Origin of the sequence: Rhodococcus sp. C3V (assembly GCF_029269915.1) — a bacterium.
In the GTDB taxonomy this organism is placed as follows: Bacteria; Actinomycetota; Actinomycetes; order Mycobacteriales; family Mycobacteriaceae; genus Rhodococcus_F; species Rhodococcus_F qingshengii.
Genome location: NZ_JARJBE010000004.1, coordinates 1 through 56,891, shown reverse-complemented (window position 1 = coordinate 56,891; position 56,891 = coordinate 1). Strand labels below are relative to the sequence as shown.

At 59.2% G+C, this 56,891-nt stretch carries 60 protein-coding genes and 1 tRNA gene (1 of these 61 running past the window's edge); 31 read left to right on the top strand and 30 right to left on the bottom strand.

Features of this window, described 5'->3' with window-relative positions; translation table 11 throughout:
• The 7 genes from P3G66_RS12550 to P3G66_RS12520 form a co-directional block, all read right to left on the bottom strand.
• A protein-coding gene (locus P3G66_RS12550) for an acyl-CoA dehydrogenase family protein (protein ID WP_276116647.1) crosses the window boundary here: on the bottom strand, positions 1–1,036 show its 5' portion. Its footprint begins 143 nt before the window's first position; 1,036 of the gene's 1,179 nt are visible here — the first part of the coding sequence; it begins with the start codon at positions 1,034–1,036; the stop codon falls past the left edge of the window.
• 127 nt (positions 1,037–1,163) lie between these two features.
• Positions 1,164–1,403: a hypothetical protein gene (locus tag P3G66_RS12545; protein WP_276116646.1), complete on the bottom strand. Its 240-nt coding sequence runs from the start codon at positions 1,401–1,403 to the stop codon at positions 1,164–1,166.
• Positions 1,400–1,603, bottom strand: coding sequence for a hypothetical protein (locus P3G66_RS12540; protein ID WP_228401114.1), 204 nt, complete (start codon positions 1,601–1,603; stop codon positions 1,400–1,402). The genes P3G66_RS12545 and P3G66_RS12540 overlap by 4 nt, the downstream gene beginning before the upstream one ends.
• On the bottom strand, positions 1,600–1,857 hold the full coding sequence (locus P3G66_RS12535; RefSeq protein WP_228402290.1) for a TetR family transcriptional regulator: 258 nt from the start codon (positions 1,855–1,857) through the stop codon (positions 1,600–1,602). Before P3G66_RS12535 ends, P3G66_RS12540 begins: the two co-directional genes overlap by 4 nt.
• A gap of 153 nt (positions 1,858–2,010) precedes the next feature.
• Positions 2,011–2,805: an IclR family transcriptional regulator gene (locus P3G66_RS12530; protein WP_007733367.1), complete on the bottom strand. Its 795-nt coding sequence runs from the start codon at positions 2,803–2,805 to the stop codon at positions 2,011–2,013.
• A gap of 317 nt (positions 2,806–3,122) precedes the next feature.
• Positions 3,123–4,169: a phosphotransferase family protein gene (locus P3G66_RS12525; protein WP_042446088.1), complete on the bottom strand. Its 1,047-nt coding sequence runs from the start codon at positions 4,167–4,169 to the stop codon at positions 3,123–3,125.
• Positions 4,166–4,798 carry a TetR/AcrR family transcriptional regulator gene (locus tag P3G66_RS12520; protein ID WP_007733365.1) on the bottom strand — a complete coding sequence of 211 codons (633 nt, stop codon included), beginning with the start codon at positions 4,796–4,798 and terminating at the stop codon, positions 4,166–4,168. Before P3G66_RS12520 ends, P3G66_RS12525 begins: the two co-directional genes overlap by 4 nt.
• A gap of 175 nt (positions 4,799–4,973) precedes the next feature.
• On the opposite strand from P3G66_RS12520, the gene P3G66_RS12515 reads away from it, so the two are divergent.
• From P3G66_RS12515 to P3G66_RS12470, 10 genes are all read left to right on the top strand, one after another.
• Positions 4,974–5,822, top strand: a complete 849-nt coding sequence (locus tag P3G66_RS12515) for a CoA-transferase (protein ID WP_276116768.1) — start codon at positions 4,974–4,976, stop codon at positions 5,820–5,822.
• Complete coding sequence (locus P3G66_RS12510) at positions 5,819–6,577, top strand: CoA-transferase (protein ID WP_030537574.1); 759 nt, start codon at positions 5,819–5,821, stop codon at positions 6,575–6,577. The genes P3G66_RS12515 and P3G66_RS12510 overlap by 4 nt, the downstream gene beginning before the upstream one ends.
• Positions 6,574–7,704 (top strand): nitronate monooxygenase, encoded by a 1,131-nt coding sequence (locus tag P3G66_RS12505; RefSeq protein WP_276116645.1) that lies wholly within the window; start codon positions 6,574–6,576, stop codon positions 7,702–7,704. Before P3G66_RS12510 ends, P3G66_RS12505 begins: the two co-directional genes overlap by 4 nt.
• A 1-nt stretch (position 7,705) precedes the next feature.
• The gene (locus P3G66_RS12500; protein ID WP_030537576.1) at positions 7,706–8,581 is read left to right on the top strand and encodes an SDR family NAD(P)-dependent oxidoreductase; all 876 of its coding nucleotides are present in this window, start codon (positions 7,706–7,708) and stop codon (positions 8,579–8,581) included.
• Entirely contained in the window at positions 8,568–9,359 is a 792-nt protein-coding gene (locus P3G66_RS12495) for an SDR family oxidoreductase (protein WP_042446100.1), read from the top strand. Before P3G66_RS12500 ends, P3G66_RS12495 begins: the two co-directional genes overlap by 14 nt.
• A gap of 27 nt (positions 9,360–9,386) precedes the next feature.
• Positions 9,387–9,836 carry a MaoC family dehydratase N-terminal domain-containing protein gene (locus P3G66_RS12490; RefSeq protein WP_003945322.1) on the top strand — a complete coding sequence of 150 codons (450 nt, stop codon included), beginning with the start codon at positions 9,387–9,389 and terminating at the stop codon, positions 9,834–9,836.
• Positions 9,833–10,255, top strand: coding sequence for a MaoC/PaaZ C-terminal domain-containing protein (locus P3G66_RS12485; RefSeq protein ID WP_030537578.1), 423 nt, complete (start codon positions 9,833–9,835; stop codon positions 10,253–10,255). Before P3G66_RS12490 ends, P3G66_RS12485 begins: the two co-directional genes overlap by 4 nt.
• Positions 10,252–11,232, top strand: coding sequence for an NADPH:quinone oxidoreductase family protein (locus P3G66_RS12480; protein ID WP_065352975.1), 981 nt, complete (start codon positions 10,252–10,254; stop codon positions 11,230–11,232). Before P3G66_RS12485 ends, P3G66_RS12480 begins: the two co-directional genes overlap by 4 nt.
• A gap of 25 nt (positions 11,233–11,257) precedes the next feature.
• Entirely contained in the window at positions 11,258–12,457 is a 1,200-nt protein-coding gene (locus P3G66_RS12475) for an acyl-CoA dehydrogenase family protein (RefSeq protein WP_276116644.1), read from the top strand.
• Between the two features lie 147 nt (positions 12,458–12,604).
• On the top strand, positions 12,605–14,293 hold the full coding sequence (locus P3G66_RS12470) for an FAD-dependent oxidoreductase (RefSeq protein WP_050656178.1): 1,689 nt from the start codon (positions 12,605–12,607) through the stop codon (positions 14,291–14,293).
• A 119-nt stretch (positions 14,294–14,412) separates the two neighbouring features.
• On the opposite strand, the gene P3G66_RS12465 is transcribed toward P3G66_RS12470, so the two are convergent.
• Positions 14,413–16,245, bottom strand: a complete 1,833-nt coding sequence (locus P3G66_RS12465; protein WP_039973329.1) for an ABC transporter ATP-binding protein — start codon at positions 16,243–16,245, stop codon at positions 14,413–14,415.
• Positions 16,246–16,336: 91 nt separating this feature from the next.
• On the opposite strand from P3G66_RS12465, the gene P3G66_RS12460 reads away from it, so the two are divergent.
• Positions 16,337–16,795 carry a MarR family transcriptional regulator gene (locus P3G66_RS12460; RefSeq protein WP_003945320.1) on the top strand — a complete coding sequence of 153 codons (459 nt, stop codon included), beginning with the start codon at positions 16,337–16,339 and terminating at the stop codon, positions 16,793–16,795.
• 4 nt (positions 16,796–16,799) lie between these two features.
• Here P3G66_RS12460 and ssb read toward each other — a convergent pair whose 3' ends face one another.
• Complete coding sequence (ssb, locus tag P3G66_RS12455) at positions 16,800–17,213, bottom strand: single-stranded DNA-binding protein (protein WP_007733347.1); 414 nt, start codon at positions 17,211–17,213, stop codon at positions 16,800–16,802.
• A gap of 181 nt (positions 17,214–17,394) precedes the next feature.
• On the bottom strand, positions 17,395–19,530 hold the full coding sequence (locus tag P3G66_RS12450) for a cytochrome c oxidase assembly protein (protein WP_125051474.1): 2,136 nt from the start codon (positions 19,528–19,530) through the stop codon (positions 17,395–17,397).
• A gap of 97 nt (positions 19,531–19,627) precedes the next feature.
• Here P3G66_RS12450 and P3G66_RS12445 point away from each other — a divergent pair.
• A tRNA-Arg gene (locus P3G66_RS12445) sits at positions 19,628–19,703 on the top strand.
• Positions 19,704–20,085: 382 nt separating this feature from the next.
• Positions 20,086–20,472, top strand: a complete 387-nt coding sequence (locus P3G66_RS12440) for a hypothetical protein (protein WP_276116643.1) — start codon at positions 20,086–20,088, stop codon at positions 20,470–20,472.
• Positions 20,473–21,416: 944 nt separating this feature from the next.
• Here the strand turns inward: P3G66_RS12440 and P3G66_RS12435 are convergent.
• The 10 genes from P3G66_RS12435 to P3G66_RS12390 all read right to left on the bottom strand — a co-directional run bounded on the left by P3G66_RS12435 (position 21,417) and on the right by P3G66_RS12390 (position 28,476).
• Positions 21,417–22,067, bottom strand: coding sequence for an ImmA/IrrE family metallo-endopeptidase (locus tag P3G66_RS12435; protein ID WP_276116642.1), 651 nt, complete (start codon positions 22,065–22,067; stop codon positions 21,417–21,419).
• Positions 22,068–22,121: 54 nt separating this feature from the next.
• Complete coding sequence (locus tag P3G66_RS12430) at positions 22,122–22,508, bottom strand: helix-turn-helix transcriptional regulator (RefSeq protein ID WP_276116641.1); 387 nt, start codon at positions 22,506–22,508, stop codon at positions 22,122–22,124.
• Positions 22,509–22,753: 245 nt separating this feature from the next.
• Entirely contained in the window at positions 22,754–23,098 is a 345-nt protein-coding gene (locus P3G66_RS12425) for a hypothetical protein (protein WP_276116640.1), read from the bottom strand.
• 83 nt (positions 23,099–23,181) lie between these two features.
• Positions 23,182–23,814, bottom strand: coding sequence for an MT-A70 family methyltransferase (locus P3G66_RS12420; RefSeq protein ID WP_276116639.1), 633 nt, complete (start codon positions 23,812–23,814; stop codon positions 23,182–23,184).
• A complete protein-coding gene (locus tag P3G66_RS12415) occupies positions 23,811–24,806 on the bottom strand; it encodes a replication-relaxation family protein (RefSeq protein WP_276116638.1) in 996 nt (331 codons plus the stop codon). Before P3G66_RS12415 ends, P3G66_RS12420 begins: the two co-directional genes overlap by 4 nt.
• Positions 24,803–27,016, bottom strand: a complete 2,214-nt coding sequence (locus tag P3G66_RS12410; RefSeq protein ID WP_346349157.1) for a type IV secretory system conjugative DNA transfer family protein — start codon at positions 27,014–27,016, stop codon at positions 24,803–24,805. The genes P3G66_RS12415 and P3G66_RS12410 overlap by 4 nt, the downstream gene beginning before the upstream one ends.
• The gene (locus P3G66_RS12405; protein WP_276116637.1) at positions 27,013–27,246 is read right to left on the bottom strand and encodes a hypothetical protein; all 234 of its coding nucleotides are present in this window, start codon (positions 27,244–27,246) and stop codon (positions 27,013–27,015) included. The genes P3G66_RS12410 and P3G66_RS12405 overlap by 4 nt, the downstream gene beginning before the upstream one ends.
• 183 nt (positions 27,247–27,429) lie before the next feature.
• Positions 27,430–27,627: a hypothetical protein gene (locus tag P3G66_RS12400; RefSeq protein WP_276116636.1), complete on the bottom strand. Its 198-nt coding sequence runs from the start codon at positions 27,625–27,627 to the stop codon at positions 27,430–27,432.
• Positions 27,624–27,935 carry a hypothetical protein gene (locus P3G66_RS12395; protein WP_276116635.1) on the bottom strand — a complete coding sequence of 104 codons (312 nt, stop codon included), beginning with the start codon at positions 27,933–27,935 and terminating at the stop codon, positions 27,624–27,626. The genes P3G66_RS12400 and P3G66_RS12395 overlap by 4 nt, the downstream gene beginning before the upstream one ends.
• Before the next feature lie 232 nt (positions 27,936–28,167).
• Positions 28,168–28,476, bottom strand: coding sequence for a hypothetical protein (locus tag P3G66_RS12390; RefSeq protein WP_276116634.1), 309 nt, complete (start codon positions 28,474–28,476; stop codon positions 28,168–28,170).
• A 154-nt stretch (positions 28,477–28,630) separates the two neighbouring features.
• Here P3G66_RS12390 and P3G66_RS12385 point away from each other — a divergent pair, with 154 nt between their 5' ends.
• From P3G66_RS12385 to P3G66_RS12365, 5 genes are all read left to right on the top strand, one after another.
• Positions 28,631–29,482, top strand: coding sequence for a hypothetical protein (locus tag P3G66_RS12385; RefSeq protein ID WP_276116633.1), 852 nt, complete (start codon positions 28,631–28,633; stop codon positions 29,480–29,482).
• A 423-nt stretch (positions 29,483–29,905) separates the two neighbouring features.
• Positions 29,906–31,537 (top strand): hypothetical protein, encoded by a 1,632-nt coding sequence (locus tag P3G66_RS12380; protein WP_276116632.1) that lies wholly within the window; start codon positions 29,906–29,908, stop codon positions 31,535–31,537.
• Positions 31,538–31,592: 55 nt separating this feature from the next.
• Positions 31,593–31,829: a hypothetical protein gene (locus P3G66_RS12375; RefSeq protein WP_276116630.1), complete on the top strand. Its 237-nt coding sequence runs from the start codon at positions 31,593–31,595 to the stop codon at positions 31,827–31,829.
• 234 nt (positions 31,830–32,063) lie between these two features.
• The gene (locus tag P3G66_RS12370) at positions 32,064–33,209 is read left to right on the top strand and encodes a hypothetical protein (protein ID WP_276116629.1); all 1,146 of its coding nucleotides are present in this window, start codon (positions 32,064–32,066) and stop codon (positions 33,207–33,209) included.
• A gap of 145 nt (positions 33,210–33,354) precedes the next feature.
• Entirely contained in the window at positions 33,355–33,570 is a 216-nt protein-coding gene (locus P3G66_RS12365) for a helix-turn-helix transcriptional regulator (protein ID WP_276116628.1), read from the top strand.
• A gap of 76 nt (positions 33,571–33,646) precedes the next feature.
• On the opposite strand, the gene P3G66_RS12360 is transcribed toward P3G66_RS12365, so the two are convergent.
• Entirely contained in the window at positions 33,647–34,573 is a 927-nt protein-coding gene (locus tag P3G66_RS12360; protein WP_276116627.1) for a restriction endonuclease, read from the bottom strand.
• Positions 34,574–34,971: 398 nt separating this feature from the next.
• On the opposite strand from P3G66_RS12360, the gene P3G66_RS12355 reads away from it, so the two are divergent.
• Together P3G66_RS12355 and P3G66_RS12350 are read left to right on the top strand one after the other, a co-directional pair.
• Positions 34,972–36,267 carry an SIR2 family protein gene (locus P3G66_RS12355; protein WP_276116626.1) on the top strand — a complete coding sequence of 432 codons (1,296 nt, stop codon included), beginning with the start codon at positions 34,972–34,974 and terminating at the stop codon, positions 36,265–36,267.
• Positions 36,260–38,416: a DUF87 domain-containing protein gene (locus P3G66_RS12350; protein ID WP_276116625.1), complete on the top strand. Its 2,157-nt coding sequence runs from the start codon at positions 36,260–36,262 to the stop codon at positions 38,414–38,416. The genes P3G66_RS12355 and P3G66_RS12350 overlap by 8 nt, the downstream gene beginning before the upstream one ends.
• A 442-nt stretch (positions 38,417–38,858) precedes the next feature.
• Here P3G66_RS12350 and P3G66_RS12345 read toward each other — a convergent pair whose 3' ends face one another.
• From P3G66_RS12345 to P3G66_RS12335, 3 genes are all read right to left on the bottom strand, one after another.
• Positions 38,859–39,023, bottom strand: a complete 165-nt coding sequence (locus P3G66_RS12345) for a histone-like nucleoid-structuring protein Lsr2 (RefSeq protein ID WP_276116766.1) — start codon at positions 39,021–39,023, stop codon at positions 38,859–38,861.
• A gap of 172 nt (positions 39,024–39,195) precedes the next feature.
• Positions 39,196–39,516, bottom strand: coding sequence for an XRE family transcriptional regulator (locus P3G66_RS12340; protein WP_276116624.1), 321 nt, complete (start codon positions 39,514–39,516; stop codon positions 39,196–39,198).
• Between the two features lie 747 nt (positions 39,517–40,263).
• Positions 40,264–40,479 (bottom strand): hypothetical protein, encoded by a 216-nt coding sequence (locus tag P3G66_RS12335; RefSeq protein ID WP_276116623.1) that lies wholly within the window; start codon positions 40,477–40,479, stop codon positions 40,264–40,266.
• A 355-nt stretch (positions 40,480–40,834) separates the two neighbouring features.
• On the opposite strand from P3G66_RS12335, the gene P3G66_RS12330 reads away from it, so the two are divergent.
• From P3G66_RS12330 to P3G66_RS12320, 3 genes are all read left to right on the top strand, one after another.
• On the top strand, positions 40,835–41,029 hold the full coding sequence (locus P3G66_RS12330; protein ID WP_151097845.1) for a hypothetical protein: 195 nt from the start codon (positions 40,835–40,837) through the stop codon (positions 41,027–41,029).
• 152 nt (positions 41,030–41,181) lie between these two features.
• Entirely contained in the window at positions 41,182–41,310 is a 129-nt protein-coding gene (locus P3G66_RS12325) for a hypothetical protein (protein WP_276116622.1), read from the top strand.
• A gap of 329 nt (positions 41,311–41,639) precedes the next feature.
• Entirely contained in the window at positions 41,640–42,278 is a 639-nt protein-coding gene (locus tag P3G66_RS12320) for a hypothetical protein (RefSeq protein WP_276116621.1), read from the top strand.
• Between the two features lie 629 nt (positions 42,279–42,907).
• On the opposite strand, the gene P3G66_RS12315 is transcribed toward P3G66_RS12320, so the two are convergent.
• The 4 genes from P3G66_RS12315 to P3G66_RS12300 all read right to left on the bottom strand — a co-directional run bounded on the left by P3G66_RS12315 (position 42,908) and on the right by P3G66_RS12300 (position 44,806).
• Positions 42,908–43,252, bottom strand: a complete 345-nt coding sequence (locus P3G66_RS12315) for a hypothetical protein (protein ID WP_276116620.1) — start codon at positions 43,250–43,252, stop codon at positions 42,908–42,910.
• 168 nt (positions 43,253–43,420) lie between these two features.
• The gene (locus tag P3G66_RS12310; RefSeq protein ID WP_276116619.1) at positions 43,421–43,771 is read right to left on the bottom strand and encodes an Lsr2 family protein; all 351 of its coding nucleotides are present in this window, start codon (positions 43,769–43,771) and stop codon (positions 43,421–43,423) included.
• A 118-nt stretch (positions 43,772–43,889) separates the two neighbouring features.
• Positions 43,890–44,264: a hypothetical protein gene (locus P3G66_RS12305; protein ID WP_276116618.1), complete on the bottom strand. Its 375-nt coding sequence runs from the start codon at positions 44,262–44,264 to the stop codon at positions 43,890–43,892.
• Between the two features lie 185 nt (positions 44,265–44,449).
• Positions 44,450–44,806 carry a PLD nuclease N-terminal domain-containing protein gene (locus P3G66_RS12300; protein WP_276116617.1) on the bottom strand — a complete coding sequence of 119 codons (357 nt, stop codon included), beginning with the start codon at positions 44,804–44,806 and terminating at the stop codon, positions 44,450–44,452.
• A 2,060-nt stretch (positions 44,807–46,866) separates the two neighbouring features.
• Between P3G66_RS12300 and P3G66_RS12295 the strand changes: the two genes are divergently transcribed.
• From P3G66_RS12295 to P3G66_RS12275, 5 genes are all read left to right on the top strand, one after another.
• On the top strand, positions 46,867–47,094 hold the full coding sequence (locus tag P3G66_RS12295) for a hypothetical protein (RefSeq protein ID WP_276116616.1): 228 nt from the start codon (positions 46,867–46,869) through the stop codon (positions 47,092–47,094).
• Between the two features lie 860 nt (positions 47,095–47,954).
• On the top strand, positions 47,955–48,638 hold the full coding sequence (locus P3G66_RS12290; protein WP_276116615.1) for an MspA family porin: 684 nt from the start codon (positions 47,955–47,957) through the stop codon (positions 48,636–48,638).
• A 127-nt stretch (positions 48,639–48,765) separates the two neighbouring features.
• The gene (locus tag P3G66_RS12285) at positions 48,766–49,161 is read left to right on the top strand and encodes a hypothetical protein (protein ID WP_276116614.1); all 396 of its coding nucleotides are present in this window, start codon (positions 48,766–48,768) and stop codon (positions 49,159–49,161) included.
• Positions 49,162–49,245: 84 nt separating this feature from the next.
• Positions 49,246–49,587: a hypothetical protein gene (locus P3G66_RS12280; protein ID WP_276116613.1), complete on the top strand. Its 342-nt coding sequence runs from the start codon at positions 49,246–49,248 to the stop codon at positions 49,585–49,587.
• Positions 49,584–51,884 carry a DUF4258 domain-containing protein gene (locus P3G66_RS12275; protein WP_276116612.1) on the top strand — a complete coding sequence of 767 codons (2,301 nt, stop codon included), beginning with the start codon at positions 49,584–49,586 and terminating at the stop codon, positions 51,882–51,884. The genes P3G66_RS12280 and P3G66_RS12275 overlap by 4 nt, the downstream gene beginning before the upstream one ends.
• An 868-nt stretch (positions 51,885–52,752) precedes the next feature.
• On the opposite strand, the gene P3G66_RS12270 is transcribed toward P3G66_RS12275, so the two are convergent.
• Complete coding sequence (locus tag P3G66_RS12270) at positions 52,753–54,000, bottom strand: hypothetical protein (RefSeq protein ID WP_276116611.1); 1,248 nt, start codon at positions 53,998–54,000, stop codon at positions 52,753–52,755.
• 248 nt (positions 54,001–54,248) lie between these two features.
• Between P3G66_RS12270 and P3G66_RS12265 the strand changes: the two genes are divergently transcribed.
• On the top strand, positions 54,249–54,431 hold the full coding sequence (locus P3G66_RS12265) for a hypothetical protein (protein ID WP_276116610.1): 183 nt from the start codon (positions 54,249–54,251) through the stop codon (positions 54,429–54,431).
• A gap of 15 nt (positions 54,432–54,446) precedes the next feature.
• Here P3G66_RS12265 and P3G66_RS12260 read toward each other — a convergent pair whose 3' ends face one another.
• Entirely contained in the window at positions 54,447–54,821 is a 375-nt protein-coding gene (locus P3G66_RS12260; RefSeq protein ID WP_276116609.1) for a Hin recombinase, read from the bottom strand.
• Positions 54,822–55,028: 207 nt separating this feature from the next.
• Here P3G66_RS12260 and P3G66_RS12255 point away from each other — a divergent pair, with 207 nt between their 5' ends.
• Positions 55,029–55,187 carry a hypothetical protein gene (locus tag P3G66_RS12255; RefSeq protein WP_003945304.1) on the top strand — a complete coding sequence of 53 codons (159 nt, stop codon included), beginning with the start codon at positions 55,029–55,031 and terminating at the stop codon, positions 55,185–55,187.
• 458 nt (positions 55,188–55,645) lie between these two features.
• Positions 55,646–55,789 carry a hypothetical protein gene (locus P3G66_RS12250; protein ID WP_276116608.1) on the top strand — a complete coding sequence of 48 codons (144 nt, stop codon included), beginning with the start codon at positions 55,646–55,648 and terminating at the stop codon, positions 55,787–55,789.
• Positions 55,790–56,891 lie beyond the last annotated feature (1,102 nt).

Below are 56,891 nucleotides of genomic sequence, written 5' to 3'. Positions count from 1 at the left end.
ACTGCAAAGCCCCACCACCGGAACGAGCAAAGATCTCGTCCACCGCCCGCACCGCCCGCCACGCCGCAGCAGTCTGCGTACGCCGACCGATCGCACGAAGCTCGAACGAAACTTCCTGCCCCTTCTCCGTCATGTCCCAGAAACGATCCACCGTCTCCAAGATCGCAGCCCGAGAAGCAGCGATCTCGGCCGCCGCCTCACCGATCGCGAACAGCACGTACGGATCTTCCTTGATCGGAACACCACTGACCGTCACACGCTCACGCTGCGCAGCCATGTTGCACGCCAACGCACCTTCGGCGATACCGATCAACGACGAGGTGATCCCCAACGGGAAAATGCACGAGAACGGGAACTTGTACAACGTCTCCGTACGACCCGCTTCCTTCCACGCCGTCCCGTCGAAAACCTTTCCGGCGTCGATCGTGCGGTACGTCGGCAAGAACGCATCCTTGACGATCAGATCCTTCGACCCCGTACCGCGCAGACCCACGACATTCCAGCTGTCCTGGTCGATGTCGTAATCCGAACGCGGCAACAACACGTGCAGAATCTTCGGCGGCATCAACGGCTTACCGGACTCGTCACCGACCATCGCACCGATCATGATCCAGTCACAATGATCGGTACCGGACGAGAACGACCAGCGACCGTTGAGGATGTACCCACCCTCGTCCGGCCTCGCCACACCCATCGGCGCATACGGCGACGCCATCCACGTATCGGGATCGGTTCCCCACACCTCTTCCTGAGCCTTGCGGTCGAAGAACGCAAGCTCCCACGGATGAACACCGACGATGCCGCTGACCCAGCCCGTGGCACCGTCCATCGCGCCGATAGCCATTGCCGTCTCGGCGAATTCACGCGGATGCGCCTCGAGGCCTCCGAACTCCTTCGGCTGGAACATCCGGATGACGCCGGAGTCGCGCAAGCGCTTCGCGCTGCCGTCCGTCAAGCGCATCAGCTTGTCGCCCTCGACCCCGTCGGCGCGGATCTCGTCGGCGAACTGTGAGATGTTGTCCAGAACCTGACCCATGATCTTCCGCCTCCATTGATAGCCCGCCAACCTTCAATAAAGTAGAACACGTTCTAGAAAAATGCGGAAGTAGAACGGCCAGTTCGTTCAGCGCCGATCAATACGAATGCGACAAGGCCAGTGGCGTTCAGGTCGACACGTGCCCCAGTCCCGCGGTCAGAATGCGAATACACCTCATCGCAACTTCCGCAGGCGAGCCGTCGCCATACGCCGGGGAGTCCCCGTCAACCCACGCGACAACGGCCATCCGCTGGGCCGTGTTCGCTGCAATTGCAAGCAAACGCACTTCCAGTGGCTCTGCGCCGGGTCCCATCAAATCACGCAGTACGAGCACCAAAGCAGTCTCGGTGTCGTTGACCAAGCTCACCACGCGTTCCGAAGCGCCGGATCGCCAGAAACAATCCTTTGAAGTCGGCGAATCAACGCAATCGCATCGGGTGTTGCGGCAGGTGAATTCAGTGCGACGCGGGCGGCGGATGCCAGCACCTGAACAACAGGCGTACCCGGCGAACTGGACGCGATATACCCGAGCCATTCGTCGATCCCGTTGGCGAGTATCGGCCTCACCGCATCTTCCTTCGTCCGAAGTATCGATAGAACGTGCGAAGTCCGATTCCAGCTGCGCGTGCAATGCCCTCGGCGGTCACCGGATTCTCGCCGCGAAGGACAAAAAGCTCTGCAGCACAACGTGATATCTCCAACTTTGCCTGCTCCTTCCGCCGTTGGGTGAGCGACGGGGAGTTAGACACTGAACCATGCTCATGCCAGTATCGCACGGTGCGCCACCGTGCTTCGGAGTTGAACAGGAAGAACCCTGGCATCGGCTGCGGAAGCCATGAACCGTCCACTTCGCCTTCGATCAGTTCCGCCACCGACTGGACATCGAGACGCCAGGCCAGCCTCGTCTCACCCCCATCGCCATTTGACGCGATTCGAGGCGGCAGCGCAGGACCAAGTCTACGGATCATCGACGTTCACGAACGCATACGCCTGGGTCCCGCCGACGGCAACGCTCGCAGTTCACGCATGGTGCGTTGAACATCGAAATGTGTCGCAGTTTGGCCAACCGCCCCCCAAATCGATGACGCTACAAGGCGGACAGGTACCGCACTTCGGTAGTCGAGTTTGAGCATCGCGGACGGACCGGAAACAGCAACGGCAGCAATCGCGTTTCCTTGCGGCCCAACCGGTGCAGCAACGCAATTGAGGCCGGGACTCAACAGCCCCGCGCCGTACGCTACGCCGGTATCACGTATTCGACTGAGTTCCTGCCTTAGAGTCATCGGCGCTTCAGCGCCCACAGGGGAGCCTCCGAACGCAAGGAGCGCACGTCCAAGAGCCGACCTGTCGGCCGAAGAACGTTCGCCGACACGAGTAGGAACTACACCGGACAGCATTCCGCCGATCTTGTCGAGGTAAACGACATCCGGCGCGTCCAGCACTCCGAACTGCACTACCAGTCCGGTCACTCGATGCAACTCGCGGAGGAAGGGCAAAGCGACCGAATACAATCGATCCTGTTGTATTGCAAGGCTTCCCAGCTCCATCAATCTGATTCCAAGGCAGTAATCAGTGCCATCCCGCCGGAGCCACTTCTTGGCGACGAGCTGCTCGAGCATGCGATGCACCGACGAACGAGGCAAGCCGGTAATTCGCGAAACTTGACTGAGAGTGAGCTGTCCGGACACTTCGAAAGCATCCATGACCGACGCCAGTCGATCCAGGAACCCCGCCGGGGTCGTAGCGTCTGCACGAGCGGAAGCTTGCATGCGAATTCCTTGAAGTCATTCCCACAATTTATGGTGCATGTGGGGCACGTGGAGCCGAAAAGCGCTACCGGGCTTACTGGTTACGGCCCGCTGCAACAGCACCGCGACACCAGGCCGTCCGTCACCGTCGGATGTTCGAACGATCTCAGTGTGACAAATTGTGCCATGTTGACATCGGGTGTGAAGAGAAAAACCTCAGGAGCATTCACAGAAGGATCACGGTGGACGTTAACGCCGCAACATGAACAGAGAAGGGCGAAATACGTTACCCCGGAGGCATATTCCACTAGACCAGAAAGTCGCACGGAAGATTTCCGTCAAATCCGTTGGGCCATTCGCCACGCTTGTGCCGCAAGCCTGTCCGCCTGGGCGCCGAACGATTCCGCCGACCGCTCGATTTCGCCCATCGCGCCACGTAGCGTGCGGCTGTACACACCCTCGACAATGCATGCGATCTTCCACCAGTTGAACGCAATGTAGAAGTCGATATTGAAGTCCGCATCTTGTTGGGCCGCAGAGATATAGACGTCCAACAGCTCATCGCGCGACGGGAAACCTTCGATTCGAGTCGGAGCATTCTCCAATGCACAAACATCGTCATCGGGTTCGGCCCAATAGACCAACAGTTGGCCCAGGTCTGCCAAGGGGTCACCCACCGTGGCCAGTTCCCAATCCAGTATTCCGGCGATCACGCCGTCGGCGCCGACAATGCAGTTGTCAAGGCGAAAGTCACCGTGCACGACGCTGCTACTGCACTGAGGGGGAATATTTCGAGACAACTTGGCATGTGTGCGTTCGAGGTCGAGGCTATCTCGCACACGATCACCCTTCCAGTTCCGCAACCACCGATTCAACTGACGATCGATGTAGTCCGTCCGATCGGCCAGAGCATTCCATCCGATCTCACGAGGGTCGACCGAGTGCAGGGCGGCAAGATTGCGAACCAGTTCCGCGGCCAATCCGGCTCGCGTTTCGTACGGGATTTTCGCGCGTACTACCTCCGGATCACGCAGGACTGCGCCGTCGATGAAGTCCATGACAAAGAACGGAGCACCAGTCACAGATTCGTCAATGCACTTGCCTACAACGATCGGTGACGGAACCGGCACGTTCTGCAGTCGCTCGAGAATGTCAGCTTCGCGAATTACATCATGGGCGGATGCATGCCTGATTCCGAGCGGGGGTCGACGTAGCACCCATCGAGAACCTGCCTCGTCGCTCACCGAGTAAGTCAGGTTCGAGCGTCCACCGGCGATCCGTTCGAATTCGAGCAATCCTTGCGTGGCATCGGGCAGATACTCACGGAACCACGCCGCCACCAGGGGCTCACACAAACCGTTGTCGCCCTGCGGTGCCAGGTTCACGACCTCACACCCTCACGCGCGGGACCACTTCCGACAGATGCTGATTTCAGCGGCGCATCGATGCCGTCGAGAAACACCGAAACGACGGCATCGGCGAGCTCTGAAAGACCGAACTCCTCTGTGGGGCTGAACCATCGGAGCGACAACCACACAGCGTCGCGAATCAGTCCGTAGAGAATCTCCGCCGGCAGGTCCGATCGAAACTCGCCTGCGCTCATTCCGGATTCGATAACAGCGATCCAGGCGTCCTTGGTGCTACGGGCGGCCTCACGGATGTCGTGATAGGAGTCAAGTTTCCGGAGATAGGTGCTGTTGTTCTGATAGATCTCGGAGGCGTGTGGGTGCGCCTGACTGACCTGAAACGAAGCTCGAACCAGCGAACCGAGGCGAGTACGTGGGTCACCGGCAGATTCCAGGATCGACCCGTATGCGCTCGTGAGCGCCTGAAGATATTGTGTGACAATCGTATTCGCGATTGCATCCTTCGATGGGAAGTAGTGATAAAGGCTTCCGGACAGAATTCCCACCGCATCAGCGATATCGCGAACTTTGGTGCCCGCGATCCCCTTGGTGGCGAACAGTTCTGCAGCCTGTTCGAGTATCAAGTCGTGACGATCCGACCATTCCATTCAAGTCCTCCTGACGAGTCTTCACGTGTCACCTCTGACGAGGTTGCAATTTTGACTCTATACCGCGAATCAAACGTTTGCTACAGTCGCTCCGTACCGCGTAGCAAACGTTTGATACGAGACTTTGAGCGCTCGTGAAATACCAGGAGAGGACGGACGCGTGTCGGACAAGACAATGTCGGAAGCAGATGTCGTAAGTCGACTGAGATCGGGAATGACAATCGGAATCGGCGGGTGGGGTTCGCGCCGGAAGCCGATGTCACTCATCCGAGAGATCCTCAAGTCAGAACTGACCGATCTGACCGTTGTGTCGTACGGCGGAGCTGATGTGGGGTTGTTGTGCGCAGCCGAAAAGGTTCGAAAGGTTGTGTTCAGTTTCGTCTCGCTGGACTCGATCCCCCTGGACCCTCACTTCAGAGCAGCCCGACAGGCTGGTCGTATCGAGGTCAGCGAATACGACGAGGGCATGCTCCAATGGGGCCTGTACGCGGCCGGGATCCGTATGCCCTACCTGCCGACTCGCGCGGGACTCGGTTCCGACGTCCTCCGGGTGAATCCGGAACTGCAGACGATCGTCGATCCTTATGCGGGCGAATCATTGGTTGCGATGCCGGCGCTCCCCCTCGATGCCGCGCTGGTACATATGAACCGCGCGGACATGCATGGCAATGCCCAATACCTCGGGCCGGACCTGTACTTCGACGACCTGTTCTGCCTGGCTGCCGAATCGGTCTATGTCTCTTGCGAACAAGTGGTTCCCACTGCGGAGTTGACCGCGGATGCACATCCGTCGACGATTCGAATTCCCCGGTTGCTTGTATCGGGAGTCGTTCACGCTCCAGGTGGTGCGCATTTCACATCCTGCGTACCCGACTACGATCGTGACGAGGCTTTCCAACTCGAATATGCCACTGCAGCAAAAGATCCAGAAGCTTGGCAACGCTTCGTCGACCGATATCTGTCCGGCTCCGAGGCCGACTACCAGAGACTCGTCGCTGCGGAATTCGAAGGAGTGCCGGCATGAGTGACGCCACTCGGGCAGAGGTCTGCGCGATCGCGTGCGCCGAGGCGTACCGAGGCAACGGTGAAGTGATCGCGAGCGCATTCGGCGTGATACCTGCAATCGGTGTGCGATTGGCGCGTCACACTTTCGAACCCGATCTCGTTTTGTCCGACGGAGAAGCGTCAGCCGTGCGCGGCACGTGGGCCGTCGACCGAACTCCGGCAGGCGAGGTCGAATCGTGGTTGCCCTTCAACCAGATCTTCAATCTCGTCTGGAATGGCAAACGGCACATCATGATGATTCCCACGCAGCTCGATTCCTATGGGAACTGCAACATCTCCGCGATAGGTGATCATTCGCGGCCGACAGTGCAACTCTTGGGAGTCCGCGGAGCGCCGAGCAATACCGTGCATCACCCGACAAGTTACTGGGTGCCGAAACACAGTGCACGCGTTCTCACTTCACAGGTCGACATGGTTTCCGGTGTCGGAAACGACAATGCACGCAAGGCCGGACCGTCGGCCAGCCGATACCACGAGTTACGACGAGTTGTCACAAATCTCGCAGTTCTGGACTTCGAGCCGGATAGCGGACAGTTGCGTCTGGTGTCGACTCACCCCGGCGTAACCGTCGAGGAAGTAGTAGCCGCAACCGGGTTCGAACTCCACCTGCCCAAAGCCGTACCCACTACTCGAACCCCCACAAGCGAGGAACTCGACCTGATTCGCAACGTCATCGATCCACGGAACCTACGTGACAAGGAAGTACCGGCATGACCGTGCTGAACTCAGGTACCGGGCCACTGCACACCCGTATCTGCGAACTCTTCGGTGTGAAGTATCCGATTGTGCAGACCGGCATGGGGTACGTCTCGGACGCCCGACTTACGGCGGCCACAACCAAAGCCGGCGGTTTGGGAATCATCGCCGGGGCGATGCTGACCTACGACGAACTCGTCAGCGCCATCGATTACGTCAAAGACCGCACCGACCAACCATTCGGCGTGAACTTGCGAGCCAACCAGGACGACATCGATCGCAGAATCAAACTTCTCATTCGATCGGGGGTCAAGATCGCCTCCTTTGCGCTCGCACCGAACCAGGCGCTGATCGGCCGACTCAAAGATGCAGGCCTTGTTGTCGTGCCGTCGATCGGATCTCGCAGACATGCCGAGAAAGTTGCAGCGTGGGGAGTTGACGCAGTTGTCGTTCAAGGCGGCGAGGGCGGCGGACACACAGGCGCAGTCCCCACGAGTTTGCTTCTGCCACAGGTAGTCGACGCCGTCGACATCCCCGTTATCGCGGCAGGCGGATATTTCGACGGCCGAGGTCTCGTCTCAGCACTCGCCTACGGTGCAGACGGAATCGCGATGGGGACTCGCTTCATGCTCACCAGCGATTCACCGGTGTCTCAGGCAGTCAAAGATGTCTATCTCTCGAAGTCGGTCAACGACACCGTGGTCACACTCGAGATCGACGGGGTTCCTCAGCGTGTGCTGCGCGCAGGAACGATCGATCAACTCGAATCAAGCCACGGACTGACGCGCATGTTACGTGCTGCCCGCAATGCTGTTGCTTTCCAACGTCTCTCGGGAACACCCTGGTCGAAGTTGATACGTGAAGGCCTGGAAATGCGGAAGAGCCACGAACTCGGCTGGCGGCAAGTTGTGATGGCCGCCAACGCACCGATGCTGTACCGATCCGCACTCCTCGACGGCCGCACGGATATCGGAGTCATGGCGACCGGGCAGGTCGTCGGACTGATCGACGACATCCCCAGTAGCGCAGAACTCGTCGAACGCATCATGCAGGACGCGGAGGCCGTCCTTGCTCGACTCACACCCGCACCCGAATTGGACAGTCGAGTCTTGTCAACTGAAAACGTGAAAGGAACAACGAACTGAAATGAATCAGCTGAAAGATCGAGTAATCATAGTAACCGGCGCCGGTCGTGGTTTGGGCCGGGAGCACGCCCTGCTACTTGCGGCCGAAGGCGCAAAAGTGGTTGTCGACGACACCGGCGCCGGACCGGACGGGCACGGAAACGACATCAGTATTGCGGCATCGGTCGTCGACGAAATCGTCGCGGCCGGAGGAATCGCAGTTGCCAGTGTCGCGGACGTCACGACGATCGACGGCGCGAGCGAACTCCTGGACCTGGCCCTCGAGGCATTCGGCTCGGTCGACGGCCTGGTCAACAATGCCGGCATCCTGCGTGATCGAATGTTTCTGAACATGCCCGAGGCCGATTGGGACGACGTGATCTCGGGACAACTACGCGCTACATTCGCGCCCTGCACTGTATTCGGCAACTACTGGCGCGAGCGTTCGAAGTCGGGCGAAACCGTCGCGGCGTCGATCGTGAACGTATCGAGCACCTCCGGGCTGCTCGGTGCCGTCGGTCAGAGCAACTACGGCGCCGCGAAGGCCGGGATCGCAGCGTTGACAACGATCCTCGCACAGGAGGTCGCCCGATACGGTGTGCGAGTCAACGCAATTACGCCTGTGGCCAGGACACGGATGACCGAGAACGTTCCCGGTATCAAGGAACTTGTTGCAGCACCTGACGATCCGAGTACATTCGACACCTATCATCCAGGCAACGTCTCGCCAGTTGTGGCCTATCTGCTCACCGAGAAGTGCCCCGCCACTGGTCAGGTGTTTTACGCCAAAGGCGGCGAAGTCCGCCAGTTTCTCGGGTGGCAGTACGGAAAGACCATCGCCAGAGACTCGCGATGGACGGTGGAAGAGTTGACAGAGGCGATGAGTGAAATTGTCTGAGACGACTGCGCCGATCCCTGGTCCGGGACACGGCCTTGCTGAAGGCAAATCCGTTCTGGTGACAGCAGCAGCGGGAACTGGAATCGGATTCGCAGCGGCACAACGCTTTGCTGCCGAAGGTGCCCGACTGGCGATCAGTGACCGGCATGAGCGCAGATTGATCGCGGCCGCCGACCGCATCGAGTCCGAGTTCGGCACCCGCCCACTCACTGTTCCTTGCGATGTCACGGACAATCAGCAGATCGACGCAATGGTCGATCGGGTGGTTGCCGAGTATGGATCCATCGACGTCCTCATCAACAACGCAGGCCTCGGCGGGACGGCGAGCATTCAAAGTATGACCGACGAGCAGTGGTGTTCGGTACTCGATGTGACCCTGACGAGCACTTTCCGCACCACACGATCAGTGTTGAGAGTCATGATTCCACGAGGGTCGGGGGTGATCGTCAACAACGCGTCGGTCATCGGCTGGCGTGCGCAGGAAGGGCAGTCGCACTACGCCGCAGCGAAAGCCGGCGTCATGGCGCTCACACGATGCTCTGCACTCGACGTGGCACCGCACGGAATCCGGGTCAACGCGGTTGCACCGAGCATCGCGATGCATCCTCACCTTGCCAAGGTGACCAGCGACGAACTGCTCGAACAGCTCAGCAAGAGTGAGGCTTTCGGTCGTGCGGCACAGCCGTGGGAGGTCGCCAACGTCATGGTCTTTCTTGCAAGCGACTACTCGTCGTACATGACGGGCGAAGTCGTTTCGGTAAGTAGCCAACATGCATAGCCACCCATGGGCTCTGAAGGAGAAGCTATGGTCGACAAAGAGTCACTAGGTATCACGGGCACCCCGTTCCGTATGGACATCGAGCGCGGCAAGATTCGTGAGTTCGCCGTTGCCACGTATTCGAGCAATCGGAACTATGTCGAAGACGAGTTCCCGGTAGTGCCCCCGACGTTTCTCACCACGACCCTCCTCTGGCAGACAGAGGGCTCGGATCCGTGGCGGAAGGTAGAACTCGACGGCAAACGCGGACTCCATGCCGAACAGAAGTACGAGTTCTTCGGTCCACCTCCCCGCGCAGGTACTCGTCTGAACTGCACTTCGCGGATCGTCGACATCTACACGAAGCAGGGACGGAAGGGCGGCGAGATGACTTTTGCCGTGATGACAACGGATTTCGAAGACGAACAGGGAAATCTCATTGCTCGGGCAACTATGACCGGAGTGGAAACTGCTCGACCGACTGTGGAGGAATCTTGATCAACACAGTGTCAGTCCCGACCCCGTGGGTTGTCGGTCCGGTATCCCGCACCGATTTCGTCAGGTACCAAGGTGCGTCGGGAGACATGAATCCGATTCATCACGACCAGGTTTTCGCCGAGGCGGCGGGGTACCCGAGTCCGTTTTCGGTCGGGATGTTCCAAGCTGGGCTCCTGGCCACCTTCGCCACCGATTGGCTGGGTGCAGAGAACATCCGAGCGATACGAGTTCGGTTCCTCGAACAGGTTTGGCCCGAAGACACTCTGACATGCTCAGCGCTTGTCGAACGAACCTATGCGGACGACGAAGGTGACAAGATCGACGTCGAACTCGCCTGCACGCGGCAGACCGGCGGATTGGCGGTCAAGGCGTGGGCAACCTTCGTGCGGACGCCCCTCGTACCTTCGGAGCGGCCGTGAAGGCGCACGTATGTACCCAGCTGGGGTTGCCGAATCAACTGCAGTTCACAGAAATTGACGATCCCACGCCGACACCGAACCAAGTTCTCGTCTCGGTCAAGGCGGCGGGTGTCAATTTTCCCGACGGGTTGATCGTCGCCGGAACGTATCAAACTAAACCCCCACTCCCCTTCATTCCAGGGTCGGAAGTCGCGGGTGTAGTGCACAGTGTCGGCTCGGACGTCCAAGGGGTCACCCCGGGGATGCGAGTCATGGCCTTCTGCGGCATGGGCGGATACGCGGAACTCGTGGCGGTCACCAGTGACAAGGTCTTTGTCATCCCTGATTCCATGAGTTTCTCCGACGCTGCCGGATTCGTGGTTACCTACGGAACGTCCTACCACGCACTCGTCGACCGAGCTGCGATCCGACCAGGAGAGACATTGCTCGTCCTGGGTGCCTCCGGGGGCGTCGGGCTCACCGCAATCGAGATCGGCAAAGCATTGGGTGCACGCGTGGTGGCGGCGGCGTCCTCCGAAGCGAAACTCGAGGTCTGTAAGCAACATGGAGCAGACGAGTTGATCAACTACACAACGGGCAACCTTCGCGAACGAGTCGCACAGGTCGCACCGTCCGGTGTAGACGTGGTGTACGACCCGGTCGGTGGAGATCACGCCGCTACAGCGGTGCGCGCATTATCCACCGCAGGAAGATATTTGACGGTTGGCTACGCTTCGGGGCAGATTCCGAAGATCGGCATGAATCGCCTCCTCGTCGTTGGCGGGGCGCTACATGGAGTTCTCTGGGGCGCATGGGCGAAGCGTAATCCGGAGTGCAACGCGGACAACATGCGAGCGCTCTTCGACATGTACGACGGTGGCGCTCTGTCTCCTCATGTGAACAGCATCCACCCGCTGATCAATGCTCCTACCGCACTCGAGGAAGTCATGAGTCGACGAGCGCTGGGCAAAGTCATCCTCTCAACCAACCCCGAATGACAATTCACGACAAAAGGTGCCGTCAATGGACTTAGCTCCGAGCCCCGCTGCGCGCGAAATCATCGCGCGTCTAGAAGCATTCATGGACGAACACGTCTACCCAGCTGAGTCGGTTTACTCCGAACAACTCGAGGCCGCAGGACCTCGCAGTCACGTCTTGCCACCCGTGGTCGAGTCGCTGAAGTTGGAAGCGAGACGCCAGGGCATGTGGAATCTGTTCATGCCGGCGCTCTCAGGACTGTCTCACCTCGACTACGCCCACATCGCCGAGGTGACGGGACGCTCGCCCTACATTGCCCCCGAAGCCCTCAACTGCGCGGCGCCCGATACCGGAAACATGGAGATCCTGCACCTGGTGGGAACCCGCGAGCAGAAGGAGCGATGGCTTCAACCACTGCTCGACGGCACAATGCGTTCGGGCTTCTCCATGACTGAACCCGATGTTGCGTCCTCCGATGCCCGAAACATCATGACGTCGATTGTTCGGGACGGCGACGAATACATCGTGAACGGTCGAAAATGGTGGACGACCGGTGCAGCAGACCCACGGTGCGAAATTCTGGTAGTCATGGGGAAGACGAATGCCGAGGCAGAGCCCCACAAGCAGCAATCGATGATCTTGGTGCCCGTCGCCACCGCTGGAGTCGAAATCGTGCGCAGTTTACCGATATTCGGATACCACGACCAACACGGCCACTGTGAAATTCGGTTCGATAACGTTCGAGTACCGGCAACAAATATGCTTGCGTCCGAAGGAGACGGGTTCGCCATCGCACAGGCGCGCCTGGGTCCGGGCAGAATTCACCACGCCATGCGCTGTATCGGCATGGCGGAGCGCGGATTGGACTTGATGGTTCGACGTGCCCAGTCTCGTAACGCTTTTGGCGGGCCGATCTCGGATCAGGGAGTTGTCCGGACCTGGGTCGCCGAATCGCGAATGGAAATCGAGCAGGCCCGCCTTCTGGTGCTGAAGACAGCATGGCTCATCGACCAGGTCGGAGCCAAGGGCGCTCAGATCGAGATCGCGGCAGTCAAAGTCATCGGTCCTCGTGTGGCGCGCAACGTCCTGAATCGATCGATCCAGTGCCACGGGGGTGGCGGTGTCACCGACGACTTCCCGATCGCGAGAATGTGGGCGAGTGCCCGGATCCTCGGTATCGCCGACGGACCAGACGAAGTGCATATCAGGAGCGTCGCACGCCACGAGTTGCGCAAGCACCGCTGACGGCGATCGGTGTTCGAGGCCCGCGAAAGCCGTTGTATTGCTGAATCATCAGCCTTCGTCCACTCGAGCGCATGGTTGACCTCGGTCAACCCCTTCGGGCTGCGGCCCGTGAAGAGAAAACCTCAACCAATTGAATAGGAGAGGCAAATGCCTCGCGCGTCAAAATCAAGGGAAGTGTCCTTCGATCACGAAGTGGACTTCCTCGTTGTCGGCAGCGGTGCCGGTGGGTTGACCGCGGCGTTGGCAGCCGCCGCCAATGGTCTGAACACCCTCGTCATCGAAAAAGCAGACGTTTATGGCGGCACCACCGCGCTGTCGGGCGGCAACATCTGGGTGCCCAACAATCCAACTCTCATCCGTGAAGGGCTCTCGGACAGCCGTGACGACGTCCGGGCGTACATGCGAGCTGTCGTTGGTGATGGAGTTCCCGAGGACAACATCGACGCATTCGTCGACGAAGGTCCACGCGTGTTCGAGTTCCTCGAGAAGACCAGCCCGCTCATGCGATTCCAATGGTGTACGGGCTATTCGGACTATCACCCGGAGAAGCCGGGCGGTCGCCCACGTGGACGTACCATCGAACCGCTTCCTTTCGACCTGAAAACGCTCGGCACCGACGAGTCCGGTCTGCGCCCCGGCGCACTTCCGACTCCCGCCGGTCTGTACATCACATCCAAAGAGTTCGTGAAACTGAACATGGTCATGCGTACCTGGGCAGGGCGACGTGCTGCGCTGGCAACCGGGTGGCGTGCAGCGAAGAGTGTTCTGACCAGAAGGCACATGGAGACACTCGGGCAGGCCCTGGTCGGCCGTCTGCGCCTGGCGATCAAACAAGCCGGCGTTCCGCTTTGGCTGAACACTGCGATGGAATCGCTGATCACCGACGACGATGATTGCGTGGTGGGTGTGGTGGCCGAGCGCAACGGCCGCACTGTCAGAATCCGAGCTTCCAAAGGCGTACTGCTCGCCTGCGGCGGTTTCGAACAGAGCGACGAGATGCGTCGGCAATATCTCCCGGAAAACGCCAGCGCCAACTACAGCCTCGGTTCAGTCGACAACACTGGAGACGGCATCCGCGCGGGACAACAAATCGGTGCCGCAGTTGACCTGATGGATGACGCGTGGTGGATGCCCTCGTTCAAGAGACCTGACGGGATCATGCACGGATTGGTCTCCGAACGGTCGGTTCCCCGATCGATCATCGTGAACCAGAACGGAGTTCGGTTCACCAATGAATCCGCTCCCTACGTGACATTCGTCCACAACCAGATTGCCGGGGGTCACGACCCAGCGTGGTTCATCTTCGACGCGAAGGCCAAAAATCGCTATCAGATCGGAGCGATCATGCCGGGGCAGAAGTTCCCGAAATCCTGGTTCGACAACGAACTCCTCTACACCGGCGACACGCTCGACGAGTTGGCCGGCCGCCTCGGACTTCCGAAGAAACAATTAGCTCTCACTGTGCATCGATACAACAGGTTTGCGCACAACGGTGTAGACGAAGACTTCGAGCGTGGAAAAAGTGCGTACGACAACTACTACGGGGACCCGACATTGCCAGTCCCCTCGATGGACATGATCGACGAAGGTCCGTACTACGCGATTCGACTACGAACCGGCGATCTGGGAACGAAAGGCGGGCTCGTCTACAACAAACATGCACAGGTCATGCACAGTTCCGGTGAACCGATTGCAGGTCTCTACGCGACGGGCAACACCTCGTCCGCGGTCATGGGCAACGACTACGCCGGGGCAGGCGCGACCATCGGGCCGGCGATGGTTTTCGGATACATCGCGGCGCGCCACGCAGCTGACCGCCGACAGGACCCGCGATAGATCGGAGTCGTTCCCGTTCCCGTCGGCACGACGTACAACCACGCGGAGGTGGCCTGGACGAACCATCCATGCCACCTCTGGTCGGTGCTAGGTGACTCGCCAACGCGATGGATGCACTGTCACACAGTCTGCAATTCCGCAGGCAGTTCGACCGCGTCGCTACCCGAAGCCGCAAGCAGCTGCGCGTACCGCCCGCCTTGCTTCACCAGTTCGTCGTGGGTGCCCTTTTCCACAACCACGCCCTGGTCGAGGACCGCGATGAGATCCGCATCTCGAACCGTGGAGAGTCGGTGCGCCACAACAAGAGTGGTGCGTCCGACCATCAGCTCGTCGAGCGCGTCCTGCAACGCACGTTCAGTGCGATTGTCCAAGGCGCTCGTCGCCTCGTCGAGGACGAGGATCGGCGGATTCCGCAGGACTGTGCGCGCGATCGCTATGCGCTGTTTCTCACCGCCGGAGAATCGGTAGCCGCGCTCGCCGACCATGGTGTCGTACCCGTCGTCGAGACCGGAAATGAACTCGTGGATCTGCGCGATGCGCGCTGCCTGCTCGATCTCGGCGTCCGTGGCGTCGGGTTTCGCGAACCGAAGGTTCTCACGAATCGTCGTGTGGAAGAGATACGTCTCCTGCGACACCACACCTACCAGGTCGGAGACCGTCGCCAGATCGAGGTCCCGCAGATCGACGTCGTCGATTCTCACCGATCCCGCAGTCGGGTCGTACAGACGTGCGGCCAAGTATCCGAGAGTGGTCTTGCCCGAACCCGTGGAGCCGACAAGCGCCAAGGTTCCGCCGGCCGGGACCGTGAGGTCGATGTTGTCGAGGGTCTTGCTGTCGGTTCCTGGATACGAGAAGTCGACGTGGTCGAACCGAAGTTCGCCGGACATCTTGGTGCGGTCGAAGCTCTTCGACTCTTCCGGATCCGCGATGTCGATCGGCAGATCCAGGTACTCGAACACGCGACTGAACAGTGCCATCGAGCTCTGCACCTCGACGCCCGTGTTGAGCAGCATCATGGTGGGGCGGAACAATTGTGTTTGCAGCGTGGTGAATGCGACGAGGGTGCCGACGGTGATGGTGTTGCCGTGATCGAGAGTGAAACCGGCAAACCAGTAGACCAGTGCAGGCATGGCTGCGAAGGTGATCGACATGGTCGCCATGCGCCACTTGCCGGCCATCATGGCTCGGAGTTCGACGTCTGCGACTTCCGCTGAACGCTCGGTGAATCGATCCGTCAGAGCCGACTTCGCGCCGGTCGTCTTGCCGAGGAGAATGCCGCTGACGGAGAGAGATTCCTCCACCTGGACCGACAGATCACTGAGTAGCTTCTGCCGCTTACCAGAGATCTTGCGGCGCTCGTCACCGATCTTGCGTGCGATACGGATGAACACCGGCAAGATCGCCAGCGAGAAGATGGCAAGCCGCCAATCCAGAAGGAACAGAGCAACAATGGTGGCTGCCACGGTCGTTGCATTTTGCGCGATGGACGTTGCCGTGTTGGTGACCACCGACTGCATACCGCCGATGTCGTTGGCAATACGCGACTGAACTTCTCCGGTTCGGGTTCGAGCGAAGAATCCGAGCGACTGATTCTGCAGATGCGAGTAGACCCGCACGCGCAGTTGGTGCATCAGTTTCTGGCCGATGCTGTTGGACATCCATGTCTGGGCCACGCCGAGACAGCTCGTGATCACGGCAATGGCGATCATGCCGATGGCCAGAACGCTCACGAGTCCGAGGTTCTTGTCCGGGATCGCCTTGTCGAGCATTTCGCGTAGGAGCAGCGGGCTGCCCAGCGCCACGATCGCGCTGAGTGTGATGACCGCGGTGACGATGGCGATCTGAGTTCGATACGGCGCGAACAGTCCGAGTACGCGCTTTGCCGGTACGGATTCCGCCGGAGTGATCTCGACAGCGGATCGTTCGATGTTTCGCATGTGATCTGGTTTCACGTTCTACCTCCTGGAGGCTTTCTCACCCTAGTTTCATATTGATGAGGTTACCTCACTATGAGGCTGACACCAACAACGCTAGACTGACGCCATGCATTCCCGAGAGCGCGAACTCACCGACGTCGTGATGTCCGTGGCACGGCTCATCCGCCGACGTCAGGTGGCAGCGCTGGAACCATTCGGTCTCTCGCCGTCGCAAAGCCGAGCGCTGCGAGTACTGACCCGAGTGGGCGAGCCGGTTCGACTCGGGTTTCTTGCCGAGCGATTGCGCATCGTTCCGCGGTCGGCGACCGACGTCGTGGATTCCCTCGAAGAGGCCGGATGGGTGCGCCGCACTCCCGATCCGAACGATCGGCGAGCCGTGTTACTCGAGCTCACCGACGCCGGCGCTACCCTCGCTGCCGACGTCGCAAAAGCTCAACGACGCGAATCTTCGGATGTGTTCGACGACCTCGACGAATCGGAGCGAGCAACTCTCACCGAACTTCTCGAGCGAGTGGACGCGGGGCACGACTCGCGGCCCCGCGACTGCCCGAAACCTTCGGTCTGAGTCCTCACGCAGCGACGGTGTCGACTGCGTCCTCGACATTCTCCGCCGACGTCGGCTTGCTCTGACGCTCGATCTTCGAGATGCAACGAGCAAGGTCCGCGCCTACCGCAGTCGCCCGTAGCTCGAGATCGGAACGAGGCACACCCTCTTTGGTCGTGTACTCGTTGGTGCGCAACTCCCCCGCCACCATGACCGGATCACCCTTCATGATGGATGCGCCGACGCCGGTGACCAACCGCCGCCAGCAACTCACCGTGAGATAGAGGGTCGCTCCGTCCGTCCACTCTCCGGTCACCGCGTCTTTGCGACGCGTGTTGCTCGCCATCCGAAAGCTCAGCACCTCTTCGCCATTGGTGGTCTGCCGCTTCACCGGATTGGTGATGACGGTTCCGACAACCGTTGCATGCGTTTCGTACATGTCCGATCCCCCTTCGAACTCCAGAACCCGCCAACTGCCGCGGGGCCGATCACTGCGTCGGCAGTTTCGATTGTGGAACGGCAAACGCCTGGCTCGGGATTTCGATTTCCACCTGTGCATCGGCGGGACAGCTGTGGAGAAACAACACTGCCCGAGCCAAACGGCCCGGGCAGTGTCGGAGCTAAGTGCTAGTGGAGGATTCGTCGGATTTCTTCTCGCTGGGTGTCTCGTCCGCAGAGTCCTCGCTTGCAGTCTCCGCGTCAGCAGCCTCACGCGGTTTCCACCCCTCGCGGTCCCGCCTGGCCAATTCGGCGAACATGGCGTTGTGAGCAGCGAGGTCGGCGTCGTGGTCACGCTCGGCCGCACGGTCCGTTCGGCGCGCGGTCCTTCCGTCACTGCGCGACCACTGAACCAGCAGCGCGAGCATGACCACCATGAGTGGGATCTCGCCGGTCGCCCACGCGATGCTGCCGCCCAGCTGCTGATCGCCGATCAGATCGTTGTTCCAGCCGAGGCCGAGCGAACGGAAGTACGCGCCGCCCATGACGGCGGTAGTGCTCATCAATGCCACGCCGAAGAAGGCGTGGAACGGAAGTGAGCCGAAGACCATTGCCAGCTTGGTCACCGGCTGCAATTGGCGCGGTGACGGGTCGATTCCGATCGCCACCCAATAGAAGAGATAGCCACTGAGGATGAAGTGCAGATTCATCAGCAGGTGAGCACTGTGCGAGTCGACGGTAGCGCCGTAGATTCCGCCGAGGTAGAGCGCGTAGAAGCCGCCGACAAAGAGAACTGCCGCCACGATCGGGTGGGTGATGAATCGCGAGAACGGGCTGTGCAGCGCGGTCAGAATCCACTCGCGAATGCCGGGCACGCCGTCCTTGCCTGCCGGATCCAGGGCCCGCAGAGCCAAAGTGATCGGCGCACCCAGAACCAGCAGGACTGGTCCCAACATCGACAGCGCCATGTGCGCACCCATGTGAACGCTGAAGACTGCCGGCGCGTATTTGCCGACGCCCGAAGACGTGGCGATCAAGAGCACCGCACAACCGCTCATCCAGGCGATGGTTCGGCCGACAGGCCAGGAATCACCACGCTTGGCCAGCTTGCGCAGGCCGATTCCGTACAGAATCGCCGCGGCGATCGCGGCGGTGCCGAACATGAGGTCGAATCGCCAGTCCGTCACGAAAGCCATGAACGACGGCGGGTCCGGAAGGTTGTAACCGAGTTCGACCTCGGGAATCGAGGGAATCGACAGCGGCGGGGGCGGCGGGGTACGACCGAGGCCGATCGCGAGACCGATGGTTGCCGCCATCACGATGCCCTCCGCGCCGGCAAATCGAATCAGGGCAGAGCGACTCTTCGGATTCTCCGCCAGCGCCGGTAGCGCCCGACTCCGCTGAGCCCAACCGAAGAACCCGAGGATGATCAGTGCAACCGTTTTCGCGACGATCAATCGTCCATACGTCGTGGTGAAAACGTCGTCGAGAGGCAGACGGACAATCGCGTTGATGACGCCGCTGAATCCCATGACGACGAAGCAGATGGATGCGACCGTCGAAAAGCGTCGGGCTGCTACGTCGGTGTAATCGCCGCCGCGGCGCGCGTGTGCCAGTAGCGCGAACAACCCGCCGGCCCAGAGCGAAGCCGCCACGAGGTGCAGGATCAGACTATTGGTAGCGATGTCATGCGAGCCGCCCGAAGACGAGTGACCGGTGAGAGCAAGCGGCATCAGTCCGAGGAGACCGACCACCAGCAGGAGCGGAGTCCACCACCAGCGCAGTGTCAGTCGGGCCAGGATCGCCAGAACAACCGCGATGATCGCCGTCCAACGCCAAGCGCCGGCGATCTCGACCTGATCGAGTCCCGACCACAGGTTCGCCGGTTTGATCGCTTCGGCAAACGGCTGACCCGACGTGTCAGAGAGCGTCAGAGGCACCATCATGAACGAACAGATCGCCCACACGATCGCGGCGTGCGATGCAGTTCGGACTGCCCGATAGCCGTCGACGTCGAGGACGCCCGACTTCTGCGGCGGCACGAAGAAGGCGGCCAGCAGCAGTGACCCGATCGCGATGACCGCGGCGATCTCCCCCAGTGCACGCATCGCGGGGAGGCCGTACGTGGTGATCGGACCTGGATCCGGGATGCCCAGAAGAGTCAGTGCCTGCGACGCGGAGAATCCCACCACGATGGCTGCGGTGAGCCCTGCGATGAGTCCGCTGACCACGAATATCGCGGTCGAAGAAGCGGGTGCACCGCTGTGCTGTGTGGACTCCGGTGGGGAATCTGTCGGCGCGAGGTCGGGTGTAGCCATACCTCAAGGGTAGGACCTTCGCGAACCGACTACGACAACGCGTCGGAGTTGGGCGGCGCGCGTCACATCCCGAACCCTCGAGTATGATGTTCCACGCGCCTCCGTAGCTCAGGGGATAGAGCAAGAGCCTTCTAATCTCTTGGTCGCAGGTTCGAATCCTGCCGGGGGCACCAAAGTAGCCAATTTCAAACCTACGACACGAGTCGTAGGTTTTTCGTTTTCGCTTTCGTCCGCTGCGGACGGGGCAGATTCGGGCGCCGCATCGACGACATCCATTTCGTTATCTACTGCTGCCACTTGGGCGTGACGTCGCGCTGCCATCGCCGCTTCGGCTCCGAGTAGCGTCCGGAACGGTTCAGCCAACTCGACACGAACCGTATCCTCGTCGACCAATATTTTGACGAAAAACGCCTGATTGAAGAGTCGCCGCACCTGTAAGCCTCCCGGCACAGTACCGGCATGTCGATAACCGACCGAGCAGTTGACGGCGTAGTCAATGGCTCGTCGTAGAGACGCATCAAACGCATCGAACTGCATGGCCGACGCGACGAGGCGTTGTTCGATTCCAGCAAGACCACGCGCGATCCGATCCTGCTCTTGCTTCAGAAGATCGACGGGCACGGCCCCCGCGTAGTGAGCCTGCAGAAGCCGCATTCGCTCATTTTCCAAGCGCTCCTTCTGAGTGCCCAGCGTACGACGCTCGGCGTCTGCCGCTTGTCGGAATGCCTGCACATCATCGCGCACCATGGCTTCGATTTGATCCGCAAGTCTCCGGTCCAACTGCACGGTACGGTAGTGATCCTCGACCAATTCCTCGACGACCCGAATGAGGACAGCTTTCTGTTGGCAGTTGTTGGTCTTCTGATGCCGCCCGAGGCAGACAAAGTAGGGATAGATCTTGCCCGAGGGATTCTTCGCGTTGGTGATTATGAGGCGGCTTGAGCATTTACCGCAGAACACCGAGGACTTTAAGTAGTGCGGAAACTCGCGCTGCTTCTCCCCCGTCGCATGAGAGGTGAGCACGTCCTGCACCCGCGACCACGTCACCTCATCGACGAGCGGTCGGTGTCGACCCGGATACGAAACCCCGCGATAGACGACTTCACCCTTGTAGTACGGAGTAGTGAGAATTCTGTAAAGACTGTTGTATTTGATCGGCCTACCCGGAGTCTTCGGAGTCGGCCGAGTAGTGAGTCCTCGATGCTCCAGTTCGGCTGCCATGGTCTTGAGGGTCCAGACACCCGTGGCGTATGCGCTGAAAGCCCACTTGATGTGATCAGCACGGGCTGGATCGACGTCCACAGTGCGAACCTCGACGCCCTCGGCGTTGACTTTCCTGACGTTGAGATACCCCAGCGGAGCTCTGCCTGGCGTCCCACCCGTTTTGGCCTTTTGCTCCATACCCTTGTTTACCTCTGAAGCAAGATTTCGACTGTAGAACTCTGCGATCGAGCTCATGATCCCGTGCATCAGCATCCCCGACGGCGTCTCATCGATGTTCTCGGTCGCGGAAACCAGTTCAGCCCCGGCTTGTTTAATCGCCCAGTGAATCTGCGTGTCATCGAGCCGGTTGCGTGCCAAACGGTCGACCTTGTGAACGATGACGTAGTCGATTCGATGGTCTTTGAGATACATCAGAAGCCGCTGCAATTCTGGGCGTGAGTCGGCGTGCTTCGCTGACTCGCCTCGTTCGACGAACTCCTCGACGATCATGGCCTGTTTTGCGGCGGCCTTGCGTTTATTCGCTTCACGCTGAGCCGGGATCGAGTACCCCTCGGGATCGCCGTCACGTTCAGCTTGTTCCTTGGTTGACACACGGATGTACGAAACGGCGGTTTTGCCGAAATCTTCTGCGCCGCTCTCGGACGCATGAGCGCTCATCTCGTTCACTGTGCAAACTCCTCTACTGTTAGCGGTGCGAATGCAGTTTGTTCGTGGTTTGGCCCTGGGTATTCCATTCGCACATGTCGTGTGACGTCGTCGATGAGCCCTATTTGTCGCAACCGCACCCCGATCGCTTGCTCGCTGACTTGAAACAGGTGCGCCAGTGCGTCGGTGTGCTGGATGCCTTCTCCCCAGGCTCTTTTAAGTAGTCGTCTCGGGATGAGGAGGCAGCCGGCAAAGTAGTCGGCTGCGCGCTCAGCATGGGTTGCAGCGGAGACCTTTTCGGTACCGCGGTAAAGATCGGTACTGCGTCCGTGGTCGATGATGTGCTTGTACTCGTGGGCCAGAGTGAATCGTCGTCTGCGCCACGAGTCTGAGCGGCAGAGCTGGATGACCCAGATGTGTCGAACTGAGTCCCAGTAGCTTGCTCCAGCAACGAGTGTGCTGGTGTAGGCGATCGCGATTTTCGGTAGTTCGGTGATGATTTCTGTCGGTGTTGCGCCGCGCGTGATGCCGTGTTGTTCGAGCAGTTTGTTGGCTTGGAGTTCGGCGATGCGGAGTGTTTCTTCGACGGTGATGTCGGCCCGTCGTGGGATGACGGCGCGCAGACTGGCGAGGACGCTCGTATGTTGTGGTTGCTGTGCTGTTCTCATGGTGTTCCCTCCTCCCCCGTCTGCCGGGTTGTTGTTTTGTGTTGGGGCTGATGCTTATTCGTCTTCACCAGCCCGCGGGCCTCTTTCTGGACTGAAGCTGATGCCATGTTTGCGTCCGACTTCGTCGAAGTGCGCTTCGATCTCGCGCATGGCTTCTGGTGAAAGGTGATACTTCGTGCGCAGGTACGGTCGGAGGCTGGGTAGCTCCTGTTCGGGCATCCAACCAGCGCTGGCGAAGAGGTCGCCGACAGGGATACCGAGCACGTCGCCAATCGCCTGGAGCGTCTCTGGTTTCGGGCTGGTGATCTGGCCGGTTTCAATCCGCCAGTAGGTTGCGGCACTGATGCCGAGACGGCGACCGACTTCGTTGGCTGACCATCCGAGCGATTCGCGCTTTTCGCGCAGCGTTTTTGTGAGCTGATCGAGCTGTTCTGGTGTCATTTGCGTTGTCTCCGTTCGTAATTCGATTGTAACTCTGGCCGTTGCGTGAACGCAATGGATTCAGCCTTTTCTACAACACGAAATACGTTCCGGGGCAGTTGAATTGGGTAGCCCGCTTTTGGTGGCGTAGCGGGCGTTGTGGGCGGGCGGAATGGGGTGTTGTGCCGGGCGGCCCGGCGGAGAGTGGCTGGGTTGCCACTCGATCCGCCGGTCGCCCGGTCTTTTGGGGTGCGCCGAGCTGACGGTCAGTCGACTGCGGGTGGATCCTCGCCCTTTTCCTCGCTCTTCGGCGCTCGCCGTGACCGTGGGGCGCGGGCGCTGTCGCCTGCGTCCGGCGGGGTGTCGCCGAACATGGTGGCGATAGCAGCTGCCCGCACTGCCGCGTCGCGTTCGATCTCCTCCCGCGCTCGGTCGGCTTTCGTCATGAGCGCGGGATCGGTTTTCGCTTGCGCGAGGTGTGCGGTGATGGCGAGCAGACCTTCGTCGTTGATGGTCTGCCCACGCAACTGAGCAACGAAGCTCAGTTGCGCATGGACGTCCGGCCGGAGCCGGATGGCGAGGGTTTTGAGACCGCTCTCGGGTGTGGACATAGCGCCTCCTCGGTGCTGGTGTGGCCGGTCAACGCGGATGCGCTGACGATGACGGCCACATGACACCGACGAGGCGCGCTGCGCTACGTCACCCGACTGTGCTGCCGTGGCTTCAGCGTGTGAGTGTTCACGTCCGAGGGCACCGGATAGCCGGGAATCGTGACAGCAGAGTCGATTTGGTTACCCCACGCGTCCCAGCCCGGCTGCGCTCGACGCGCGAACAACTCCAGATACGGGCCGGGGCTCACACGTTCGATGACGGCGTACTGCTCTTCGGGTTTGTGCGAGTGGTCCTGCAAGGGTGCGAACATCCAGGTCGGTTGACTGCGGTAGTTGACCGGTGCCCGCCCGCGCGTGCCGAACAGTAGGTGTTCGGTGGCGTTGCGCAGATAGTTGCCGAGTTGGATGCGCGGTTTGACCCATGTCAGTGGCGAGCGCGGCGTGAAGCCCCAGGCTTCCATGACGTCGAAGCCGTCGCGCAGGGTTGCGTTGGTCACCCATAGCCACAGGTGGGCGTTGTCGTCGACCAGATCCGCGATGGGCATGTTCTTGATGCGGTCGAGCCCCATGAGGTTGTAGTGGCGGCTGGCGCCGCGACCGCCCTTCTGTTGAATGTCCCATGGCGGGTCGGCAAGAATCGTTCGGTACTTCGTCGGTGCGACGGGTTCGGTGAGTTCACCTGGCAGGGGGTGATGTTCGGTGGGGTTGGTGATCATCGGGTACCTCCGTTCTTGATAAGTGGGATCAGCTGGTCCGGTGTGATGACGTGGAACAGTGCACTGTCGAGGCGTTGGTCCTTGTCGATGGCCGTGCGGAGCGCGGTGCAGCGGCGTTCGGCCATTTCAGGGGTGCTGGCCGTCATGATCCAGACCACCAGCGGGAAGACACCGTGCTCGGCTTGTTCGGTCCCCGAGCGGTAGTAGCCGTCGTAGTCGTGGCATTTGCGTAGCAGCGTCGGTTGATGCTCGGTACCGAGATCAACCTCGATGAACCAGCTGGTGGTGAAGGCGCTGTCACGGTCGGTGGCGGTCTCGGCGAACAGATCCGGCTTGAGCGTCAGACGTGCGCCGCCGAGCCCGAGATGCCGCCGCCACGAGGCCAGTTCGATTTCACAGCGCACCAGTTCGCACTGGCTCGCCCTGCTCGCTTCCAGTAGCTCGATATGGGTCTCGGCGACGGCGAGGGTGTGCCGAAGGAAGGTCGGGCTCGGACTGCTGAACCGGCGACGCGAGGTGCAGCCGCTGTCGCGTCGCAGGAGCCGGTCACCGACGACATCGACGTGGTAGACCAACCCGCTGCTGCCAGCCCGGACACCGCCAACGCGCCGCTCCAACGTGGCGAGGAGTCGCCGAGAGCGCAGCCGCCCCAAGGTACGCCGAGCCAGTACTGGTCCGGAGGTATCGGCGTGGCCGGCAAAGTGCAGCCGGGTGATCTGCGCAGTGGTCAGGAAGCGGTGTGCGACGACGGATCTCAGTACTGCCCAGTCTCGCTCGCTGAGGCGGTCGGCAATCGAACTGAGGTCGCGGGTCCGTGTCCGCGCGGGCTGGTCGGGTGCTGGTGTGCTGCCAGGATTGGCAGCATCAGTCCCGTCCCGTACAGGGGTGGATTCAACTGTGACCGGCGCAGATGACGGGGTGGATGTCGACGCGAACGAACCAGCGACTGCAACACCATCATTCAGGTGGTTCGTCTGATGCGTGTCGGTCATGATCGCCTCGCTTTCCGTCCATGTCCAGCGGTCGGTGTCCCTTGTGCGGGCTGGTGGACGTGATCGAGAAGATCGGCAAACCCGGCCTCGATGTCGCCCAGAGGTTGCCCGAATCGGGCACGGCTGAGCTGTCGTATCTCCTCGGGATCGCTGGTGATCGGAGGCGGCGGCAGGGTGACCCCGGAGGCCCACGGTTGGACGGAATTGTCCCGAACAAGCTGGGCGTAGATGTGGTGGGCAGGCAGTGCACCGAAATCTTCCGCCGTCAGCGCTGATTGCCCCGCCGCCATGTCACGGGCATCGCCGGATGCCAGTTGGAACGCGATGCGGGAACGAGCATTGTTGCGAAAGGCGTCGAGCATCGGTTTCGGCAGTTGCATTTGGAACTGATGAGCCAGGTGCATCCCGCAGCGCAGACTGCGCGCGGTCGCCAGAACATCGCCAAGGTCGGTCGGCAGTTTGAGGTAGTCCTGCACCTCGTCGATGTAGACCATGACCGGCTCGCGCTCGGCTTCTGGGATCGCCACTCGTTCCCGAATGGCGTCCCATAGATTTGCGACTACCAGGGCTCCGAGTAGCTGCGCCGCTTCCGGACCGAGGATTCCTTTCTGCAGGGGAACCAGGAGAACTTTTCGTTCGGTGAGGACCTGCCGGATGTCGAAGCGTGGGGTCTGCTGGGCGAGGATGGCGCGCAGTTGCTTGCCCAGCAGGGGCCTTAATTTGTTGGCGAGTGGGGCGACCACGGTGGCAGCTGATTCCGGGGAGAGGGACTCGAACCACTGCCAGAACGGTCCACCGGCAAACGGATCGTCGCGCATGGCGTGTTGCGTCAGCGAGCGGCGGAAGCCGGGATTGCTGAGTAGCAGCGGCACCATGACCAACGAAGCATCGTCACGACGAGCCAACACATCGAGGCAATTACGCAGAATGTCTGCTGAGCGTGGACCCAGGCTGTCACCGTAGAGAGCGCCCAGGGTGCCGAACATTGAATCTGCGATCAGTTCGGGACTGCGCGCGCTTGACGACGACGCGGTCGAGCGCGCCATTGGGTTGAGCCCGACGGGTGCGCTGTCGAGCGGATCGAGAACGACGACGTCGTCACGGCGACTGTCCGGGATGCGCGCCAGGATGTCATTGACCAGATCCTTCGGTTCGATCACGACCACCGGGCGTCCGGCTTCGAGATCTTGGATGATGAGGTTGAGCAGCAACGTGCTCTTACCCACCCCGTTCGGCCCGACGATCCAGCTGTGTCGAAGTGCGTCGGTGACGTTGTAGCCGATCGTGGCCTCGCCGCTCCCCGGTGCGGTGGCGGTGGCTACGACGCGTTCACCGGACTGTACGGCTGCGCTGGGGCGCATCGGCTTTGGATGGCGTGGCGGCTGGCCGGGGAACGGTTCGTCGCTGTCGGAGATCGGCCATCCGGTCAGGACGGCGACTTCGGAGACGCCCAGTGGGATGGATCGGGTGAACAATGCCCACGTCGGACGTGGCTGATTGATCCGCCGCGCCTTCTCCGGTGCAAGCCGAAAATGCACGCCGGGCGCTTCGACAGTGCCCAGCGCAGTGGCAAGCCCGAGCAGCAGCACCTTGCGGCGCTCCTCTGTCGGGGCGTGAACGCCGAGACGGACGCTCGCCAGAAATCCGTGCTGGCCGAGTTTGCGCAGCAACGTCTGCCGCTCACGAGGTGCTTCGGTCCGAACGCCGACCAACAGTTTGCTGACCGGCGACTGGCCGAGCTTGGCTGGTTCGGCGGCAGGCACCGACGGTCGGTGGCGAGGGCCGAGCACCAACTGCAGTACCAGCCGCTCTCCGCGCTGCACTGCGGTGAGTGCATGGAGGATTGCTCGCCCTGACGACACCCGATCGATCGGCTCCAGCGGGCGGCCGTGATTGTCGAGGCTGAGTCGACGCGCTGTGGTGACGGGGCTGCGCTCGTCCGGGTCGAACTTGGTAACGACTGAGCCTGGAACCAGTTGCTCGACGGCTCTCGCTACGGCCGCTGCGTGACGTAGTTGGCTCCCGACCAGGTAGTCGACACCAACCACGTCAGCGCGGGCTTCAAGGATCAGCTGCGGGGCATGGCGCTGGGCAGCCCACTGACGAAGCAGCGCCGACACTGCATTCTCCGGGAGCGGCTGCGGGAAGAAGATGTACTGCCAGACCATCGAGTCGGCGGTCAGACCCTGGTGGTTGTTTTCGAGACTCACTGTGGACCTCCCTGTTCGGACGGCATCGGCGTGATTGGCGCTGTCCGAGCGCGTCCAGTGGCCAGCGGGGTGTTCATCTCGGCCTCGGCCATGGCCAGCGCGATTACCGCACGGCTCAGCTTGCGGAGATCCGGCGGATCCTGGCGGACCGAGCGCACAGTGATGTGTCGTTCTGCTTTTGCACCGCCGCGTCCTTTGCGTCGGTGATTTGGTCGTCCTGTTTTTGACATAGCTGTCCCCTTTCATGATTTGTTGCTGATTTGGATGGGCGCTGATGTGCTGCGCTTTCTGGCCATTGTTTCCGCGCAATAGCGATGTCTCCACTATCTATTGCATCAGTGCAATAGACAATGAAATTCGCTCATTTCACAACACCGAAGACAACGAGGTTTCTCGATATCGGTGCCGTCGAATTACCAGCGGTTTCGCGTTGCGCGAATGACAACAACCGCGATGATTCCGACGACCGAAATAATTCCGCCGATGAGCAGAAGCCACGGCCAGATCGATTGCACCAAGGTCACGGCCAGGTAGAGGGCAATTACCGCGAGCAAGATACGGAAACACCCTGCGACTACTCGTTCGACAAGTCCTGTCGACTCGTTGCTCACGGCAACTCCTCGACACGGCTGACGGGGTGGTGGCCGGACCTAAGGGCCTGTTGTGCCGCTATGAACGCGACTTCGATGCGTTGTACCGCGGCGACAGCGTCGGCTTCGATCCGTATGAGCTCCGACTCGGTCCCGCGACGAAGCAGCTCACGCTGCCGACGTTGCTCATGGAGGCGTCGGAGGGCGACGATCGCCCAGTCGAGTACCGCGACGATGAGGACAACGACGTTGAATACGGCGTAGACGATGACGGCAATCGACACGATGAGCGCAACCGCCGCCGCCGGGTCCGCGATCACGACGGCCACTCACGGACGTAATCGAGCACGATTCCAGAGACGGTCTGGCTCAGGGTCCGAACATGAGCAGTCTCTTCAGGTGCTGACGAGAAACACGCCTCGGCCTCATGTTCGAGAGCTTCGACGAACGCAATTGTCCTCGCGAGGACCGAATTCATTAGATCGCCAGGGCAGCCGTGACCTCCAGGAACGGTCACCCCGATCGGATCGTCGTCCACCGACTCGCCCGGGACATCGGCCGTCACGACCGAAAGCCGTTCACCTCGTGGCCGACGACCATCGCGTACGTATCGACGATGTGATTCAGGCGATTCATGGCGACGGGATCACCGTCCGCCTGAAACGTCGCCTCACGACCGAGCATGGCGGTCGTCTGCATGCCGAGAGCTGCGACCATTCCTGCGGCCTGGACGCGGGTGCCGGCTACAAGGCCGCGAGCCACCTCACGATTCTGCAGTTTCGACAGTTCCTTGCCTTCAGCGCGGGTGAAGGTCTCGGGGATCTGCGCGGGGAGCGCATTGGAATTGGGCTGTGGAAGCAAGTTCGACATTGGTAGTTCCCTTCGGTGTGGCTATCTCGACCCCGTCCAAGCGGGATAAACCAACCGTAGGAACACCACAGATGTCTGTAATGAAAGAAAAGTGCAACTTAGTCGCGCACAGCTATCGTGAGTCATGGATCTTGCGTCTGACCAGCCTTCGGAAGTGTCCGACGAACAAGAGATGGTGGATGCGGTCAAGGGCAATCTCATCCGCCTCCGAGGCGCCCACGGCCGTCTCACCGTGCACAAGTTCGCCAGGCACCCACTCCTGGTGCAGCTTCTCGGCGACGGTGACCTGATGGATGGGTTCATTGCGCTGATACGCGAGTTGGACCGCCTGAAACGCGGCAACAAATACGAAGCTGCTGTGGCCTGGTCGATCACTGCCGATGCTGACGCAGTGATTGACCGCCTGCAAATGACCGTCGACGCATTGGCTGTTGGTGAGGGCAAAGACCAGCGCACTGGGCGCCATTGGAGTGACCGCGGAATGGACAGCGTGGCTCGCGACTTAGTTGCGTTCGCGGCTATGCGCGGGCACGGCGGGCGTGACCTGATCGGAATTGCCGTGAACGGTGGATCGAAGCGGCTTGTAGTACAGATTGTCCAGGTGGCTTCCGTCAACCTTGTTCGCCGATCTCCGCTCGTCACCTTCCAGGTAACGCCGGATCGAGCGGATGCAAAGGTGTCTGAGGTCGACCTCGAGACCGTCTTGCCTGACGTGCGTGAAATTGATGGCGACCTTGAGACGCGCAGGCATACGGTCACGATCGACGTTCCAGATTTCGACTTCAGGCCCGGTGAGACGTTGGTGTCAATGAGTTTGACAGCTCGTCGATCTCCAGCACCGATCTTCTTCCTCGAAGATCACTTAGAAGCTAATCCGCCAGTGAGGCTGACGTTCTCTGTCCATCGGACCCTAGTCACGGTCGACTTCGCGTTGCCTGAGAAAATGGCCACATCACCGAGCTGGGGTCATCGGGGCCACGAACGTGGCCGACTAGAGTGCAGTTGAGTCCAAGTTTCGCGTGAGCCCAGGTGCGGGGATTTGAATCCAAAACCTGCAGTGCGATTCAGGATGTGTCGCGGGCAGGATCCGGGTTTAATCGTTCTATGACGGAACGTGTTCGGGCTCAGCCACTGGAAGCGATAGTTGTAAAGGGAGGCTCAGGACAGAGATGGTGACAGGAGTTGAATGTCGACTGAATAGTTTCCCCACTAAGGAGGCTACCGCCCTCCTGCGACGTTCACGCGTGTATCAGCGGCAGCCAGTAGCGAATTTGGCACTTCACCGTCTTGACTGTTCACACGATGCCCGCGTTTGTGGGCAAACTGACGATCCGAATCTTCTCTTTTCGGCAAACCGCCTCCCCGTAACACTCGAACTCGGAATCTGCGCTGAAACTTGCCGGAATAATGTACTAGAATTGGTGTGTAGATGACTACGCCGAATCAATTAGCGCGAGCGATTTTGCTCTTTCTATTTGTAGTTCTATGGGGTATTGCTACGTGGATTACATGCATAGGAGAGTGGAATTGGCGCAGATTCATCGCAATAGTTGCCATTGGGATTTTCCTCTATTTTCTGTACTATGTAATTTCCTTTAAAGTTTACAGCAATAGCGCCATCTCGTATGGTAGTAAACCATCGATTGACGCAGCTGTTGCTATCACGAGGACTCAGGAGCTAAGTTTCGGCATTCCGAATAGTGAAAGAATATTCTACATCCAAGCTCTACTATCTCCACGTTTCGTTATTCGTAGAATCGGCCAGTCGATCTCTCTTACGAGCCGTTCGCAGATACTCAAGACAGCATACCTGCTCGAAGTACCCGGGCTATTCTCCGGAAAATCTGTTGCCATACCGATCACGCTGGGCATGAAAGGTAGGCTTCTGGACAATTTCCAGGCCCATGACGAGAATGGGAATAGAATATCTCCGCTGAGTCAAGAGAATATCGTAGCCCATACAGTTCTGAGTATTAGGTCATTGATCTCAGATCCCGTCGCACTTCATAAATACATAAATCAAGAGAATGCAGCCGGAGAAAGCCTTGAAATGCGCGTTGCACAGCTGCTCTGCTCGCACGGTCACAGTGTTCAGCAGCTAGGGTCTATCAGGCAGGATCTACTTGACATTGACGGAATAGGGACCAATCAAGCGGAGCTGGTGCTACGAGTTCTCGACTTGACGGCAGGCCGATACCCGATAGTGTTCGTTACAGAAGTTCCCGAGAGGCTCACGCAAACCCGTCATTTCGGCGGAAATATAACGATTAGGTTTACCGTAGAGCAGCGTAGCATTCCGCTGCTCAAAGTGAATCGGAGTTTAGGTGATAGGGCTCGCGACATAGTCCGATTGCCACTTGGCATTCGTCCAACGATTGTTAGTTACGATTTAATTGAGTCGTCGCGATGTGACAGTTACCATTTCGAATTGCTGGGACCTGAAGGAACATACCTCGCAAGACAAGGCATAGTTGATAGTCTTTCGGAGGATAAAGATCCTCTCGTGGACGTTCCGCACCGTTTCCTGGCGCGGCACGGACAGCGATACGGGCATGTTTACATAAATAAAAGGCCATTGAATGACAGCAAAGCGCTGACCTACATCGCTCACTTTTATGAACGGTCACCGGGGTCCATTGCTCCAGCAACGATTTCGGCCCTGGCTGCCGCGATTCTAATTTCGGTTGCGGCAGCAATCAGGCTGTCTCCAGGGCTGAATGTCCAGGCTGATGTAGTCGCGGTCCTGCTTGCATTGCCTTCGATAGCCGGCGGGTGGGTTGGATTCGATTCTGCACGCGGACTGTTTGGCGGCTCATTGAATTCCAGGCTTTCGTTGATGACCACGATGATGTTATCAATAGTGGCCGCTGCGTACTTCATGCTTTCCAAAAGTGACAGCTCGGCAATTGTCTCGCCAGAATGGGTCGACAGGGACGGATCCACAATTTGGATTCTGTTGACATCTGGCGCCATCATCAACTTTGTGTTGTCGGGTTTTTCGTGGTTATTGCGTGCCAACGTCCATGGAAGATTTGTGAATCGATCAGAAAAGGCTGGTTGACGCTGTGCATGACAAACGCGCGGGTCAGAAGACAAGAATCACGAAGGATGCTATTATGGAGTACATCAAGCATGAAAGGAGCACGCAAATAGAACGCAATAAACTTCCCACCCACTGGCATCTTCCGGGTATTTCAGATTCGGACCCAGTAATACCAAAAGATCCAGGTCAGAAAAGAATTGTTAAGCTGCTGGCTAAGATGTCAGTAGCTGATATTGTGCGTGGAGTAGAAGAGTTAAGTGAGGATATTCCGGATTTGATCGCTTCGAAGAAGAATAAATCGGATGCATAAATAGAATAGTTTCGAAACGAGAAACAACTTTTTTTGCTCTCATTTTGACAATTTCGACATACCCACGAGTTGCGGGGTAAGCCCACCTGTAGTTACAGCATTTGCATGCGAGCTTTTGCATGTCGGAGTCAGGATCGATTCTTCTCTACACTTGGCGTTTCGAAGATGCGAATAATGAGATTTAATATCGCGCTTCCCTTTTTTATCTCCATATGGGAATATAGTTATTAGCATATGAAGTATGAACACCCCTTGACGCGTATCTATCGTTTGAAACTGATCCTCACCGGGATCATGCTCGTTCTTATGGGTCTGCTCACTTCTGCACTCAGCGATTGGCTCGCATCGCAAAACGTGGCAGATGCTCTGGTTGCCCTCGTTCGTGGACTCTCGGACGTCCTCCTCGTCACCGGTGCAATCGGCATTGCGATTGACTTCTTCACGGGCCGAGACAAGGATGCCGCCGACACCGAGCGAACCAGGCGTGTCCTCAAAGAGCTGACTCCCGACTTCGTGGATGCCGTCATAGATGGCTTCCGGGTCAACAAGAAGGAACTACGGCGCGTCGCGACACCTGAGCTTCTGGATGAGATCGCGACCAACGTCCTGTCCCTTCGGCTCGGCGATGATGAGTTTGCACGGGAGATCTACCAAGATATCCGTGACCAGGCTATTCGGACTCCGGAGCGTTGGTACGACGTGAAAGTGAACGTGCGACTCTCAAATGCGTTGGATAGCGCGGCCAATGGTCGTCCGCTTCTCGATGCTCTCATCGAATGGGAGTACACCACCACCCCGAGTCATCCGACAGCGCGCTTTGCGTGCGTCTCCGATCTCGACGAGTTCCACGAACTCATTGCGGACGCGCCGGCCACTTCGACATGGTTCATGACGCCGCGTCCAGGCTTCGACGCATCAAAGCAAGAGTCATTCGAGCTACTCACATTCAGCATCGACGGCAAAGCTCGCAAAATCCGACGAAGCGGGCGCAGGAGTGGCCAGATCTACTCGGCCACCATCGGCGATGACGTTGTCCGCGATGCTCGCCCCGTTCGCATTCGTCACGCTTACCGAGCGATCGTCGATCCCGCAAACCATCGACTGTTCCTCGCTATCGCGCAACCCGCCCGAAACGTCTCGCTGGAAGTCGACTACTCGGACACCGACATAGCGCGCATGAGTGTTTCGGACCTCGTTCCAAGCCGTCGCCGTCCGTACGTGAGTCAGCTCCCCGCCGGTACACCCGGGAGGGAGCTGACAATTGAGGTGCCGGGCTGGGTTCAGGCCGGCGTCGGGTTCACTTTCGTTTGGACGCTCGACTCCGAAGAGCAACTAGCGCGCCCTGAATTGACCCGTACGCGCGCCAACCCCGCTGCTTAAGGCCCCGTTGGTTGGACTCGTATCCCCAGGATCCACCGCTCATAGAATTCCCTCTCCTCAGTGCACCGGACACTCCAGTGACCCCGAATGCTACTTATAAGTGTGTAGACCTTCAAGTAGCAACCCGGAAGCGTAACGGGTTGTTATGGAAGGTGAGCTGCAGAAGGTCGTGGGGCGCAATTTGCGCAGGTACCGGCAAGAACGCGGCTATAGCCAAGAAGCGTTTGCCGAGGTCATGGGTGTCCACCGGACCTACATGGGCGGTGTCGAGCGCGGTGAGCGCAACCTGACTTTGCAGACCCTGGAGAAGATGGCGGACATCCTCGACGTGAAGCCGTTGAGCCTGTTGACAGAATTGTGAGGCCCGATACGAAGAGTTCGCTCCCTTTGATCCTGAGTGCTGCTGTCGAGGGAGTGTTGTCCGCGTGACGAACTGATCAGTCGACCAACCACTCTCGTGCATGAAGCATGCAGCTACCAGTTTCGTTCGCGTGCCTCTTCTTGTAGTGCAGAAGGTCCTCAAGTCGGATTCTTGAATCAAGGACGTAGAAGAGTTCCTCGCCGTCAATTGCGAGGAACGGCGTCCTCTCTCGGTAAGCATCAAGTGCGGTGCTCGTGAATCCGCTGACGCTGATGAAAATTCCCAGTGCGTTCTTGCCTCGTCGATCGACTTTCGCCTTGAGTACGTCGAGTTGATCTCGCCCGATAGGACTCTTCGTCCACTTTGCTTCGATTATGTAGTCGTCTGTGTCGAACGTGATCGATCCGTCGATCTGTTCATTTTCAAGGCTGTAACTGAGCCGAGGTTGCATGTCGTGGAGCGCAAACAGGTTGTTGAGCAAATTCTCGAACTGCCGCCCCCGTTCCTGAGGGCTATTCATCTGATGCAGCAATACAAACTGTGACTTAACATCAGCGATGTCATCCGCAAATTGTCTGACCTGCGCTGCTGACTCTGCCTGCGCAGCTCTTGCCGCGTCACGCTTCGCTTGCTGTTCGCGCACCTGAGTGAAACCATGGACATGCCTACGAAGCTCAGCCACTGCGGCCTCTGCCTTGGCACGCCACTTATCTCGGTCTGCCTCATCTTTTATTTTTTCTATGTCGCTGAAGCGTTCCATACCGGCGATGTCCAACATCATCTCGATCGTGGTTTCCCGGTATCGGTGCACATCCGTCATCAAACGCGACATGATGACACCGGCGATTTCGCGCTTAGGAGACTGAAACCTGATCCCCGACAGAACCTCGGGATGTTGGCCGAAGGCGGCCCTGAGGTATGTCTCGAATGCATCTTTGTGCCAAACGATGAGTGGCAGTGCCTCACGCAGTGCTGTGTAGGCTTGTGGCGAGATCACTTTCATTCGATCATTCTCCCCCAGACATGAGCTTGTCGACGGTGGGATGGCGCGTTTCCTTCGTGGAGGAGGTCGCGACGAACAGAATGAACTAGTCGAGGAAGTGTCGTCGAACCTCATGGTCGCATACTTGTGGTGGTTTCATTGCAACGCCGATGAACGAGATACCTCCGGCGGAGCGTTTTCGCACGCGAAAAGTGCGGGATAGCCCGGGGTGCACTGTGCAGTCACTGGAGACCGTGCGTCATTTACGACTTTGACCTGGGGATCTTGAACTGGTCACCTTTTCGCACCAGCCTCGTGTTGTTTCGTCGAAACACCCTCCATCTCAGTTGGGAAACCTTCATGGATCGAATCAGCGCGTAGAGACATGTGTCTCGGCCACCGTGTCGTAGATTCTTCCTATGTCGAGTACGAGCACGTCGGGCCCAGCAACATTGAAGAAGGGTGATCAGCTAGTTTTCGGTGACGTTGTCATCCAAGGTGGCGATCCAAAGCCGGAACGTCGTATTGTCGAGTCGTTCATCAGCGCCGTTTTGCAGAGCGAACACCTCAATCTACTTGTAGGGTCGGGCCTCACCACGGCACTGGGTAGCGCTGCGCGCGCTACTTCTTCAGCGGATATGACCGCCTCGTTGCTAACTTCCGACCCTGCGCTCGACTCATCGATCGAGAAGGCCGCATCGGACACATCAAAGGCGTCGATGAGAGGCGAAACTCCCAATATCGAGGATCGCCTACGCGTGGCACTGGCCGCCGAAGGTGGGCTGAAGATCGTCAATGACCCGCGTGCGGACCTGCTTGAAGCGGCGACCGAGGAGGCACTGACAACTCTGAGGGACTCGGTCGCAACGATAGAGAGCGCCATCGGCAGCGCCCCCGCACAGCATTCAGACGACGGGAGTCCTGGACCTGTCCCCCTCCTCACCTCGTTCCTTGGCTCCTTCGCTGGCAGAGTTCCGACACGTGATCGATTGCATGCCTTCACAACTAACTACGACCGAGTGCTGGAGTGGGGAGCGGAACAAGCGGGTCTCCGCATCGTGGACCGATTTGTTGGGGCATTAGAACCGGTGTTCCGTTCGTCGAGACTTGAGATCGATTACCACTACACTCCGCCGGGTTCTCCGAAGGAGCCACGACACCTTGACGGCGTGGTTCGCTTGACCAAGTTGCATGGTTCGCTGGACTGGCGGTGGCGAGGGCAGAGCCGGCAGGTCGTACGTCAGCCTGTGCCGTTTGGCGCGATACAGACCGGCGGGGTGTCTGACTTGCTAATCTATCCGAACGCGGCGAAGGATTTCGAGACCACGCTATACCCGTATGCTGATCTATTTCGTGACTTCTCCGCTGCGGTTTGCCGACCAAATGCGACGCTAGTTACGTACGGATATAGTTTCGGCGACGACCACATCAACCGGATCATCCGAGACATGCTTACCATCCCGAGCACGCACCTCTTGATTATAAGTTATGGCGACGACGGTAATCGCGTAACGAAACTGGTCGAAGAGTATCGACGAACAGGTCAAGTTAGTCTGATGCTCGGCCCCACGTTTGCCGACCTAAACAGCCTCACACAGGACTGGCTGCCAAAGCCTGCAACCGCAACCTTGGCCCGTTTGCAGGCAGGCATCTTGACCTCCACCACACCGCCTAGCTCTACTCCACCAGCATCATCCGGAGGGGCTCATGTCTGACGGATATGACCAGCTAAGGCATGAGTCGTTGGTTATCGGGCGAATCGAGGAAGTCGCACCATCGAGCGTATTCGTCTCAATTGATGTGGAAGCGCCCCACGGCACATCGTTCGCACACGGAGCCCTCCAGCGCTTCCCGCGGGTCAATGGATTCATCGTGCTGCCTTGCGAGGACGGGGCGATTCTGGCCATCGTGTTGTGGATCGGCATTGACAGCGACAGAGGACTGATCCGGAGCCAACCAGAAGATGTACTCGGGCTGCCTGTACCGCGCCGTCGCCTCCAGGCTGTCCCGCTCGGGCTGTTGCGCGCCGCGCCTGAAGAACTTGGAGGAGTCCGTTTAGAGCGTGGCGCATTGTTGTTTCCGTCAGTTGGAGATCCGGCGCGCCTGCCAACCGCTGCCGAATCTGCAGCTGCCGTGCCTGCTGTCGGCTCGTCGATGGTCGAGGGGAGCTACGGGGGCCTCTACATTGGGACGGCTCCTATGGCCGGTCATGCGAAGGTAAAGGTCAGCGCAAACCGGTTGTTCGGACGTCACCTCGCGATTCTCGGCAATACCGGAAGTGGTAAGTCCTGCTCCCTCACTCATTTGCTCCGTGAAGCTGCGCAGCAAGCCTCATCGAGCGGTTCGTATCGAGCGATAGTGCTTGACCTCAATGGCGAATACAACAGCGCATTCAATGGTCTCGGCGACGACGTTGAGATTAGACGATACGCAATCGGAGATTCCGATGGTGAAATGGCAGACGACGGCAACGGCGAGGATACGCAGGTCATTCGCCAACTTCGTGTTCCGTATTGGCTCTGGAACTATCGGGAGTGGCACGCATTCGTTGATCCCAGCGGGAAGAGCCAAGCGCCAGTGTTACGGCAAGCACTCCACATGCTTCGGACTTCGACCTCAGTTGGCACACCCCAAGGTGTGGTGACGCTGGTGATGGGACGACGTGTCGTTCGAGAATTTCAGAATGAGCAGGTTGCACCAACGAGTGTTACGGGGCGCCTTTTTTCCTTAGACAAAGTGATGCATTCCTGTAGGACAATATCGGATTTAACGCCAAATCCAGCTTCACAACAGGCACTCCAGGCACTCCATGGCATCATAAAACAGATACTGGCTCCGAGACGAGGAACGAAAGCGGGATATCCATGGATGTTCGGAGTGGAAGGGCCCAATCAAGAAGAATGTGGACGGCTTCTGTTTGCGTTCGAGGCTGCACTCGATGCGCTTGGTATGCCAAACATAGTGGGCGATGTATCAAGCGTCGATACACCATTCCCTTTTGACGAAGCCGACCTAATCGAGCTACTGGGGATCATTGCCGTAAACAGCGGCCCCGAAGTGGCCGGATGGATTGCGCCGATGCAAGATCGGCTCGCAGTCGCTATGAGCGACCAGCGCCTTAGCAGTACATGTGGACACCAGGAGGGCGAATCGATTGAGGCCTGGATTACGAGTCTTCTTGGCTCCCCACAGGGAAGCCAGATAAGCGTCATCGACTTGAGCTTAGTGCCTGCACAGGCACAACAGATTGTGGCCGCCGTTATTGCTCGTCTTGTCCTTGAGACCTTGGAACGGCATCGACGGATCGGCACGCAAGTTCCCGTAATCATGGCCGTAGAGGAGGCACACACCCTGATTCGGCGGCGTCCGGACATCGGGTATGGCGAGGGGGGTGCAGGCATGACCGACTTGTGCAGAGAGGCGTTTGAGCGAATCGGGCGCGAGGGCAGGAAGTTCGGACTATCACTGATCGTTTCATCTCAACGTCCAAGTGAACTTTCTGAGACGGTCTTGTCACAGTGCAATAGCTATCTAATCCACCGCATTGTGAATTCCAGGGACCAAGATTTCGTGCGTCGCCTTGTACCTGACAATTTGGGAGCGCTGCTGAGCGAGGTAGCGTCGTACCCAGCCCGTACCGCACTCCTCCTTGGCGCAGCTGCTGAAATCCCCACCCTCGTCGAAGTTAGCGCGTTAGAGCAACGCTATCGCCCAGATTCAGCCGACCCGAACTTCGAGCAAGCATGGATCTCCGGCGCGGAACTTCAAGTTGCTGACGTGGTCGCAAACTGGGCGCCGATTGATGCTCGGTCCGAAGAGGTGGCAAGTACATCGATCTCCGATGACGATGAGCCTCCGTTTTAATACTACAAACTCCATGCACCCAAAAGTATCTAGTTATTAGCTATAAACTCTGCTGAGGAGGGATGGAATTAGACGACCTCGCCCTCGACGAGGAGATAGGAGTGGCGACACAGCCATTGTCGACCATGCAACCAGCCCTGTCACATACCGTAGGGCTCCACTGACCGTCGAGGGACGCTGCCCTTTAGCGCACTACTGGAGTCGCCCGATCGCCCACGTCACCGTGCCGATCGACCAGCGGCCAGGCACCGACGCACTGCCCTCGAGGTGCAGACTGTTCATCACAATTACTGAACGCATTCAACACCCGCGCGAGCGTCGACCGCTCACCGCTTATCGCCGGGCATCGCGAAACTAACGTCATGGCCCCATACTTACGATAACGTGGAATTCTTAGCGAGACGCTGCACAATATCAGCGCCTCGCACCCGCAGCCATCTATTCAGTGTGCAGCGTCGAACGCTTCGACGATCTCATTCTTGATTCTTCCCTGGCCTGATACCACATAGCCATTGCTGTTCGCCCAATCGCGAATCGCCTGAAGCTGTTCCGGCGACCTCGATACGACGCCTTTCTTCGCGGGTGTCTGTGTTGCGACGTTGACCAGAACTCGCCGGACCCAAGGTGGTCCAGTGTTCAGGAACCGTCGACACGCCCGATCTGTGCGTCGCTGGGAATGGGCTTGGGGCTTGCTCGGAGGTTTACTGGCGAGCTGCCGGGTAGACCACCTGAACTGCGGGACGCCGTAAACCCAAGGGTGGGCTACATGCACTGCCCGCTTATGGATTGCTCACAAGCACTGTGGGCAGACCGTCGGGGGTGTGCAGCACGCCATTGACACGGACCGGGATCGGCGGCCCGCCCGCATCTCCGGCAGTCCGGCGTCGAACCTCGTCGAGAATCTGCTTGTTCGACATCTGCTGTAGCGCCGTCCTCGTTGCAGGCAGAGGCACGTTCTCTTCTTCGGTCATGTAGCCCGCCGCTACCAGCACCTCCGGCACTGGTGTATCGAACAACGCTGCGACCCGCCGTAGTACCGGCGGAGTTGGGGACCGTGCGATCGTCGTCCACTGGCGCATCAGGGATGGGTACACTCCCATCGCGCGGGCCGCCTCCTCGGCACTCTGGTGACCGCGAGCGGCAATCTGACTTCGAACCCAACGCGCAAATCCTGAAGGCATAGGCACCATTTTCCCATGCGATTCTTGAATGTTCGCACAGCGAAACAGTTCGAGAGTTGCGCAGCAGGGTTCGCTATCCCCATCTGCTGTGCACGAATTGGGGATAGTTCAATTCTCAAGTATCTGTGACTCCATGAAGACTGGTATCCGGCACTGAGTGCACATAATCTGCGGAGGCGACGCCGGGCTTAGCCGAGCTGCGGCGGAGCAGTGCCTCTCCGGACACGCAAGTCACGCGTTCCGTCCGGTGAGGCACCGAATACTGCGCGTCGACGGGAAATCAAGGGCTCGTTTGCGCGCACGGCCCACCGGATGCTGACACTCACCTTCACTTCGGTGGGCCACCCCGAATGCGTGCTGGGTACCGTGAGGTGGTGGCTTCGGCGCGCACAGACCCGCCGCGTTGGACCCCTATTCCGACGTGGCGGGTCACCCGAACTGCGTGCCTCATCCTTGGTCGGATCTTGGGGCGCGCACCGTCCGTCGACACGGCGGAACATGTCGACGGACAACCGTCTTGCCGAACCTCCCGGAGATAGGAATTCGGCAAGCACTGGCTCGCCGCTCTGGCGCATTCCGGAGCGGCGAGCCTCCGACAATTCCGCCTCTTCAAGGCGACGGTTCAGTGCGCACGGCTCACCGATCGCGCGCTCGCAGTCTTACTTGTCAGTCATTCCACGAACGAAAATTGTCCCCCGACCTCACCGCTGGACGCGACGCGACCGGCGGACATAGTGGCGAGGGCCAGGTCGCTGCGATCGCGATGGACGCTGCGCCGCCACCGATGGCGAGCACGGATGCCGTCATATCCCAATCGGGAAGCGTCGCAAGTATGTCCAATTCGCGGGTCACGACACCGAGAGTTCTCACCGCAGAACTCACAGCTGCGCCACCGTCTGTCACCAGACTTGTGCGCGAGACCGGCCACGGCAATGTCGGTACAGAAGCTGACCGCCAGCCGACCGCCGAGATAAACGAGCTCTTCGGCTTCGGCACAACGATCCTGGGGGATGCACCTTCGAGCGGCATAGAACCGAAGTCGAAACGACCCGAAGGGGCAAATAATCGACTGGAACTAATAAGAGATAGCAAGGATTTGGTGCGCTGAGCGCGTTGTGCGGGCAGTGTCGAAATCGACCACCCGCATGCGCGTTTCGGCCCGTAGCTCTCGATGTGTGCCCACACGGACAGGTTAAGTAATAGGCTGGTAAAGAAATCGATACCAGGAGAACGCCACGTGACGGACCTCAGCCCACAAGGACGTGCCCACCTGCGCAAGAACGCGCAGACCTTCGGTGACGAAGCGATGGTCGATGTCCTCGACGCCCTCCAGGCCGCCCTCAATGAACGCGACGAACTCCGAGACCTTCTCGTCGACCGACTCTTCGCCACCGCTCGCGCCGACGAGTCTGGGACCGAACCTGAAATCTAGCGAAATGCTTAGATCTGGTAATAATGGCCCGTGAACACTCACGGCATTGCCACAGCAAACCCGCACCAGAGGCTCCTCATCGCTGCCGCACTCGTCAATGGGTACCCCACGCCGATTCAAGTGCTATGCCAGCAAGAGGAACCAACAGCACCATGACAGAAGAGGAAATGCGCGAGGCGATCCGAGCTCGCGCCGCCCAAGCAGTCGGTCGCGACATCGACGACGGGTGGGTCGAATTGATCAACAACGTCATCCGTAACAAAGCCCCCGAAACGAGGTGACGTCACATTGTCCAGGGGCGCGGTTGAATCTGTCGACGCATCAGCCGCTACGCAGAAGACGGCTCGATAGCCGACACAGGCGGAGCTGCGGTAGTCAGCATGAAGTCCGGGCGAACCAAGTCGTTTACCGTTCTGTCCGTGCCTACGTATGCGCGTTAAGGCCGATATCGATCCGGTTTGGTAGAAAACTTGATAGGACTCACTGAGACGGGTGCCGGCCTCAGCTCCAGCGCCACCCCTCGCCATTCCAATACTGATGCGATAATGACGTCCGACACATCGGCCTGAAGGCATGGCCGCAGAGAATGTGCGCGCAGAAAGAGTCAACAATGAGTCCGCGAAATACCTGGTTGTCGACCCGGTCCACAGAACTGCGCGCTATCCTCCTCGACCTCGGCCTGACGATCACCGATACCGAAGCGCAAACAATTCTCGATGACAAAGTCAATGAGTACGCGACGCTGATGCGCGTCAACCGTCAAACAGCTCAGCGCAGTTTCGGTGATGAACACCTGGCCCGGTTTGCCCAGTCGCTAGCACTCTCCATTTCGGACGAAGCTCCGGGTGCGAACCTTGTCGAGTTCGAGCGAACGATCTCGATGTCTATCCCGGCGGTGGGGCTGACAACCGCAGCTTTGGCGGAAGCGCTGAAGGTAGCGCACGCCAACCTCAAAGACATCGCCATCAGCGAAGGGCTGAGTCATCTCTCGACCCTGGGGATGATCACCGCAGAGGCCAGCGCGTTTCTCGTGCCCGTCCCGCGTCCGCTTCTACTTCGAATCGCCCGGTTTCTGGACATGGCAGGTACCTCCGTCAAGGACGGTGCGAACTTGCCGGAAGGGCTTGCGGAATCAGGGCGCGCGCAGTTCGCTGAGATCCTCAGCGTTGACGCTGACGGGATCCGTGCCATTGCGAACGACAACAGCGACGACGCGCCCGAGCTGTGGCGGACGCCGAATCCTCGTTGAAAGAACAAACTCGGAGGATCCACGTTGCAGACTCTTTTCGATCGCCACGCGACCGCGGCGGATGAGTGCTTACACGGAAATGACTGTCTTTGAACAGGAGGGCTGTGTTCGGAAACAACCTCGATACTGTCGAAGCGCCAGTAGGATCCGGGCATGACTTCTGTTGCCGTTTTCGTGGGTATTAGTGGGCGACTCGGGTCGGTCTTGGTGTGCTTGTGAGTAACGATGAAGAGTACGTAGAAGAAATCCGCGTCGTTCGCCGGAAGAAGGACACCTACAGGTCGAAATCGTCGAAGTCCAAGGACTTCGAGAGCGATCTCCTTCGCAGCAAGACCTCTAAGAATGTTGCCGGTCCGACCGAGTCCCGACGGGTCAACGAACAGGAACTTCGTGAGAGGTACCGGGGCGATCCTATCTTCGTGACGTCTTCAGTCTCCTCTCCACGTGAACTTACACCGAGCCAACAAGCACTCGCCGACGTCATTGCCGACGCCGGGAGCATAGTGATACGCGAGTTCTTGGTCCCGCTGATCAGAGACGTCGCAGCTCCCGCGGCCAAGGCGAAACTGGGTGAGTTCGCGGCGCGTCAGCGTATTCGGACGCTGGAACGAGCTGAAGCTAAAACGAAATCATCCGACGCTGACGCTGTGCAGGTCGACGTTGTGGGCGAGGAAAGTTTCGCTCCCGTCGCCGATCTGGAAGTTGCGGAGCCTTCGATCCCGGTCACCCGAAGCGCCCTCATGCTCGCCCAGTTGCAGTTGAAACTCGCGCAGGACTACGCCGCCAAGCAACAATGGCTCATTTCGCACGCTGAGGTCGTAGATGAAGATCTCTCGCCGGAACTGGAGCAATCCCTCACGCGGATGATCGAAGGCAGGGCGAATGAGCTGAATGATACGGAGCGCGAAGCGGTTGCGGCCTTCCTTCAGCAGGCCGAGAATATCGCGGGCAGCAAGCCTGCGCTGGCTCCTCACGGAAGACTCCGACGAGTCGCGGACGAGGTTCGCAAGGTACCGAAACGACCGCGTAGGCCCAGACAGGCTCCATAGCCTGTCTCCCGTTGCTGCGCGCGACCGTCAGTTTGCCTCGTTGTCCTGACGCGTACTCCTGAATTACAGCCCGGCCGAGATAGCTAAGTATCTCTAGTGACTGGCGTCGAACGCCCCGATAATTTCTTTCTTAATCCTTCCGCGACTCGACACCTCGTACCCGTTGCTGTTGGCCCAGTCCCGGATTGCCTGTAGCTGTTCTGGTGATCGATGCGCGGTCTTCGTAGAAGCTTGTGTCCGGCTGTTCTTCTTGGCCGTGCCAACTTTTTGGGCGGACTGAATGAACGGCGCCAATGCTGCTTCAAGTTTATCGGCGTTCGTTGGCCGCAGATCGATCTGGTAGTCGGCGCCTTGGTACGAGAACGTCACACGCCGCTCGAATCCGGAATCGATCGGCTTTCCGTCGAGATCGTCGGTGAAGGTTCGGATGAAGATTTCGGCCACGGTGAGGGACCCCTGTTTGTTTCGGAAAAGATGGCAGGCAGCACCATACAGTCAATTCGGTGCGTCTTTGGGAGGTGGTCGTACCTGGAGTCGCGGGAATTGACGGCCAAGGTTGTCGTCAGATGCGTACTGCCCAGGTTGGTCGCCATCGAGGATCAACCACGGCGATATGCTGCGCTCCCGATGCGGCGATCAGGGCGGCGCGGTGTCTGCCGTCTACCCAGGTGCCTCCACTTCCGATGTCGAGTGGGCGGGCGTGGAGTTCGCTCCACGCAAAGAGGTCGGGCCCGAACAGCCCGGACTCGTCGCCGTACAACACCCACGTCTCGAAGTCCCATCCGGTCGCCCGCTCCTGAACCACTGCAACACTCAAGTCTGCGATGGTCAACCAATCGACAGCGGGATACCCCTCGTGAAGTCGCCAATTGTTCGACTCCACCACTGCCCCTGTGACTTTCGGCAGGGTCGACACCGGCCGCACGACAAACTCCACGAACGTGCATCTCCCGTAAACGCTGGTAAGTATGCAGTGAGAGCAAAACGCCTTCCGGTCGCCCGATGCGATCGGGTGCGGCGGCAAAGCAGAACGTACTCCCCCAGAACGCACTTCACGCAATTCTAAAGTCTTATGCGTCGAGCTGACGCTTCAAGGTATTTGACACTTTTGCGCTCGAAATCTCAGATTTGGCCCGGATCACCGTCGGTGCGTTGTCGCCGACCGACGCGTCGTTGTTGTTCAGCACGTTCACGGCACTCCCGCCGAAACGCCTCCTCGGCTGCGGGATCATGCGCTGCGACCGTTCGCCTCCCTTCGTCATCGACGTGCGCAGCAACGCTCGCGTAGTCCGGTGACGCGCTCTGCCCACGACCGGCGACCAGCCACAACACCGATCCGAGCATCGGGACGAACAGGATCACCACCATCCAGAGTGTCTTCGGCAGATGCTGGATGTATCTCACGTCTCGGGTGACCACGTCGACCAGGCAGAAAGTCCACAGAGCGATCGTCACAAGACTGAAAACGAACAACGGCACGGCGCCTCCTCCCGAATACGTATTTCTCGCAGATCCTATCGAAAGTCGCAGAGGTAGTGCAGCCTTCAAGTAGCTGTAACTTCGCAAAGACTGGTATCAGCGTCTTTGTGTCGCCTATTGTTCCGATTGGCGTCACAGTTTCCTTGTTTCCGCCAACGAGGGAGATGGCGCCTGCACCCCGCCGACGGTGTCCCCAAACCGTCGGCGGGGCACCATGTACCGGCGTACCGCTTCCGCCTCGGTTCTCGGTACGCCACGCTCACCGACTTGCTGGTCACTCTCGGGTCGGTGAGCGATAGAAAAAGCTGCGTATCGAAGATTCCTCCATGTCCCTTCGATGCGCTGGGCTCGCCGGTCACGGTCTCCGAACACCTTGGCCGGCGAGCCACCCACCATCTGCCGTGACGGCCCCGAGAGGGTCACCTGCCCGGCATCGTCCGGGTTGCGGCCGCGGCTCCGAGCACGCGAAGTATCATTCGTACCGTGCGTCAGCGGTTCGTCGGCTCACCGCACACCGCCTGCCTTGGATTGTTCCGCCGAGCAAACAGGTTAAGGCCACTCGAACTGCGTGCCACTGTTCGTGACAGTCGGTGGCATGCACGGCCCGCCGGGTTGAACACCTAACCTCGACCTGGCGGGCTACCGATGACTGCATGTCGCTTTCCGTGGCGGTCGGCGGCATGCATGGTCCACCGGGGCGACACTCACATGTTCGCCGGTGGACCACCCCGGCTGTGCACCAGACGGACGTGATGGCTGTTCGGTGCACAGGGGCCTGCCGAGCTTTCTGCACTGAAGACTCGGCAGGCCACCCCGATCCAGCGATCGAACCATTCCTGATTACGCGAGTCCGTTTTGTCACGGCACAGAATCCACTTAGCTACATGGCGAAAGTAGCTGGCCCGCTGCCCGCCGGCAGCCCAGTCGCGGCGCCGTGACACCTCCCCGCAGTTTCATGCCTACTCGGGGCGAAAGGTCATGGGATCTAGGGGCTTTCGGCCTATTTGGTATAAACGATGCGAATGGAACGATGCGAGAGTGAAAATGAACGCTCAAGTCATCAGGTCCCATAGGCGTCGGGCCAGGCGTTACAGCCCCACTCGCTGGTGGAGCACGGCACTGGTGGTGGGCCTCTGTGTCATCACCGGATTAATCATTGCCGCCAGTGTGCTCCTTGATGGCCGCCACTGGAGTTGATCGGCAGTATTTGAAGCCTCAATTAGCTGTAACTTCACGAAGACTGGTATCACTTTCACCGCGCCCCCTAGTGATCGAACTGACATCATGAGGTCTCGTTTTCGCCAATGGAGGAGATGGCACCCGCGCCCCGTTGACGGTGTCACCACACCATCGGCGGGGCACCATGTTCGGCGTACCGCTTCCGCCTCGGTTCTCGGTACGCCCGGCTCACCGGCCGAGTACACACGGACTGATCACCGGCCCGGTCGGTGAGCCACTCAGACTGCGCGCCGAAGTTCCTCCATCTTCTCCGGCGCGCATGGCTCGCCGGTCACGGTCTCCGAACACTGTGGCGGTGAGCCGCCTCGCCCGACAGGGTGCCGATGCTCGTCGCAGTGTTCGGCCTCTCGTTGAAACTGGGCGCTGCCACGATTTACTGACTGCCCCACCCATGCGAACCGGTTTTGCGCGGTGCGGGACCAAAGCTCGCCATATGCAGGACAAAGTGCATCGACACGAGACCTGCGTGACATCTAAGGTGGAGATGTAAACACCTGCTTCTCGGTGTTTACCGGTCTCGTCGGTCCCCTTGGTGTGTGGCCGTCGGGACCGTCCTGTTTCCGCGTCCGGCGGCGGTTTCCGCTCACGGCGCGCGACTGCCTCGTCGGCGAGTGACGTCTGCGGACGATCGACAACGCCGATCGTGGTGTTTTCCGAACATGAGCGCGAGGTCGGATTACCTAGTGATCTACCCACTGCGATCCCTGCACCCTGACACACCATACTGCGATGTAACTCGATATTCTCTAGAGTGGGTCCGCTGCGGGCTCCTGCCCTCGGATATGCCGTCGCGCAGTACGACTGGCCGATGAGGATCCTCGATGAGCGACGTAGATGCCAGTAGCGGCTTGGTGACCAGGCTCGGTGCCGTTCCCATTGCCGACGGTGCTCTGATGACCAAAATGCTGCGAGATGCCTTGGTGCGGCATGCAGAGAGCGGTGTGGACGTTGCCGAGCCCGCCTTGCTCGGACTGCTTGCCATTGTCGGTGCGCTCGAAGATCGTCTGGCGCATCATGCGCCCGCGTCGCCGCTGGAAGTGACGTCATGAAGAACGCTCTGCTGCGGCTGCGAGCTCGCGTGGAGGAGCGTGTCGATCTTTCGTCCGACCGGTCATCCGGGCTGACGCCGGAAGCGATATTAGTGCTCGGGAGCATCTTTGCGGCGCTGAGTGTCATCTGGTGGGCTGCGTAGCCGAAGGTTATGCACAGGCACTGTGGAACGAGTGGGGATAACCCCTTCCGGGTGATGCATACCCAGTCGTCTCGATGTAGAGGCCTTACTGGCCACGTTTCGTCGATTCGCCTACCCGAGCGGTGGTGGCACTCACCGCTTCGCCTCCGTAGCGAATAGCCTGCTTTCGCAGCCCGGCAGCGAGTCCCGGTGCCGAGCAACGCGCTGGCGGTTGCCGAACTTTTACGAGTCCTTCGGGACTTTGCCGAGCGCCTGACATGACTTTCTAAACGAAATACCTCGCATAGTGGCCGAGTGTGATTCGCTCCCCGCGTGGCTCCGCCCGCAAAACTCCTGCGCTCGGCCTACCTCGCGGAATCGCGCGCCAGCAATTAACTATTGACGATTCAACTACCGTCCGGCGAGGCGAAGCGTCGATTTCGGCGCCGTCACGCTGCAATGAGTGAACTCAACCGGCCTGTTCTTCTGTTTGCCCGCTCATCACTGCGTCTGTCTAATTGATGACTTTCGTGACGCTTGCCATATCGGGACAAAAGTCCCACGTGCTGGTCACGAGCTTGTCGAGATGTATCCGTGATCGAAAGTTCACGATAAATCCGACTACGGCCGATCTGGAGCCTGGTGATCAAACGGAACGCTTGGTACTGTCCGGTAACTTTAATTCAGTTAGTGTTCAGCTACCGCAACGGTTGCTGGCCCGCGACGTAGGAGTTACTCATGGCAACCAGCCCGAAACCCCGTACATCCCGCCGTCGATCGAAGGCAGCAGTGGGACTTGCGGCATGTGCGGTTGCCGCGCTGTCGTCGGGTGTGGTCTTCGCAGGGAGCGCATCGGCAACGCCGACGGCGTTGGCAGACAAATTCGCGAGCACGGTCACCGATGACGGCTGGTCGTTGGATCTTGCCGCCACGAAACTGTCGGCGAATCCGGTGCCGAATCTGGCGACGACGGCGTTCACCCGTGAGGGGTTCGTGTCGGCGAAGGTGACCGGCACGATCGGTGGTCAGGGCGATTCGGCAGTGAAGACCGGTTATGTCGAGCAGGGATTGCAGATCGGCTGCCAGATCGATGTCTCCTCCGGACTTGGCTTGGGGCTTGGCTTTTCGCTCGGCCCGTCTGTCGGTGTGAGTATTTCGGGTGTCCCGTCGGCGAACGTGGGTGTGAATGCGTCGGTGAATCCGAGTATTCAGACCACCATCGCACCGGGAACGATCACCACGATCCCGCTCGGCAAAAAGGACCTCGAAGCGGCGAAAGCGTCGATCACGGCAGAGAACGTGCACGTCAAGATCGATGCCTGCATGGGGCCGGTGACGATCCGCTCCTACGCACAACTCGCCGTCTCAACTGCAACCTCGGACAACAGCCTGTTCGTGTATTCCGATCCGACCTGGCTCTAACCCGAGCAGCCGTCGTCAGCGCTGCATTCTCAACCCACTCTGCGCAGGCCACCATGCCCTCGCACACCCCGTCACACGAGGCCCGAGTCACGGGTTTGCCCATCAAACAGCATCACAGGAGAAGTTCATGAAGATTCGTACCTTGGCCACAGCCGGAGCGCTCACCGCAGGTATCGCCCTCGCCAGCGTTATCGGCGGGGGCGTGGCATCCGCTGCTACCCCGATCGTGCAGCCGGAGCAGGGTCGGATCGGGCTTTCGCTCTCGAATGCGGAAACCGCAGCACTGGCGGCGAGCCCGATCCCCGATGCAATCGCGAACATTGTTCCCGGCTCGCAACGTTGGGTTGGCCGGGCACCGGGTTCGGTCATCACCAACGTCGACGGCAGGGCAAGCGCCCCCGATCGGGTCGTGATCGCCGAAGCTGCGGCGCATCCGGGTGGCTACGTCAACATCTACGTGTCCGACCCGAACAACCCCGTCACCGAGGGGTACATCGTGCAGACCTACCAGCACTGGAACTGAACTAGGGCCGGTAAACCCAGACCCTGACTGCTGCCGCCGAACTCGTTGTTTCACTTCACCTATCCGCCGTTTGGAGTTTCTGTCATGACCATCCGCAACGCTGAACACGCTCGGTCCCGCCCGATGACTGAGCCGCCGGCCACAGCTCGTAGTGGCCGCAGTGCGGATACCGACGACTGGGACCCCGACAGTGAACTCAGCGAAACCTCGAAGGCGGTGATCGCCACCGTCTTCGGTCTCGCATTGTTGATTGCAGCGTTCGCGGTGATCGGACGACTCGGGGGCTGGGCCGCTGATTATGGGACGATTCTGGTGTATCTGGCGTTCTTTCTGTGGATGTCGATCGCGGGCCGGGTGTTCTGGTGGGGCGCGGACAAGCTCATCGCCGAGGCGCGGAAGAAGTCGAACACGGGCGATCGCCGGTGAAGTCTGTGCTGAAGCTGCGCAGGTCCATCGCGGGAGCGCTCGCTGCCGGAGCACTGTTGACCGGGGTGGCGGGGGTGATCGGTGCGGGAATCGCGCTGACCGCCGCACCCGCAACTGCGGGACCAGCGGAGGACTGCGCCGCCGTGCGAGCACGCGATCATCAGATCTACCTGAACCTGATCGCGTCACTACCGCCCGGTGCGCCGATCCCGCCCGAGTACATCAACCCGTGCCTGACCGCACCCACCACGACTTCGACGGCGGCGCCGACAACCACCGTCGGACTACCGGGTGCACAGGCTCCGGGCGGTGGCCCGAACGTCGGCGCGAACGCGCCCACGAACTTCCCGACCTACAACGGCACCCCCATCGTCCCCGTCCCCGGCGTCGCGCTGCCTGGACAGCCGAATACGCCGACAGCGCCAAGTATCGAGAACCCTGCAGGAGTCCCGGTTCCGACGACCACCAGCGGACCCGCCCCGACCACCCCGCAGCCCGCTGGATCGACCGCACCCACAGCGGTCCCCGATCGTGGTCCCGGACCTGTTCCCTCTGGAACACCGAATACTGTTCCCGGACAGTCGGAATCGAATCCCACGGTCACCCCCTCGGGACTCAGCGACGACGACGGGCGCGATCGGTACCTCGAACTCGTGTTGGTCGGTGCCGCCGCATTCACAGCCGGCGGGATCGGAGTACGTGGGCGTCGTTCACCGTTCGGCCCACGCATACCGTTGGGTGGGCGGACACCGGAATCGATCCTCTCCCAGACAGTCGGTACCCTCGCCTCACCGCTGATGCAGTACGCCAAGGGTGGCCAGTCGAAGATCACGGTCACCGATCCCGGCGGGGGACGTCGTACGTTCTTCCTCATCCACGACGCGACGTCCTCACACGAAGCGGAAATCCCCGTCGACGTCCCGCCCGGCGGGCATATGAGCGTTAATCCGGACGGCTCAGTCACCGTCTTCGACGCGGACGGAAACCCGGTCTCGGTCGTCGCAGCTCCGTGGGCGTACGACGCCAACGGCAATCCTGTTTCCACCGACTACGAAGTTCGCGACGGCCGCCTGATTCAGACGGTGTACGCCGACGAAGCGACCGCGTACCCGATTTTGGCTGATCCGCCGGAAAAGAAGGCGAAAGCACCCACCTCTGTCGCTTCGAAACAAGTCCAGAAAAATACGAACACCGCCGCACCCAAGCCGAATTCGATGACCTCGCGCACAAGTCCGCAGAAACCGCAGAACAGTGGAAACACGAACTCGGGCAACACTTCCGGAGCCACGAACAGCGGCACCACCGCTGGTAAGTACGCCGGGACCACCACCCAAGGCTCCGCTCCGGTCACGAAACCTGCATCTCCCAATCAGTCACCGCGCACCACCACCAAACCTGGACCGAAGCCCGCGCCGACCTCTCAGGAACAAGCAACGAACCAACTCGCCCAAGCACACGGCGAAGTCCCTCCGGTTGCACCTTCGAAACCCGTGCAACCAAATCAGTCGCCACGCACCACAACCAGTCCGGGCCCCAAACCCACTGTTAGTCCACGTCAGCAAGCTGCGAATCAGCTTGCCGAAGCGCACGGGGACGTGCCTGCCGGGTTCACTGGCAATGTGCCGATCCCGCCAGATCCGAACGCGCCCGACGATCGATCGTTCCCGCAAAAAGTGTGGGACACCGCGTGGGGTGTCGGGGAAAGTGCCGTCGACACAACAGTCGATAGCGTCGGAACGCTCGGAGACGCGTGGCGAAATTTCCTCGTAGTCCCCGTGCACGATGCCGCCGTCGATCCGTTCGGCTTCAATCGCGGCCAACGAGCACAACCTTCACCCGAGCATTCTCCGGCTGAGATCGCTGCCGCAGCCGCAAATATCGTTGCTCTGATCCCAGGAGTGGGTGCAGCGGGCCGCGCCAGCGGCGCTGCAGTGCGCGAAGCAGTGGAGGCTGTTCTGCGTCGCGGCGGGACCCCCGCAGAAGCCGAAGCAGCAGGTCGCCGCGTAGTCGCCTCGACACCCGTGGGTGGTCGAGGAGGCCGCGAATTGGACGTAAAGCCAGGAACCAATCCTCCGGGAGTAGTCAACGGTCGCGAGTACACTGGGCATGCGTTTGATCGAATGCAGAGGCGCGGCATCCTCCCCTCCCTTGTCGAACAGGCAATTCGAAATGGGGTGGCCACCCCTAGCAGCGACGCAACGATCGTATTCTATGATTCGGCAAATAACCTATCAGTCGTCGTTAACGAGGTCGGTACAGTTGTGACGACCTCATTTGGACGACTAAGAGGAAAGTGAAGTCAATATGACGGAAAACGGAAAATTTCGCACTGAAGGCGAGCAGGTTAGTCGTGATTACAGGGAAGGTAAAATATCCCTACAAACGCTCGTCGATATATTTGAGAGCTATGTGGACGCACGTGAATCCGAAAATGCGCCCGATTTCGAGGAACTGAGGGGTGCGTGGTTGCAAATAGAAATAATAAATGCGGTGCGATGGGACGATCCCACGAAGGCATCCAAAAATGAGACGGCAGTTCGAGAGTTTATCCAAGAATTCTTGGACTTGCTTCCATAGTGACTTTTCTCCGGACATAGGGAGTTTCGCCTGACCGGAATCGACTTCGGCGCACGCAGACATGCCGGCCAACCCGCGTCCTGCGCCAGCAGGTGGGAGGATGGCCAGCGACGACACCTAGATGACTCTCGCGCTGCACGACGCACCCCGTAGAGGTCTCGGACTTCGCCGACATCCCCGCAGTCGCCGACTCGATCGTCCGACACTCCATCGCATGGGAACTCGATCCCGAAAACTTCCGTACCCCCAGGCATGACATGCGTGGACTCATTGGCGAATCTGCGCGGCGGCGCCATTGGTACGACTCTGACGGGTCCACAAGTCCGCCGGTTTGCTGTGCGGTCATGCGATTGGTGCCCGCCGCATTCGCGCCGGAGCCGTATTGGCGGGGCGTGACCGCCCTTCAAGCTGTGATCACCCACAAACACACCCGCGCAATAGTTCCCGCGCCGCTTCAGTCCGACGCGGTCAGTCACGCGCCGAACGCCAAGGCCGGTTCCTTTCCTGCTGTCAAAATTGTTCCCAACTCGTGTACAACTCCGGCACCCACGCCAGTGCTGTGCATACATAACATCCGGGATATCCCCGCTAAAGCCAATAGCGACTGGATTCTATGGCGGCGTAGTCTGGCTCGTCCCAGTCTGCATTGGTTGGGTGTGTCTGCCAAAAACGCCGGATGGACTCAATCGAGTCGGTGACTTCTCGGAGAAGGGACGCTTGATGATGAACAAAGGTTGAATTTGTCACATTACTCGTAAGGGTATGTGCAGGTTTTTGACGCAACCGTCGAACGTCGCGGAGCGGCCGAAGGACAGCCTTCGCTTGCGCCTCATCGACCCCGAACCTTCTCAATGCCAGTTCCAGGCGGGTAAGTGTTCCTAGCTGTTCGCCATTGTTATTCTTCTTCTCTACACCCAACAGATCAAGCGCCTTGTACCGTAAATTCTCAGACAGGAGCTTGTCAAGCTGGTGAACAAATGCGTCGTACTCGCTCTGAGAAGGACGCACAATCCAACCAAAACCATCCGGCCTTGATATCGTATTGAGTAGCACATCGCCGTGAGCTCGTTCAAATAAGATGTTAAGCGTTTCCAGTTCGTAGAAAAAACGTTCAAAAGGACCCATGCCGTCAGGCCAGTGCCCCATTTGTTGTCTCCACCATATGAGGTGCGGGGATATATCACGCGTTTTCTCAATTTCGTAGGTACTCCACCTCAACTGATGGACCGAGTTAAGCTTGCGAAGGTCCACATAAAATGCGCACACGAGCCGTTTGATTTCCGAATCGGGATTATCTTTGTCGAACTTGGATAAATCGTACGCAAAGCCCACGTGATTGATGGCGATTTTGTCCATCTCGGGTTCCGACTCATCCATGTATAGGTCGTCGCTCAACCAAATATCCACCCCGTAGTCACCAACTTGGAACACGAACCTTGGATCATTGCGATACGGCTCAAGGACTTCATACTTGAAAAAAGCGAGCTCCAGGGTTCCGTGCCCTTCGGCCATTACCCTGTCGTACGGGAGACCCTTGTAGCGATCTCCCAGATCATAACCTTCCATGGCAGTGACCGTTGGATAGAGGCAGACGAAATGTTCGTCGACAGTAAGGTTCCGTAGAGACTCGATTTGATCATCAGTGGTACGTCGAGGCTTCCAGGGTCTTATGTGGGGGTTAAGGTAATCTCTCTCGTCAACTACCTGGACTAGGTCACGCCTGACAAGCTCCTCCGTAGCGATAAGGTCTATTTCTTCTGCATTACGGATTGGCAGGCCATTAAAATCGCGGGAATCTAGATAAAACGTGATAATCTTGTCGAGAGTTGAGTCCATATGCCCATCTTAGCAGGAAGCGTATAGTAGCCGACCGACATCAAAGCGGGCACATCGGTAATCTTAGCGGACAGATATGATTTAGCAATCAGAGATCCTGTGGTCGCGGGCCTCGTCTCAATTGGAATGATTTTTCGATTACGCGCCAAGAAATTGATGCAACGAGAGACGCGGCTTCTTAGCACTCCCCTATTGCGACTGCCAAAGAAATGATCCATATTCAGACCAACACAGCCTACTCCCGTTTCATGCGAGGAGAAACATACGACGCACCATCGACGATTACATCCAGTGGACGAATTGTCACCATCCGACCTGTTCTACGCCCACAACCGGATGCGCAACTACTAGCGAAAGCCCTGATTCAACTGGCAATGGAGGAAGCAAAAGCCGAGATCGACCAGCGCAGCACCGATGACAAAGCCGCGTAGCGGCGTCCTCAAGAGCTACTCATCTCTCGCCGCCCACCGATTGAACTTCGGCGGACGCAGTTGCACGCCCGATTTCTTGAGCGCCTTACCGACACTGCTCGCTGCCAGGTTGTACTTCCGCCCGAGCTCAACTGTGGATTTCCCTCGTTCGTAGTGCCAGGTCAGCTCCGCCAGCAGCTTCGTGTCGATCGTCGCTCGCGGGTGCAGCGGTATGCCGTGCTTAACCAGCAACCTGGTCACCGTTTGACGGTGAATACCGAACAGCTTCGCTACCTCGAACGCCGTCTTGCCTGAACGGTAGACATCGATCATTGCGGCCATCTCAGTCTTACTCAGCCGACGCTGCGGCTGATATTCCGACGCCGGCACCCCTACCTGCGACTTTTCCACCGACTGCGGTTCGATTCGTTCACCCAACTCCCGGACAAGCGCCGCAAACGGGGAGTTTTTGTTCGAAACGGATTCACGTAGGAGCACCACAAGATTTGATTCACGGATAGTCACACTGCGTGGACGAGCGGCCACTGGGCAGAGCAGTCGGATACGGACCGAAACCTAGCCCACAAATTACGTGCCGTCCGCAGTAATCTGCCACGCATGAAGAAGGCACTTCCGAAGACCCTGAAGTCACTCGCCCGGACCGTTGGAATCCTGGCACTCGCGATCGTCGTGGTATCCGTCGTCGAGAGGTTCACCGGCGCACACCAACCGACGACCGGTCCCGCCTCGTTGACCGGGCCAGACCAATCGTTGTAGCCCTTCCCTGCGCCTGCGACAAGGTCGTCTCACGAAGTTCTACGACAACGAGCCGGTAGCCAAGAATCCACCAATGCCAGCCGAGTCGCATGCAACACGCTCAGCAGAGCCGCCGCACAGTGTCACAGAATCTCTGGGCTCCGGATCCCAGGGCGTATAACAGCAGCCGGAGTAGTCGGACCTTGCTGGCGGCCGTGGGCGTAGCACCAATGACACAAGCTGCGTCAGAATGGTTGAGCGAGAACTCGATTCGAAGTTCTAATTTCGCGAAGTTTCCAGGGAGCCGTGAGAGGCGCCGGCTCTGGGACCTCGCAGCTACTCGGTGCGGTTGCTCGGATGTGGCGACTGCGCACCGATCGAACCCGCCGCATCCGCCGTCAGCGACTACGCAACGACCGTCACCATTTGACTCCGGGCATCGAAAGCGCTTGAAAAGTAAGCCAGTTCATCGTGCCGAGATGCGCGAGAACGACCTGAACTTGCGAGGTCTCGAGATCTTCGAAGAAGCCTCCGACGTGGCATTTTCCGAGATCCACTCACATCCCAGGCTGTGCCTCATCCGTGCGCACAAGAGCGTCGCCAAAAGTCGCTGCGGCGCGTGATCAACTGGACTGACGCAACCGTACCGAAGGCTTTCTACGAAAAGCTGGGCGATTCTTCGTCTCGAAATGCCATGTCGGCCCCCGAAGCATTAGCGACGGTTAACTCAGGCCGAAATCTAATCTGCTAAGAAAAACGAATCTAATGTGACCCCTATCTCTGGATCCTTTCAGAACAGGGGTTTCGATGACGCGCGACTGAATTCACCCCCTAATTCACCCTCCTCCTATACACAGAAAAGTGATTTGCATTTATGTCGAGCGTGTGCGCACAGATAATTCGCTCCACGCCTTGTCGTTCCGACAGCAAATAAGGGGCGGTGAACTGCATAAAGGCCCATTCGGTACAGCAGCGCGGACTCGGCTCGGCCGCTCACCGATTGTCGACAGGAGCCAGGGCAGGTATACAACTGATGGTCGAGATCGAATTGTGATGAACCAGCCAGTTAACTCGAAATAAATCAACGGAAGATAGATATAGCCAGGTAAGCGCAGTTTTTCTTGCATGGACGCACGTCCATGGCGTGTCCAGCTATGCGATTTGCTCGTGTTAGATTCCTGATTGCGCATCGCCCGGTTTGCGCCTTCTGCGTTGTTTGCGCGGAATTTGCATCCTCTCGCGAACGGCCCCGCGCACATTTCTTTACGTTGTGCCAAAGAAAGGAATTTCATGAAAACCGTCACGGCAGCGAAGCACGCAGCACGAAGACTCCCCCTCGGAGCCATCGCACTGTTGCTATTGCTATCCGGGATGGTGCTCATGCCCGAACTGCAATGAATCGCGCAGGAAAGATCCTCGGCCGCAGCCTTTAGTACCTCGTAGGTCGTCGCGTTAGGTAATACCGGCGGTCGATCTTTCTTGGAATTTCCTGGCCTACCCAGAGCCGGCCGTCGGTCTGCGCTGGCGTCAACCAGGTCCGATTACCAACTGTTCGGCTCCGCAATAGGACGCCTGAGAATCACCAACGCTCGCATCCAGGCTCCAGAGCTGCTCAAAGGTCCCGTTTCGCTATTCGACGGCCCCGGAAACGGGGCCCAAATCATGTGTTCTGAACGAAAGGTGTTCGTCATGCGTAACCGTGTCTTCCCACGCCGTGCCGGGGAG

Excerpts from the sequence above, each read along its gene's own strand:
- P3G66_RS12535 (WP_228402290.1), bottom strand. The coding sequence starts at position 1,857 with ATGCCAGGGTTCTTCCTGTTCAACTCCGAAGCACGGTGGCGCACCGTG.
- P3G66_RS12530 (WP_007733367.1), bottom strand. The coding sequence starts at position 2,805 with ATGCAAGCTTCCGCTCGTGCAGACGCTACGACCCCGGCGGGGTTCCTG.
- P3G66_RS12520 (WP_007733365.1), bottom strand. The coding sequence starts at position 4,798 with ATGGAATGGTCGGATCGTCACGACTTGATACTCGAACAGGCTGCAGAA.
- P3G66_RS12515 (WP_276116768.1), top strand. The coding sequence starts at position 4,974 with ATGTCGGAAGCAGATGTCGTAAGTCGACTGAGATCGGGAATGACAATC.
- P3G66_RS12510 (WP_030537574.1), top strand. The coding sequence starts at position 5,819 with ATGAGTGACGCCACTCGGGCAGAGGTCTGCGCGATCGCGTGCGCCGAG.
- P3G66_RS12505 (WP_276116645.1), top strand. The coding sequence starts at position 6,574 with ATGACCGTGCTGAACTCAGGTACCGGGCCACTGCACACCCGTATCTGC.
- P3G66_RS12500 (WP_030537576.1), top strand. The coding sequence starts at position 7,706 with ATGAATCAGCTGAAAGATCGAGTAATCATAGTAACCGGCGCCGGTCGT.
- P3G66_RS12490 (WP_003945322.1), top strand. The coding sequence starts at position 9,387 with ATGGTCGACAAAGAGTCACTAGGTATCACGGGCACCCCGTTCCGTATG.
- P3G66_RS12475 (WP_276116644.1), top strand. The coding sequence starts at position 11,258 with ATGGACTTAGCTCCGAGCCCCGCTGCGCGCGAAATCATCGCGCGTCTA.
- P3G66_RS12470 (WP_050656178.1), top strand. The coding sequence starts at position 12,605 with ATGCCTCGCGCGTCAAAATCAAGGGAAGTGTCCTTCGATCACGAAGTG.
- P3G66_RS12460 (WP_003945320.1), top strand. The coding sequence starts at position 16,337 with ATGCATTCCCGAGAGCGCGAACTCACCGACGTCGTGATGTCCGTGGCA.
- ssb (WP_007733347.1), bottom strand. The coding sequence starts at position 17,213 with ATGTACGAAACGCATGCAACGGTTGTCGGAACCGTCATCACCAATCCG.
- P3G66_RS12450 (WP_125051474.1), bottom strand. The coding sequence starts at position 19,530 with ATGGCTACACCCGACCTCGCGCCGACAGATTCCCCACCGGAGTCCACA.
- P3G66_RS12435 (WP_276116642.1), bottom strand. The coding sequence starts at position 22,067 with ATGAGAACAGCACAGCAACCACAACATACGAGCGTCCTCGCCAGTCTG.
- P3G66_RS12430 (WP_276116641.1), bottom strand. The coding sequence starts at position 22,508 with ATGACACCAGAACAGCTCGATCAGCTCACAAAAACGCTGCGCGAAAAG.
- P3G66_RS12425 (WP_276116640.1), bottom strand. The coding sequence starts at position 23,098 with ATGTCCACACCCGAGAGCGGTCTCAAAACCCTCGCCATCCGGCTCCGG.
- P3G66_RS12420 (WP_276116639.1), bottom strand. The coding sequence starts at position 23,814 with ATGATCACCAACCCCACCGAACATCACCCCCTGCCAGGTGAACTCACC.
- P3G66_RS12415 (WP_276116638.1), bottom strand. The coding sequence starts at position 24,806 with ATGACCGACACGCATCAGACGAACCACCTGAATGATGGTGTTGCAGTC.
- P3G66_RS12405 (WP_276116637.1), bottom strand. The coding sequence starts at position 27,246 with ATGTCAAAAACAGGACGACCAAATCACCGACGCAAAGGACGCGGCGGT.
- P3G66_RS12390 (WP_276116634.1), bottom strand. The coding sequence starts at position 28,476 with ATGTCGAACTTGCTTCCACAGCCCAATTCCAATGCGCTCCCCGCGCAG.
- P3G66_RS12380 (WP_276116632.1), top strand. The coding sequence starts at position 29,906 with ATGACTACGCCGAATCAATTAGCGCGAGCGATTTTGCTCTTTCTATTT.
- P3G66_RS12375 (WP_276116630.1), top strand. The coding sequence starts at position 31,593 with ATGGAGTACATCAAGCATGAAAGGAGCACGCAAATAGAACGCAATAAA.
- P3G66_RS12370 (WP_276116629.1), top strand. The coding sequence starts at position 32,064 with ATGAAGTATGAACACCCCTTGACGCGTATCTATCGTTTGAAACTGATC.
- P3G66_RS12365 (WP_276116628.1), top strand. The coding sequence starts at position 33,355 with ATGGAAGGTGAGCTGCAGAAGGTCGTGGGGCGCAATTTGCGCAGGTAC.
- P3G66_RS12360 (WP_276116627.1), bottom strand. The coding sequence starts at position 34,573 with ATGAAAGTGATCTCGCCACAAGCCTACACAGCACTGCGTGAGGCACTG.
- P3G66_RS12355 (WP_276116626.1), top strand. The coding sequence starts at position 34,972 with ATGTCGAGTACGAGCACGTCGGGCCCAGCAACATTGAAGAAGGGTGAT.
- P3G66_RS12350 (WP_276116625.1), top strand. The coding sequence starts at position 36,260 with ATGTCTGACGGATATGACCAGCTAAGGCATGAGTCGTTGGTTATCGGG.
- P3G66_RS12340 (WP_276116624.1), bottom strand. The coding sequence starts at position 39,516 with ATGGGAGTGTACCCATCCCTGATGCGCCAGTGGACGACGATCGCACGG.
- P3G66_RS12325 (WP_276116622.1), top strand. The coding sequence starts at position 41,182 with ATGACAGAAGAGGAAATGCGCGAGGCGATCCGAGCTCGCGCCGCCCAA.
- P3G66_RS12320 (WP_276116621.1), top strand. The coding sequence starts at position 41,640 with ATGAGTCCGCGAAATACCTGGTTGTCGACCCGGTCCACAGAACTGCGC.
- P3G66_RS12295 (WP_276116616.1), top strand. The coding sequence starts at position 46,867 with ATGAGCGACGTAGATGCCAGTAGCGGCTTGGTGACCAGGCTCGGTGCC.
- P3G66_RS12290 (WP_276116615.1), top strand. The coding sequence starts at position 47,955 with ATGGCAACCAGCCCGAAACCCCGTACATCCCGCCGTCGATCGAAGGCA.
- P3G66_RS12285 (WP_276116614.1), top strand. The coding sequence starts at position 48,766 with ATGAAGATTCGTACCTTGGCCACAGCCGGAGCGCTCACCGCAGGTATC.
- P3G66_RS12280 (WP_276116613.1), top strand. The coding sequence starts at position 49,246 with ATGACCATCCGCAACGCTGAACACGCTCGGTCCCGCCCGATGACTGAG.
- P3G66_RS12270 (WP_276116611.1), bottom strand. The coding sequence starts at position 54,000 with ATGGACTCAACTCTCGACAAGATTATCACGTTTTATCTAGATTCCCGC.
- P3G66_RS12265 (WP_276116610.1), top strand. The coding sequence starts at position 54,249 with ATGCGAGGAGAAACATACGACGCACCATCGACGATTACATCCAGTGGA.
- P3G66_RS12255 (WP_003945304.1), top strand. The coding sequence starts at position 55,029 with ATGAAGAAGGCACTTCCGAAGACCCTGAAGTCACTCGCCCGGACCGTT.
- P3G66_RS12250 (WP_276116608.1), top strand. The coding sequence starts at position 55,646 with ATGCGCGAGAACGACCTGAACTTGCGAGGTCTCGAGATCTTCGAAGAA.